The 57671-nt window shown below is 64.3% G+C and carries 57 protein-coding genes (2 of these 57 cut by a window edge); 17 read left to right on the forward strand and 40 right to left on the reverse strand.

Annotated elements, in window-relative coordinates:
• Positions 1-67, reverse strand: the 5' portion of a protein-coding gene (locus AC1TQG_RS04545; RefSeq protein ID WP_482135739.1) for a DUF4229 domain-containing protein. The gene continues 308 nt to the left of window position 1, outside the view; the window shows 67 of its 375 coding nt (coding positions 1-67); it begins with the start codon at positions 65-67; the stop codon falls past the left edge of the window.
• Positions 68-354: 287 nt separating this feature from the next.
• Here AC1TQG_RS04545 and AC1TQG_RS04550 point away from each other — a divergent pair, with 287 nt between their 5' ends.
• From AC1TQG_RS04550 to AC1TQG_RS04560, 3 genes are all read left to right on the forward strand, one after another.
• Complete coding sequence (locus tag AC1TQG_RS04550; protein WP_482137259.1) at positions 355-576, forward strand: BldC family transcriptional regulator; 222 nt, start codon at positions 355-357, stop codon at positions 574-576.
• Positions 577-710: 134 nt separating this feature from the next.
• Positions 711-962: a hypothetical protein gene (locus AC1TQG_RS04555; RefSeq protein ID WP_482135740.1), complete on the forward strand. Its 252-nt coding sequence runs from the start codon at positions 711-713 to the stop codon at positions 960-962.
• 251 nt (positions 963-1213) lie between these two features.
• A complete protein-coding gene (locus tag AC1TQG_RS04560) occupies positions 1214-1636 on the forward strand; it encodes a helix-turn-helix domain-containing protein (protein ID WP_482135741.1) in 423 nt (140 codons plus the stop codon).
• Positions 1637-1758: 122 nt separating this feature from the next.
• Here the strand turns inward: AC1TQG_RS04560 and ccsB are convergent, their stop codons facing one another.
• The 8 genes from ccsB to AC1TQG_RS04600 all read right to left on the reverse strand — a co-directional run bounded on the left by ccsB (position 1759) and on the right by AC1TQG_RS04600 (position 10330).
• On the reverse strand, positions 1759-2739 hold the full coding sequence (ccsB, locus tag AC1TQG_RS04565; protein WP_482135742.1) for a c-type cytochrome biogenesis protein CcsB: 981 nt from the start codon (positions 2737-2739) through the stop codon (positions 1759-1761).
• A 20-nt stretch (positions 2740-2759) separates the two neighbouring features.
• On the reverse strand, positions 2760-4469 hold the full coding sequence (gene resB / locus AC1TQG_RS04570; protein ID WP_482135743.1) for a cytochrome c biogenesis protein ResB: 1710 nt from the start codon (positions 4467-4469) through the stop codon (positions 2760-2762).
• Positions 4466-5284 carry a cytochrome c biogenesis CcdA family protein gene (locus AC1TQG_RS04575; RefSeq protein WP_482135744.1) on the reverse strand — a complete coding sequence of 273 codons (819 nt, stop codon included), beginning with the start codon at positions 5282-5284 and terminating at the stop codon, positions 4466-4468. The genes resB and AC1TQG_RS04575 overlap by 4 nt, the downstream gene beginning before the upstream one ends.
• Positions 5281-5868, reverse strand: a complete 588-nt coding sequence (locus AC1TQG_RS04580) for a TlpA family protein disulfide reductase (RefSeq protein WP_482137260.1) — start codon at positions 5866-5868, stop codon at positions 5281-5283. Before AC1TQG_RS04580 ends, AC1TQG_RS04575 begins: the two co-directional genes overlap by 4 nt.
• 72 nt (positions 5869-5940) lie before the next feature.
• Positions 5941-6567, reverse strand: coding sequence for a histidine phosphatase family protein (locus AC1TQG_RS04585; RefSeq protein ID WP_482135745.1), 627 nt, complete (start codon positions 6565-6567; stop codon positions 5941-5943).
• Positions 6567-7892: a glutamate-1-semialdehyde 2,1-aminomutase gene (hemL, locus tag AC1TQG_RS04590; protein WP_482137261.1), complete on the reverse strand. Its 1326-nt coding sequence runs from the start codon at positions 7890-7892 to the stop codon at positions 6567-6569. The genes AC1TQG_RS04585 and hemL overlap by 1 nt, the downstream gene beginning before the upstream one ends.
• A gap of 92 nt (positions 7893-7984) precedes the next feature.
• Positions 7985-8686 carry a DUF998 domain-containing protein gene (locus tag AC1TQG_RS04595; RefSeq protein WP_482135746.1) on the reverse strand — a complete coding sequence of 234 codons (702 nt, stop codon included), beginning with the start codon at positions 8684-8686 and terminating at the stop codon, positions 7985-7987.
• Positions 8687-8830: 144 nt separating this feature from the next.
• Positions 8831-10330, reverse strand: a complete 1500-nt coding sequence (locus tag AC1TQG_RS04600; RefSeq protein WP_482135747.1) for a PucR family transcriptional regulator — start codon at positions 10328-10330, stop codon at positions 8831-8833.
• Between the two features lie 193 nt (positions 10331-10523).
• Between AC1TQG_RS04600 and AC1TQG_RS04605 the strand changes: the two genes are divergently transcribed.
• The 7 genes from AC1TQG_RS04605 to AC1TQG_RS04635 all read left to right on the forward strand — a co-directional run bounded on the left by AC1TQG_RS04605 (position 10524) and on the right by AC1TQG_RS04635 (position 20843).
• The gene (locus tag AC1TQG_RS04605; RefSeq protein ID WP_482135748.1) at positions 10524-11924 is read left to right on the forward strand and encodes an aminobutyraldehyde dehydrogenase; all 1401 of its coding nucleotides are present in this window, start codon (positions 10524-10526) and stop codon (positions 11922-11924) included.
• Between the two features lie 10 nt (positions 11925-11934).
• Positions 11935-13272, forward strand: a complete 1338-nt coding sequence (gene gabT, locus AC1TQG_RS04610; protein ID WP_482135749.1) for a 4-aminobutyrate--2-oxoglutarate transaminase — start codon at positions 11935-11937, stop codon at positions 13270-13272.
• 10 nt (positions 13273-13282) lie between these two features.
• Positions 13283-15238 (forward strand): primary-amine oxidase, encoded by a 1956-nt coding sequence (locus tag AC1TQG_RS04615; protein WP_482135750.1) that lies wholly within the window; start codon positions 13283-13285, stop codon positions 15236-15238.
• Complete coding sequence (locus tag AC1TQG_RS04620; protein WP_482135751.1) at positions 15231-16709, forward strand: NAD-dependent succinate-semialdehyde dehydrogenase; 1479 nt, start codon at positions 15231-15233, stop codon at positions 16707-16709. Before AC1TQG_RS04615 ends, AC1TQG_RS04620 begins: the two co-directional genes overlap by 8 nt.
• Positions 16710-16729: 20 nt before the next feature.
• Positions 16730-17743, forward strand: coding sequence for an agmatine deiminase family protein (locus tag AC1TQG_RS04625; RefSeq protein ID WP_482135752.1), 1014 nt, complete (start codon positions 16730-16732; stop codon positions 17741-17743).
• 212 nt (positions 17744-17955) lie between these two features.
• Positions 17956-19167, forward strand: a complete 1212-nt coding sequence (locus AC1TQG_RS04630) for an HNH endonuclease signature motif containing protein (protein WP_482135753.1) — start codon at positions 17956-17958, stop codon at positions 19165-19167.
• A 260-nt stretch (positions 19168-19427) separates the two neighbouring features.
• The gene (locus AC1TQG_RS04635) at positions 19428-20843 is read left to right on the forward strand and encodes a purine-cytosine permease family protein (RefSeq protein WP_482135754.1); all 1416 of its coding nucleotides are present in this window, start codon (positions 19428-19430) and stop codon (positions 20841-20843) included.
• A gap of 80 nt (positions 20844-20923) precedes the next feature.
• On the opposite strand, the gene AC1TQG_RS04640 is transcribed toward AC1TQG_RS04635, so the two are convergent.
• Positions 20924-22453, reverse strand: a complete 1530-nt coding sequence (locus tag AC1TQG_RS04640; RefSeq protein ID WP_482135755.1) for a PucR family transcriptional regulator — start codon at positions 22451-22453, stop codon at positions 20924-20926.
• Positions 22454-22570: 117 nt separating this feature from the next.
• Here AC1TQG_RS04640 and AC1TQG_RS04645 point away from each other — a divergent pair, with 117 nt between their 5' ends.
• Genes AC1TQG_RS04645 through AC1TQG_RS04655 form a run of 3 tightly spaced genes read left to right on the forward strand, consistent with a single transcriptional unit; the run spans position 22571 to position 26099 of the window.
• The gene (locus tag AC1TQG_RS04645) at positions 22571-23065 is read left to right on the forward strand and encodes a nucleoside deaminase (RefSeq protein ID WP_482135756.1); all 495 of its coding nucleotides are present in this window, start codon (positions 22571-22573) and stop codon (positions 23063-23065) included.
• Complete coding sequence (locus tag AC1TQG_RS04650) at positions 23062-24039, forward strand: isopenicillin N synthase family dioxygenase (protein WP_482135757.1); 978 nt, start codon at positions 23062-23064, stop codon at positions 24037-24039. Before AC1TQG_RS04645 ends, AC1TQG_RS04650 begins: the two co-directional genes overlap by 4 nt.
• Before the next feature lie 59 nt (positions 24040-24098).
• Positions 24099-26099 (forward strand): acyl-CoA dehydrogenase family protein, encoded by a 2001-nt coding sequence (locus AC1TQG_RS04655; RefSeq protein ID WP_482135758.1) that lies wholly within the window; start codon positions 24099-24101, stop codon positions 26097-26099.
• Between the two features lie 72 nt (positions 26100-26171).
• Here the strand turns inward: AC1TQG_RS04655 and AC1TQG_RS04660 are convergent, their stop codons facing one another.
• The 10 genes from AC1TQG_RS04660 to AC1TQG_RS04705 all read right to left on the reverse strand — a co-directional run bounded on the left by AC1TQG_RS04660 (position 26172) and on the right by AC1TQG_RS04705 (position 34802).
• On the reverse strand, positions 26172-26699 hold the full coding sequence (locus AC1TQG_RS04660; RefSeq protein WP_482135759.1) for a hypothetical protein: 528 nt from the start codon (positions 26697-26699) through the stop codon (positions 26172-26174).
• Positions 26696-27094, reverse strand: a complete 399-nt coding sequence (locus AC1TQG_RS04665; protein ID WP_482135760.1) for a hypothetical protein — start codon at positions 27092-27094, stop codon at positions 26696-26698. Before AC1TQG_RS04665 ends, AC1TQG_RS04660 begins: the two co-directional genes overlap by 4 nt.
• Positions 27091-27936 carry a hypothetical protein gene (locus tag AC1TQG_RS04670; protein WP_482135761.1) on the reverse strand — a complete coding sequence of 282 codons (846 nt, stop codon included), beginning with the start codon at positions 27934-27936 and terminating at the stop codon, positions 27091-27093. Before AC1TQG_RS04670 ends, AC1TQG_RS04665 begins: the two co-directional genes overlap by 4 nt.
• Positions 27937-27960: 24 nt before the next feature.
• Positions 27961-28410 (reverse strand): hypothetical protein, encoded by a 450-nt coding sequence (locus AC1TQG_RS04675; RefSeq protein WP_482135762.1) that lies wholly within the window; start codon positions 28408-28410, stop codon positions 27961-27963.
• Between the two features lie 178 nt (positions 28411-28588).
• On the reverse strand, positions 28589-29605 hold the full coding sequence (gene hemB, locus AC1TQG_RS04680) for a porphobilinogen synthase (RefSeq protein ID WP_482135763.1): 1017 nt from the start codon (positions 29603-29605) through the stop codon (positions 28589-28591).
• 10 nt (positions 29606-29615) lie between these two features.
• On the reverse strand, positions 29616-31307 hold the full coding sequence (locus AC1TQG_RS04685) for a bifunctional uroporphyrinogen-III C-methyltransferase/uroporphyrinogen-III synthase (protein ID WP_482135764.1): 1692 nt from the start codon (positions 31305-31307) through the stop codon (positions 29616-29618).
• 45 nt (positions 31308-31352) lie between these two features.
• Positions 31353-32291 carry a hydroxymethylbilane synthase gene (hemC, locus tag AC1TQG_RS04690; RefSeq protein WP_482135765.1) on the reverse strand — a complete coding sequence of 313 codons (939 nt, stop codon included), beginning with the start codon at positions 32289-32291 and terminating at the stop codon, positions 31353-31355.
• Between the two features lie 4 nt (positions 32292-32295).
• Positions 32296-33642 (reverse strand): glutamyl-tRNA reductase, encoded by a 1347-nt coding sequence (locus AC1TQG_RS04695; RefSeq protein WP_482135766.1) that lies wholly within the window; start codon positions 33640-33642, stop codon positions 32296-32298.
• Entirely contained in the window at positions 33639-34391 is a 753-nt protein-coding gene (locus tag AC1TQG_RS04700) for a redox-sensing transcriptional repressor Rex (RefSeq protein ID WP_482135767.1), read from the reverse strand. The genes AC1TQG_RS04695 and AC1TQG_RS04700 overlap by 4 nt, the downstream gene beginning before the upstream one ends.
• A gap of 153 nt (positions 34392-34544) precedes the next feature.
• On the reverse strand, positions 34545-34802 hold the full coding sequence (locus AC1TQG_RS04705; protein ID WP_482135768.1) for a glutaredoxin family protein: 258 nt from the start codon (positions 34800-34802) through the stop codon (positions 34545-34547).
• Positions 34803-34866: 64 nt separating this feature from the next.
• Between AC1TQG_RS04705 and AC1TQG_RS04710 the strand changes: the two genes are divergently transcribed.
• Positions 34867-36033: an HAD family hydrolase gene (locus AC1TQG_RS04710; RefSeq protein WP_482135769.1), complete on the forward strand. Its 1167-nt coding sequence runs from the start codon at positions 34867-34869 to the stop codon at positions 36031-36033.
• A gap of 87 nt (positions 36034-36120) precedes the next feature.
• On the opposite strand, the gene AC1TQG_RS04715 is transcribed toward AC1TQG_RS04710, so the two are convergent.
• From AC1TQG_RS04715 to AC1TQG_RS04755, 9 genes are all read right to left on the reverse strand, one after another.
• Positions 36121-37272 (reverse strand): lysophospholipid acyltransferase family protein, encoded by a 1152-nt coding sequence (locus tag AC1TQG_RS04715; RefSeq protein ID WP_482135770.1) that lies wholly within the window; start codon positions 37270-37272, stop codon positions 36121-36123.
• 138 nt (positions 37273-37410) lie between these two features.
• The gene (locus AC1TQG_RS04720; protein WP_482135771.1) at positions 37411-38472 is read right to left on the reverse strand and encodes an NAD-dependent epimerase/dehydratase family protein; all 1062 of its coding nucleotides are present in this window, start codon (positions 38470-38472) and stop codon (positions 37411-37413) included.
• Between the two features lie 167 nt (positions 38473-38639).
• On the reverse strand, positions 38640-38741 hold the full coding sequence (locus AC1TQG_RS04725) for a 30S ribosomal protein bS22 (RefSeq protein ID WP_003402602.1): 102 nt from the start codon (positions 38739-38741) through the stop codon (positions 38640-38642).
• A 259-nt stretch (positions 38742-39000) separates the two neighbouring features.
• Positions 39001-39219: a helix-turn-helix domain-containing protein gene (locus AC1TQG_RS04730; protein ID WP_482135772.1), complete on the reverse strand. Its 219-nt coding sequence runs from the start codon at positions 39217-39219 to the stop codon at positions 39001-39003.
• A gap of 247 nt (positions 39220-39466) precedes the next feature.
• Positions 39467-40303: a pyrroline-5-carboxylate reductase gene (proC, locus tag AC1TQG_RS04735; protein ID WP_482135773.1), complete on the reverse strand. Its 837-nt coding sequence runs from the start codon at positions 40301-40303 to the stop codon at positions 39467-39469.
• Positions 40304-40360: 57 nt separating this feature from the next.
• On the reverse strand, positions 40361-41203 hold the full coding sequence (locus AC1TQG_RS04740) for a thioesterase family protein (protein WP_482137262.1): 843 nt from the start codon (positions 41201-41203) through the stop codon (positions 40361-40363).
• A gap of 25 nt (positions 41204-41228) precedes the next feature.
• Positions 41229-42098, reverse strand: coding sequence for a sugar phosphate isomerase/epimerase family protein (locus tag AC1TQG_RS04745; protein WP_482137263.1), 870 nt, complete (start codon positions 42096-42098; stop codon positions 41229-41231).
• Positions 42099-42212: 114 nt separating this feature from the next.
• Entirely contained in the window at positions 42213-43769 is a 1557-nt protein-coding gene (locus AC1TQG_RS04750) for a GtrA domain-containing protein (RefSeq protein ID WP_482135774.1), read from the reverse strand.
• A 17-nt stretch (positions 43770-43786) separates the two neighbouring features.
• Positions 43787-44743, reverse strand: a complete 957-nt coding sequence (locus AC1TQG_RS04755; protein WP_482135775.1) for a Ppx/GppA family phosphatase — start codon at positions 44741-44743, stop codon at positions 43787-43789.
• 13 nt (positions 44744-44756) lie between these two features.
• Here AC1TQG_RS04755 and AC1TQG_RS04760 point away from each other — a divergent pair, with 13 nt between their 5' ends.
• The gene (locus AC1TQG_RS04760) at positions 44757-45632 is read left to right on the forward strand and encodes a DUF3109 family protein (protein ID WP_482135776.1); all 876 of its coding nucleotides are present in this window, start codon (positions 44757-44759) and stop codon (positions 45630-45632) included.
• Between the two features lie 51 nt (positions 45633-45683).
• Here the strand turns inward: AC1TQG_RS04760 and AC1TQG_RS04765 are convergent, their stop codons facing one another.
• The 4 genes from AC1TQG_RS04765 to AC1TQG_RS04780 form a co-directional block, all read right to left on the reverse strand.
• The gene (locus tag AC1TQG_RS04765) at positions 45684-46373 is read right to left on the reverse strand and encodes a winged helix-turn-helix domain-containing protein (RefSeq protein WP_482135777.1); all 690 of its coding nucleotides are present in this window, start codon (positions 46371-46373) and stop codon (positions 45684-45686) included.
• Positions 46370-47686: a sensor histidine kinase gene (locus tag AC1TQG_RS04770; RefSeq protein WP_482135778.1), complete on the reverse strand. Its 1317-nt coding sequence runs from the start codon at positions 47684-47686 to the stop codon at positions 46370-46372. Before AC1TQG_RS04770 ends, AC1TQG_RS04765 begins: the two co-directional genes overlap by 4 nt.
• A gap of 163 nt (positions 47687-47849) precedes the next feature.
• Positions 47850-48185 (reverse strand): GNAT family N-acetyltransferase, encoded by a 336-nt coding sequence (locus AC1TQG_RS04775; RefSeq protein WP_482135779.1) that lies wholly within the window; start codon positions 48183-48185, stop codon positions 47850-47852.
• Between the two features lie 92 nt (positions 48186-48277).
• Positions 48278-49024, reverse strand: coding sequence for a phosphoglyceromutase (locus tag AC1TQG_RS04780; RefSeq protein ID WP_482135780.1), 747 nt, complete (start codon positions 49022-49024; stop codon positions 48278-48280).
• Between the two features lie 53 nt (positions 49025-49077).
• Between AC1TQG_RS04780 and AC1TQG_RS04785 the strand changes: the two genes are divergently transcribed.
• Positions 49078-49848, forward strand: a complete 771-nt coding sequence (locus tag AC1TQG_RS04785; protein ID WP_482135781.1) for a tyrosine-protein phosphatase — start codon at positions 49078-49080, stop codon at positions 49846-49848.
• Between the two features lie 80 nt (positions 49849-49928).
• Positions 49929-51377, forward strand: a complete 1449-nt coding sequence (locus AC1TQG_RS04790) for an MFS transporter (RefSeq protein ID WP_482135782.1) — start codon at positions 49929-49931, stop codon at positions 51375-51377.
• Between the two features lie 88 nt (positions 51378-51465).
• Here the strand turns inward: AC1TQG_RS04790 and AC1TQG_RS04795 are convergent, their stop codons facing one another.
• The 7 genes from AC1TQG_RS04795 to AC1TQG_RS04825 form a co-directional block, all read right to left on the reverse strand.
• Positions 51466-53064 carry an AMP-binding protein gene (locus AC1TQG_RS04795; protein WP_482135783.1) on the reverse strand — a complete coding sequence of 533 codons (1599 nt, stop codon included), beginning with the start codon at positions 53062-53064 and terminating at the stop codon, positions 51466-51468.
• Between the two features lie 78 nt (positions 53065-53142).
• A complete protein-coding gene (locus AC1TQG_RS04800) occupies positions 53143-53748 on the reverse strand; it encodes a type III secretion system chaperone family protein (RefSeq protein ID WP_482135784.1) in 606 nt (201 codons plus the stop codon).
• Positions 53745-55106, reverse strand: coding sequence for a D-inositol-3-phosphate glycosyltransferase (gene mshA / locus AC1TQG_RS04805; RefSeq protein ID WP_482135785.1), 1362 nt, complete (start codon positions 55104-55106; stop codon positions 53745-53747). The genes AC1TQG_RS04800 and mshA overlap by 4 nt, the downstream gene beginning before the upstream one ends.
• The gene (locus AC1TQG_RS04810; RefSeq protein ID WP_482135786.1) at positions 55103-55969 is read right to left on the reverse strand and encodes an alpha/beta fold hydrolase; all 867 of its coding nucleotides are present in this window, start codon (positions 55967-55969) and stop codon (positions 55103-55105) included. The genes mshA and AC1TQG_RS04810 overlap by 4 nt, the downstream gene beginning before the upstream one ends.
• 109 nt (positions 55970-56078) lie before the next feature.
• Positions 56079-56477 carry an arsenate reductase ArsC gene (locus AC1TQG_RS04815; protein ID WP_482135787.1) on the reverse strand — a complete coding sequence of 133 codons (399 nt, stop codon included), beginning with the start codon at positions 56475-56477 and terminating at the stop codon, positions 56079-56081.
• Positions 56478-57575, reverse strand: coding sequence for an ACR3 family arsenite efflux transporter (arsB, locus tag AC1TQG_RS04820; protein WP_482135788.1), 1098 nt, complete (start codon positions 57573-57575; stop codon positions 56478-56480). It lies immediately after the preceding gene.
• Positions 57572-57671, reverse strand: the final stretch of a protein-coding gene (locus tag AC1TQG_RS04825) for an ArsR/SmtB family transcription factor (RefSeq protein WP_482135790.1). It continues 284 nt past the right edge of the window; 100 of the gene's 384 nt are visible here — the last part of the coding sequence; the start codon falls outside the window, past its right edge; it ends in the stop codon at positions 57572-57574. The genes arsB and AC1TQG_RS04825 overlap by 4 nt, the downstream gene beginning before the upstream one ends.

A 57671-nucleotide genomic window follows, 5' to 3' on the forward strand; every position in this document is an offset into this window, starting at 1 on the left:
CGACAGGAGGTGTGCGGTCCTTCTTCGCAGAAGGCCGTTTGTTTGCAGATGGCTCATTCGTGCTCACGTCCTAGACCTTACTGCGCACACAGCAGGCCGGGAACGTCCGCCTTTGCAATCGCTTTACCAACACCTAACTATTCGAATACCTGGGCATTTCGGTGTAACCATGAGTCGTAGGCTCCTCCAGAGACACGCGGGAGAACTGCACACAATCCCTGCCGAAGTTCCACTCGGACCTGCGGCAAGCGGTTGACGGCCCACTCGATAGGAGCAGCCATGACGTTTGCAGGCCACCTCGGACAACCCGCCCCCACGCCCGGCTTGAACTCTCCCGGCTTGAACACCTCAGGCTTGAGCAATCCCAGCCCGATTCTCTCGCCCCAGGCCGCCAGCCAGCACACGCTGACTCCGGGCCAGGTGGCCGCGATGTTCAACGTCAACCCCAAGACTGTCGCCCGTTGGGCCAGCTCGGGACTACTCGGCGCCATCCGCACGCCCGGCGGACACCGCCGATTCCGGGAAGAAGACGTTGTCGAGCTCCTCAATCGCCGCACGCCTACGACCGGTAGCTGACCCATAGTTCACGTCCGACCACCTCAGACCACCTGCGTGCGTCTGTCGGCACCGCGTGTTCGGCGCAGGCAGGCACCACGAGTCGGCACCTCCAGTAGCCTGGCCTCAACGGCTTTGATTCTGGAGGTGCCGAAATGATCTACCTACTTGCCATCATCGGCTTGCTGGCACTGACCTACCTTGCGTGGCGCGCATTTGGACCCGACGCGGAGGGCGGAGAGACCGGTGGACACGGCGGACCCCAGATCCCGCGACGTCAGATGAAGCGCGGGCCCGTCGGCCCGGACGATGATCTCGAATTCTTGAACGATCTGGAGCGCAAAGCCCGCGACAAGAATCCGAAGTTCAATTCCGACGGTGACGACCGGCCCAATTCCACTGATTGACGTTGTCCGGCTCTACTGATTAACGTTACTTCGCCTATACAACTGTCCAACTTTTCTTGGCCTTTTGTCCAAAAATTATAATCGGATTTCACGACCGGTATTTGGCGGATTAAGTCCGAAGTTAACGTACCCAAATTGCCAGAAGGCGCCTGGTCTCGGTACCCCTTTTGCGAACTTTAAAGGTAGAGTCACGCTCTAGTTCGACCGCTCCACACTGCTGCGGTCAAATCACAGGTCTGGGAGTTAGATAAGTGGCTGCTGTACACGATGGAAAAACGTTTGCCGACCACCTGAACGAATTGTTCAGCACCGTGCGCGACGAGAACGGAATCCCCTACACGGGCAAGAAGATTGCCCTGAAGGCGAACCAACTCGGTTACACCCTGAGTGATGCCTATATCTCCCAGCTGCGGACCGGCAAAGCCAAAACTCCGTCTTTTCGAACCGTCGAAGCAATTTCCCGGGCATTCGAAATCAGCGTCACGTATTTCTTGACAGATCCAGATGAGGATCTCAAACGTGTCGAACAGCAACGTGAATATGTGCAGATGGCCGCCGAGACCGGCGCACACCTCGCAGCATTCCGGCACGAGGCCATCTCCACCGACACCCTCGATGTCGTCATCGAACTCCTGAAGGTTGTCAAGAAGCAGCAGAACGATCGCGTGAGCTGACGCGCGTCGAAGACGCCCTCGATGTGCCGGCGAAGACGCCGTCGACATATGCCGTCGAAGACAACCTCGATATGCCAAAAGGCGCCCTGAACCAACTGGTCAGGGCGCCTTTCACGTTGCGGTCAGAGCCCGGCGTAGGAGTGCAGGCCCGATACCACCAAGTTGATGATGAACAGGTTGAACAACATCGCCACGAAGCCGGCGATGTTGATCCACGCCGCCGCCGTGTTCCGCCACCCGGCGGTGGCCCGCGCATGTAGGTATGCCGCGTAGATCACCCAGGCGATGAACGAGACCGTCTCTTTGGGGTCCCATCCCCAGAACCGACCCCAGGCGGCTTCGGCCCAGATGGCACCGCAGATGACACCGAGACCGAACAGTGGGAACGCGAACACAACAGTCTTATAGGCGAGGCGATCGAGCGTCTGCGCCGACGGCACGCGCTGCAGGATCCGACCCCAGAATCGATCGCTCGGTTCGGGGTACTTCAGCTTCAACAGGTACAGGATGCTCGCCACGCCCGAGACCAGGAAGACCCCGGATCCGAGTGCGACGATCGAGACGTGGACGGCCAGCCAATAGGACTTGAGCGCCGGGACCACGGGTGCAGCGTTGGTGTAGAGGTAGGTGCCGGCGATGAACAGCAGGATGACAATCGGCAGCAATACGAATCCGAGCAGCGGACGGTACTCACGCTTGCGCAACACCACCAGGGCCGCGATCATGCCGGCGGCACAGCTGATGGAGACGAACTCGTACATGTTGCCCCAGGGCGCCCGGCCGGTTGCGAAGCCGCGCAACACAATCGACGCGACCTGCAGCGCCGTCGCCAGGAGCACCACACCGTAGGCCATCTTGGCCAACCGGTCCCCCAGCGGCTCTTTCTCTGCGGCCTGGAGCTTGCCTGGCGTCCGCACGTCGTCGGCGTCGACCACCGGCGAACCACCGACCGCACCCGCGGCGACGAGTTCGTTCGACTTCTCGATGGTCTTGTTCTTGGAGGCCAGCGATGCCAGGAACAGGATCATCGCCAGGACGTACACGGTCAGCGCCGTGCCGTACGTCAGGTCGGAGAACCGAGAGAGTGTCTCATCGACGTTCATCAGTCACCTTTTCCCAGCGTTCATTTTTTACGTCCACCTTGTTCTTTGCCACCAGGCTTGTTTTTGTCCGTGTCAGGGGCGATGCCCAACAGATCGGCGACCATGTCGGAAAAGCCTTCGCCCCAACCGGCCTGATCCGTACGTGCCAGACCGGCCATTTCTACTACAGAGCGTCGCACATCCACCGTAGAGGTGCCATCACCCGGCGGCCCGGTCAACGGCGTGATCCGGGCCCACACCCGGCGGCGCTTGATCAGCAGCGACACGAGAAGGCCGACGAGCATGGCGATCGCGGACACCAGCACCCACTTCTGGGCGGGATCGTGCGAGACCTGCAACGACACCCAGCGTTGGTAGCCGTCGAACTGGACGGTCGTGCCGTCCTCGAGTTTGGTCGATTCGCCCATGTTCAGGTTGACGCGTTCCTGCTTGAGCAGACGTCCCTGGTTGATCAGGTTCACGTCGAGTGAGAACACGTTCTGTGGTCGTCCGGTATCGAGGCCGGTATCGCCCTTGTAGATGTCGATCGCAACCGCGGGAGCCTCCGGCAGAGGGAAGCTCGAGGTCATCAATCCACCGTGGAAGGTGGCCGTCGGGGCGAACAGACCTTCGATGGCGATCTGATTCTTCCGCCGCTCGTCCTCGTTGGGATAGAGCCCGGCGGGGGTGTCGAAGCGGGCTGCACCGCTCGACATCATCGTCTGCAGCTCATCCGGCTGGAACGGAACCGTCTGCGTGCGGGTTTCGCCACTCGGGAACGTGACCGTGAAGGTGGGAGCAAAACCATTGCCCAGCAAATAGATTCGATCGCCCGCGATACGCAGAGGATGGTTGACCTTGACTTCGCTGGACTGCCACTCGTCGGTGTCGATGTCGCTGCCGACCTGGTATTTGAGGTCAGCGCTGTACATCTCGGGTTGCCCGGTCGGCAGGAAGTCCGCGTCGAACGACTCCACCTGCAGACAGAACTCGTTGAGATTGGTGCCGTCGACCATATTGCCTGCGCGGAAGGAGTCGTACACCGCGGTCGAGGTGTTGCAGAGGCCTTCCTGGCCGTCGGCGACCAGGATGCGGGTGCCCTCGTAACCGAACATCTTGCCTGCCGCGATCGCGACCAGCAGCGCCAGCAGTGCGAAGTGAAAGAGGAGGTTGCCGCCTTCGCGCAGGTAACCCTTCTCGGCCGAGACCTCCACGACGGTCGCCACCGACCCGTCGGCTTCCTTGCGCTCGACGGTGCGGGTGGTCTTGCGCCATCCCCGCAGACCGGAGTTGATCTTCGACGCGATCTCGTCGGGTGTGCCGTCGACCTCGTGACTCTCGTGCCGGGGCAACCGGCCGAGGTTGCGCGGTGCCGGGACCGGACGGGCCCGCAGCGCCTTCGCGTGTTCGATCATGCGAGGCGTCAGACATCCGACGAGCGAGATGAACAGCAGCACGTAAATGGCTGTGAACCAGATACTCGAGAAGACCTCGTACATCTGGATCTTGTCGAGGAACCGGCCGACGAAACCGTGATCGGCGATGTACTGCTCGGTCTTGAACTCGTTCAGCGACCGTTGCGGCAGGAGTGCCCCGGGTACCGCGGCCAGCGCCAGCAGGAACAGCAGCGCGAGCGCGGTCCGCATCGAGGTCAGTGAGCGCCAGGTGTTCCGGGCGGGCCACAGCAGGTAACGCCGAAGCGGGCCGGCCTTCGGGACGGGCGGCGGGGTTCTGGTTTCGGTTGCGGTCATATCGGAAGCACCGTGTCCGAGACGAACATGTCCCGAACCCAAACGATGAATTGATCCCACAGTCCGGTCACCAGCGCCACACCCACGACAACCAGTAGTACACCTCCGAAGATCTGGATGGCGCGAGCGTTTCTGCGCATCCAGCCAACCGCCCGCAAAGCCCAGGCCGAACCGAAGGCCAGAAGGATGAACGGGAGGCCCAAACCGAGGCAGTAAAAGACGATGAGCGTCACACCGCGGGCAGCGGTCGAACCCTCGGTGCCGCTGGCGGTGGTGATGACCGCGGCCAGTGTCGGCCCGAGGCAGGGCGTCCAGCCGAGCGCGAAGACCGCACCCAGCAATGGGGCTCCCACCAGGTTCGACACCAGTCGCGGATGGAACCTGGCGTCGCGCTGCAGCATGGGGATCAGGCCGATGAACACCAGTCCCATGAGGATGGTGATCACACCGCCGACACGCTGCAGCAGTTCGCGATTGACCACAAAGGCACTCGTGATCCCGAACACAGATGCGGTGGCGAGCACGAAGACGATTGTGAATCCGAGCACAAACAGCAAGGCGGCCCCGGTAACCCGCAGGCGTCCGGCCTTCTTCGACTCCGCATCGCTCATCGCCGGGGCCTCGGCACCCACCAGTCCTGCAAGGTAGGACAGGTAGCCGGGAACCAGGGGCACCACGCAGGGCGAGGCGAACGAGACCAGCCCGGCGAGCATGCAGGCCCCGAGCGCCAACAACAGCGGCCCGCTCGAAACGGTCTCCGCGAAGGTGTCACCGACTCCGGCGAGGTGGCTTGAACTCTGGGCTACGAAAGTCATGCGGTATCAGATGTTTCAGCGGCGATCCGCTCGACAACAGGTTGGAGTTCGTCCGCGGTGATGGCTTTGAGGAACACCGCCGCGGCACGATGCTGACGATCGAGAACGAGGGTGGTCGGGATCACCGAGGTCGGAGTGGTCAGCTTCGACAGGGTTCGTCCGTCGTAATCGAAGATCGACGGGTACGTCACCGCGCGATCAACGACAAAGTCGCGGGCCGAATCCCTGCGGTCACGAAAGTCGATGCCCAAGAACGCAACACCCGAATCCTTGGTGTTCGCATAAACCTCTTCGAGCGCGGTTGCCTCACCGCGGCACGGGCCACACCACGAACCCCACACGTTGATGACCACGACCTGGCCTGCAAAATCGGTGAGGTTGATGGTCTTGTCGTCGGACAGCAGATCGGGGCCGGTGAGGTTCGAAACCTTGCCACGCTCCGACGGCGGATCGTAGAAGATGACGGTTTTGCCACCAGGAGAAACGAATTCGAAGTTCTCACCTTGTGCCACGGCGTCGTCGCCGGTGCCGCAGCCGGCGATCACCAGCAGCGTCGCGATCCCAAGGATGCACAACGTGACCATCCGCCAACCAAGCGGTGCCAGTACGCGGGTCCTCCCACGCTCAGGGCCGAGCTCCATCACTGTCTCGCTACCTCAGGCTCCCGTGGCAAGGGGGTCAGAAGCACCGGCCGGCTCCGAATAGACGATGTCCACCAACGCATCCCCGTCGTACAACAGACTTGTCAGCGACGCCAGCGAGCACTGCCGCTTACGCGGGTCATGCCAAAGGCGTTGCCCTTCAAGGAATCTCCGCAGCGTATACACCGGCAGCTGGTGGCTGACACAGACAGCCTCATGACCCTTGGCCTCTTCGCGGGCCTTGTTGGCGACCGCGAGCATGCGGTGCGCCAACTGGATGTACGGCTCGCCCCAGCTCGGGGTGAACGGGTCACGCAGTTTGATCCAGTGCCGGGGGCGACGCAGCGCACCGTCACCCACCGAGACCCGCAGACCCTCGAAGGTGTTCTCGGCCTCGATCAGACCTTCGTCGGTGATGATCTCGAGTCCGTGCGCCGCCGCGATCGGAGTCGCGGTTTCCTGCGCCCGCTGCAGCGGGGAGGCGAACACGTGGGTGATGTCGTGGTCGGCCAGGGCATCGGCAACCGTCTGCGCCTGTTTCGCGCCGAGCTCCGACAGGTGAAAGCCCGGCAGTCGGCCATAGAGGATGCCGTCGGGGTTGTGAACTTCCCCGTGCCGCATCATGTGCACGATTGTGCGCATCAGTTCTCCTTCAGGGCCCGCGCAGCGGCGGTCGCAGCAGCCGGGAGTGCCCCGGCTATAACACCGAAAGCATCCTCGTCCAAGGCCGCGGACACAAACCAGGCTTCGAAGGCGCTCGGCGGCGGGTAGACGCCGGCATCGAGCAGAGCGTGGAAGAACGGAGCAAAACGCCAGGTCTCGGTCTTCTTCACGGCCGCGTAGTCGGTGATGGGAGTATCACCGTCTGCGGTGAAGAACACGCTCACGAGGTTGCCCGCGTACTGCACACGGTGGCCGACACCCGCTGTGGTCAACGCGTCCCCGATCAGGGTTCCGAGCTGTTTCGAATTGGCATCCAGGGCGGCGTAAACGGCGTCGTCCGCGTGGCGCAGGGTTGCCAATCCGGCAGCGACCGCCACCGGGTTCCCGGACAGGGTGCCTGCTTGGTAGACGGGGCCTGCCGGGGCCAGGTACGCCATGATGTCGGCGCGACCACCAAATGCCGCGGCCGGAAGTCCACCGCTCATAACCTTGCCGAAGGTGTAGAGGTCGCCGGCAACGCCCTCGAGGCCGAACCAGCCGGCCTTGCTCACCCGGAAGCCGGTCATGACCTCGTCGATGATCAGGAGCGCACCATCAGCACTGGTGGCGTCCTTGAGGCCCTGATTGAAGCCTTCGACCGGGGCGACAGCACCCATGTTCCCGGCGGCGGCCTCGGTGATGATCGCGGCGATCTGTCCGGGATACGCCGCGAATGTCTCGCGGACGGCGGCCAGATCGTTGTACGGCAGCACGATGGTGTCCTGGGCCTGCGCGCCGGTGACACCGGGTGAGGTCGGCAGGCCCAGCGTCGCCACACCCGAACCCGCGTCGGCGAGTAATGCATCGACATGGCCGTGGTAGCAGCCCGAGAACTTGATGATCTTGCTACGCCCGGTGAATCCACGGGCCAAACGCACCGCCGACATCGTCGCCTCGGTACCCGAGTTGACCAGTCGTACCTGCTCGACCGGGGCGACCCGCTTGATGATCTCTTCGGCCAACTCGATCTCGGCCTCGGTCGGCGCACCGAACGACAGACCCGTGGTCGCCGCCTTCTGCACGGCCTCGACAACCGCCGGGTGGGCGTGGCCCAGAATCATGGGGCCCCAGCTGGAGACCAGGTCGACGTAACTGTTGCCGTCGGCATCGGTCATCCGATAACCGGATGCGCTGGAGATGAACCGCGGGGTTCCTCCCACAGAGTTGAAGGCTCGAACAGGCGAGTTCACTCCGCCTGGAATGGCACGGGATGCGCGCTCGAAGAGCTGCGCTGACTGATCGGTGGCATGCGACACGACCTCCAGTGTGGCAAACGCCGACCCATGAACCGAACATGGCGGGTTCTCGTGACGCTGACCTGGCCTTTAACTCACCCCAACCCGGCATCGCCGAAAACTCAGCGGTATCGGGCACCGGTACCCGAGGATGCGACCTCGGTCGTTGCGGTCCGGATCGAGCGTGTTTCATCTGGGGTGGATCGACCCAGGGCAAGCGGGTCGGGTGGACGCCGGAATCGTGCAGAGGCGACCACAACTGCCGGCCACACCAATTCGGCGACCACGGTCACGCGTTCGGCGAGCCCGAGCAGTGCCCCGCCCTGGGTTTCATAGGCGGTCCAAGCAAGCAGTAGAAACAGTGTGCTCGACGCCGCGATCGCTACGGGGACCCGGAGAGCGGCAGGCGCCGCCCTCGACCGGGATATCGCAAGTGCAGGCCACAGCGCCAGCAGAAATGCCGAGACGCATGTTGCCGCGAGGTGGAGTGGTGCTGTCAGGGTGATCGGAACCGCTGCGACCGCCACACCACTGGCGCCACCGGCGACCAGAACCACACGGGCGATCGGCCGCACCATGAACAGACCCAGACCCACCACGATCAGGCAACCCGCACTGACAGCGATACCGGCCGACATGACCCATTCGGCGCGGTGCGATGTCGCGAGGACGCTGAGTGTCTGGCGGATCGGGTTGTAACCGGCTGTGGCCAGCGAATCCGCCGCGACTGCGGTCACGAGTAACACGATCGGGGCCGTTGTCGCCGAGACCCGCGCCCAGCGCGGCACGATCAGTCCGCTTGCCTTCACAAAGGTTTCAACCACGGTGGGTGGCGAAATACTCCATGTTCTGATGTCAGGGCGTCGACCAGACCGACATTCGCGACAATCAGTACCGAACCGATCCGGCCTCGAGTCCAACATGCCCGAATCGGCCTTGATGTCTGAGAGGTTTGCCAATCCGTTGCGTCAGCGTGGATCGGACAGCAGGATCAGCAGGAGCTCGGCTCGCGTCCGGGCATCGGTGAGGTCGATGCGTAGTAGACGTTCGATGCGATCGATTCGGTTGCGGAGTGTGTGTCGATGTACCCCGATCGCCACCGCCGCCGGTTCCCACTGACCGTTGGCCTGCAGGTAAGCCCGCAGGGTTTCGACAAGGTCGCTCCCCTGCTCGCGATCGTGGTCGACCAGCGGACCCAGACGAGAGACCCTGGCCCCACTGAGCGCTTTCCGGACCGGATCAAGTGCCAGCAGCGATCGCTGAGCCAGCAGGTCCACCACTTCACCTTCGGCCGCGACATCCGCGGCCAATCTGGCGTGCCGGGCTGATTCGGCGATTTCGTCCACTGCCACAATCGAACCAAGGCCGCCCCGACAACCGCTGACCCCGACGACACCGAGGACGGACTCGGCAAACCGGCGCTGGTCTTCACCGCGCAGCAGGACCATGATCTCCTGCCCCACATGGTGTACGAATACCGGACGCCACCGGGACTGCAGTTCGACGGCAACAGCCAACGCTGCCTGCTTTGCCGCTGCAACACTGTCGAACGTCACGATCGCAACGCGCACCCGCCCGTCCCGATCGGCTGCTCGCAGCACAATATTGCGGGCGGCGGCCGGCGGCGGACCGGCCATTGCCATCATCAGCGCATCGGCATGCAGGGACTGTTGATCACGCTGCACCTGAAGGGGTTTGGCATGCTCCAGACTCAGCAGTGAGGTCGCGTGCCCGAGCAGGACGCGCTCGAGGTCGCCCAGTGGCGACGCACTCAGCACGGAGAGATAGCCGAATACACTGCCGCCGACACTGATTCGCTGGATTGTGACCGTTTGCTCATCGGTCATCGTGACTCCGCTGGCCGCATTCGGATCACGCATGATCTCTCTGCGCACCGTCGCCAACTGTTCGGGGCTCAGTACAGTCGGCCGGGAACTGACCAATTCTCGGTCATGGTCGAGCAACACGACAACGGCGTCGATCGCCTCCCCCAATTCCCGGACCACTGCAGGCATCCCACCGGAGATGACCGCCCTTGTGATCCGCGGTTGCGTATGGGACGCGCGGACGAATTGGTCGAATCGCTGTTCGGCGATCCGATCGAGCACTGCCCGGGCGATCGCCGAGAACGGCACCGGCAGCGGCACCTCCAACAGTGGGATACCGCATTCGTCGGCCGCATCGACGAGGTCCTGCGGGACGTCGTCGAAACCGAAGCCCACACCGAACCCGACGCCTGCGACGCCGACCTCACTCAGACCGCGTAGATAGTCGAATCGGCCCTCCCGTGACTCCGGCAGCCGAAGTCCGGTGGTGAGGAGGAGTTCGCCACCGGACAGCCACTCCTGTGGCGCCGGGAGTTCCGACGTCGACGCACAGTCGATATCCCTGTCGATCCCGGCGCGGCCGCCGAGCAATGTCAGATCGAGTTCGCGCTGCGCGAGCAACCACCGAACCGCTGTGCCCACCGCCGCAACCCCCTTAGTTCGTCCCCGCACAAATGGCCCCACGACCTGGCATGACCCGAATCCGACTATACAGAATGGCGTAGTACTAACACCGAGTTGGACAAACTGTCAGGATCACGCTTCCGACCCGGCAGCGAACACTGGGTGACGGTAGGAGGATTCATCCACCCGCAACCGAAAGTGACCCGGTGTCATGGCACACGAGCCCCTGAAGAACTACATCAACGGCGTATTCGTCGCCTCGGATTCGACCGAGACCATCGACCTCATCAACCCCACCGATGAGTCGGTGGTCGGAGTCTCGCCGATTTCGGCCCAATCCGACATCGATGCCGCGATGGCTGCCGCCGCATCGGCCTTCAAGACGTGGGGCAAAACCACCCCTAAAGTCCGGCAGAAGGCGCTCCTGGACCTCGCAGACGCCATCGAGGCGAACTCGGATGCGCTCGTGGCGGCGCAGGCCCGCAACACCGGACAACCCGATGATCAGATCGCGGACGAAGAGGTCACCGTCGGCGCCGACCAGATCCGCTTCTTCGCCGGTGCCGCACGCCTACTCGAAGGCAAGTCCGCGGGCGAATACATGGATGGCTTCACCTCGTACGTCCGTCGCGAACCGGTCGGGGTGATCGCTCAGGTCACGCCGTGGAACTACCCACTGATGATGGCGCTGTGGAAGATCGGCCCCGCGATCGCGGCCGGTAATACCGTGGTCCTCAAACCGTCTGACACGACACCCGAGTCGACCTTGGTCCTCGCCGAGATCTCGAAGGGCATCCTGCCCGACGGTGTGCTGAACGTGATTCTCGGCAACGGTGCCACCGGAGCCGCGATCGTCGGACACAAGACCCCGAGCATGGTCTCGATCACCGGCTCGGTCCGCGCCGGAATCGCCGTCGCGGTCTCGGCGGCGCAGAACCTCAAACGCGCACACCTCGAACTCGGTGGAAAGGCCCCGGCCGTTGTCTTCGCCGACGCGGACCTGGACAAGGCCGTCGACGGTATCGGCGACGCGTCGTTCTTCAACGCAGGCCAGGACTGCACTGCGGTCACCCGCATCCTCGTCCACTCATCGATCCACGACAAGTTCGTCGACGCCCTCGTCGACAAGGCAAAGGGCACAACGGTTCCGCCACTCAACAACGTCAACCACTTCACGAAGGTGACCTCGATCCTCGACTCGGTACCGCCGCACGCCACCGTGGTCACCGGTGGGAAACGAAAGGGCGACAAGGGCTTCTACGTCGAACCCACCGTGATCACCGGCGTGGATCAGAAGGACTCCCTCGTCCAGGAGGAAACCTTCGGACCGGTGGTGACTGTGCAGGCCTTCGACTCCGAAGAACAGGCATTGGAACTGTCCAACGACGTCAGCTTCGGTCTGGCCTCCAGCGTCTGGACAACCGACAACGCCACTGCGGGACGAATGAGTGCCGGACTCGACTTCGGCTGCGTCTGGGTCAACTGCCACATCCCGCTCGTCGCGGAAATGCCACACGGTGGATTCAAGAACTCCGGCTACGGCAAGGACCTCTCCAGCTACGGGGTCGAGGACTACACCCGCATCAAGCACGTCATGAGTTCGGTGGAATGAGGATGACACTATGAGCGCCAACTACCGATTGCCCCAGAAACGTAACCTTGTCACTTCGATCCCCGGACCGAAATCGGCTGCCCTGCAAGGTCGCCGGGCGATGGCGGTGGCCGCCGGGGTGGGTTCTGCCGTTCCGGTGTACGCCGCCGACGCGGACGGCGGGGTGATCGTCGACATCGACGGCAACTCGTTCATCGACTTCGGTTCCGGCATCGCCGTGACCACGGTCGGCGCCAGCAACTCGGCGGTCGCCGATGCCGTCGCCGAACAGGCAGGCCACTTCACTCACACCTGCTTCATGATCACCCCGTACGAGGGGTACGTCGCGGTGGCCGAACGCCTCAACCATCTGACACCCGGCGACCACCAAAAGCGCACGGTGCTCTTCAATTCCGGGGCCGAAGCCGTCGAGAACGCGATCAAGGTTGCCCGCTTGGCTACCGGGCGCGATGCGGTGGTGGCATTCGATCACGCCTACCACGGCCGCACGAACCTGACGATGGGTCTGACGGCCAAGACGATGCCGTACAAACACGGATTCGGTCCATTCCCGCCGGAGATCTACCGGGTGCCAACGTCGTATCCGTACCGCGACGAACTCGACGGACCCACCGCGGCTGCCCGGGCGATCTCGCAGATGGACAGCCAGATCGGCGCTGATCAGATCGCCGCGATCATCATCGAACCCGTGATGGGCGAGGGTGGATTCATCGTCCCGGCACCGGGTTTCCTGCCGGCGATCGCGGACTGGGCAAGGGCGAACGGAATCGTGTTCATCGCCGACGAAGTGCAAAGCGGATTCGCCAGGACCGGAGCCTGGTTCGCCAGCGAACACGAAGGTCTTGTCCCCGATCTGGTCACCATGGCCAAAGGCATCGCAGGCGGTATGCCGTTGTCCGCGTTGACCGGTCGTGCCGATCTGCTCGACGCCGTGCATATCGGTGGACTCGGCGGCACCTACGGCGGCAATCCGGTGGCCTGTGCGGCGGCACTCGCCGCGCTCGATGTCATGGCCGAACTGGATCTACCCGGTCGGGCACGCGACATCGAGGCCATTGCCGGAAGCCGTTTGCAGGCAATGGCGTCGGTGACCGAAGAAATCGGCGAAGTGCGCGGACGCGGCGCGATGCTGGCCATCGAACTCGTTCACCGCGATGGCAAGAAGCCGAACCCGGAACTCGCCAAAGAGTTGGTCGCCGCCTGCCTCGCCAAGGGCGTGGTGCTGCTCTCGTGCGGCACCTACGGCAACGTGATCCGGCTACTGCCGCCCCTGGTGATCAGCGACGAACTCCTGCACGACGGCCTCGATGTCCTCGAAGACGCCCTGAACGAACTCACCAGCCGCTAGGAGCTACCGCGTGTCAACGAAATCCACGTTCCACCCGCTCGATCCGCTGGGGGAAGACGAGTTCCGGACCACTGCAGCGCTGTTGCAACGTGACCAGGGTGTCGGTGAGGGTTGGCGATTCGCCTCCATCGAACTCCTCGAACCGAGCAAGGCCGACCTTGCCGCCTATGCCGCGGGCGGCCCCGTCCCAGCCCGCAAGGGCATCGTCACCTGCCTGGACAGCAGCCGCAACACCACCTACAAGGCAGTGGTCTCCCTGACCGACGACACCGTCGAATCGTTCACTCACATCCCGGGTGTACAACCGAACTTCACCGTCGACGAGTTCGAGGAGTGCGATGAGGTTCTGCGCAAGCATCCCGATGTGATTGCGGCACTGGCCAGTCGCGGCATCACCGATCTCGACCTCGTGTTCATGGACACCTGGACCTACGGCGATGCCGTGGCGCCCGAGAAGTATCGGGAGCGGCGAATCGGATGGTCCGACACCTGGGTCAAAAGCGAAGCCGGCGCCAATCCGTACGCGCACCCGGTCAGTGGTCTGCACTGCGTGATCGACCTGAACACGATGGAACTGCTCGAAATCGAGGACACCGGCGGTGTGGAACCCCCCGAGGTGATGGGCGAATACGTTCCGGCCCGCATCCCGGAGCGCCTGCGCGCCAAGTCGACACGGGAGCCACTCAAACCGCTGGAGATCACCCAGCCCGAAGGCCCATCATTCACCCTCGAAGGAAACCTGCTGAAGTGGCAGAACTGGTCTCTCCGAGTTGGTTTCAACCACCGCGAGGGCATGACGCTGCACACGATCAGCTACAACGATTGTGGTCGCGTGCGGTCGGTGGCGCATCGACTGTCATTCGCCGAGATGATGGTCCCCTACCGGGACCCATCCGAAGATCACTACCGCAGAACGGCATTCGACATCGGCGAGTGGGGTCTGGGCTTCATGACCACCTCGCTGGAACTCGGCTGCGATTGCCTCGGCGAGATCCGGTACCTCGATGCCGTCCTGCACAACAGCAAGGGCGAGCCGTACACCATCAAAAATGCCATCTGCATCCATGAAGAAGACAACGCCGTGCTGTGGAAACACGTTGATCACGACGCCGGCGCCGAGGTGCGACGAATGCGCCGGCTCACGGTTTCCTTCCATGTCACGGTGGCGAACTACGAATACCTTGTCTACTGGCGCTTCTACCAGGACGGCAACATCGAATGCGAGGTCCGCGCCACCGGGATCATGGTGACCACACCGATCGCACCCGGCGCGGCCCACCCCAACGGCACTCTCGTTGACGAACGGACCTACGCGCCGTACCACCAGCACTTCCTGACCGCCCGACTGGATCTCGACGTGGACGGGACCGAGAACACCGTCTATGCCAGCGAAACCGAGATCGAGCCGATGGGTCCCGGAAATCCTTACGGGCTGGCGTTGGTCCAGCGCAATACTCCACTGCGCACCGAGGACGAGGGCAAGCAGGACATGAACTGGGCGACGCAGCGCGCCTGGAAGGTGGTGAACACCAACACCACCAACGGCCTGGGAACCCACCCGTCGTACAAACTTGTCCCCGGCGACGCCATCCCGGCGATGTTCGATCCCGCCTCCCCGATCTTCCAGCGCGCACAGGTCATCGGGCACACCGTCTGGGTGACCCCGAACCATCCCGATGAGCGCTGGCCTGCAGGCGAATTCGTGAACCAATCGGCCACCGACACCGGACTCGGCGAATGGACAAAGGCCAACCGAAGCATCGACAACACCGACGTGGTCCTCTGGTACACCTTCGGTGTCCACCACATCACCCGGCCGGAGGACTGGCCCATCATGCCAGCCGACACGGTGTCGTTCTGGCTCAAACCTTTTGGCTTCTTCGACCGCAACCCGTCACTGGACGTCGAGCCAAGCCCCAGCTCACACTGCTCAACCGAAACCCCAGGAGGCCATTGCCATGACTGAGAAGACCACCGACCCCATCGCCGACTTCCGCGACCTGCTGGGCACAGTTCCCGCCGGGCTGTGGATCAACGGTAAGTCCGTCGACTCATCCAACAATGAAACCTTCCCCGTCGCCGACCCTGCCACCGGCACCACCCTGCTACAAATCGCCGACGCGACCCCACAGGACGCCAAAACCGCGTTGGAGAGTGCACTCTCGGTCGCTGACGAGTGGGCAGGCACAGCACCCCGGGTCCGCTCCGAGATCCTGCGATCGACCTTCGAGTTGATCCGCGAGAACGCCGACGACATGGCGATGATCATGACGCTGGAAATGGGTAAGGCCCTGCCCGACTCGAAGGCGGAGATCAACTACGGCGGCGAGTTCTTGCGCTGGTTCGCCGAAGAAGCGGTACGGATCGCCGGTCGCTTCACACAGTCGCCCGCAGGCACCGGCAACATCCTGGTGAAGCACGCGCCCGTCGGCGTTGCCCTGGCGATCACACCGTGGAACTTCCCACTGGCCATGGGAACTCGCAAGATCGGTCCCGCGCTCGCTGCCGGCTGCACCATGCTGGTCAAACCCGCGAAAGAAACCCCGCTCACGATGTTGTACCTCGCGAAGCTGCTGAGCGAGGCCGGACTGCCCGACGGCGTACTCGCAGTGCTACCGACCAGCAAGGCAACCGACGTCACCGAACCACTGATCGCCGACCCCCGGGTCCGCAAGATCAGCTTCACCGGTTCGACCGAGGTGGGTCGCACCCTGCTCGGCGATGCTGCTGCAAACGTGCAACGAACCTCCATGGAACTCGGCGGTAACGCACCGTTCCTGGTCTTTGCCGATGCCGACCTCGAACTTGCGGTCGAAGGTGCCTTTGCCGCCAAGACCCGCAACGGCGGCGAGGCCTGCACCGCAGCCAATCGCTTTCTGGTACAAGAAGATATCGCCGAAGAGTTCACGACAGCCCTGGCCGCGAAGATGAAGGCGATGGTGCGCGGCCCGGGCTACGACCCGAAGACGACCCTGGGCCCGATGGTCAACAGCAAACAGCAGCAGTCCATCGCCGCCGCCGTTTCCGACGCGGTGGCAACCGGAGCGCGGGTTCGCCTCGGCGCCGACCCTTCCGATGACGCCGGGTGCTTCTACCCGGCCACCGTGCTCGACCAGGTTCCAGCCGATGCCAAGATCGCCAAGAACGAGATCTTCGGCCCCGTCGCCGTGATCAGCACATTCGCCACCGAAGCCGAGGCCATCGACGCAGCCAATTCCACCGAATTCGGTTTGGCTGCTTACCTTTACACCAAGGACCTCGACCGGGCACTGCGCGTGGCCGACGAGATCGAATCGGGCATGGTGGGTATCAACCGGGGTGTGATCTCCGATGTCGCCGCGCCGTTCGGTGGCGTCAAACAGTCCGGTATCGGGCGTGAGGGCGGCTCCGAGGGTATCTACGAGTACCTGACCACGAAGTACATTGCACTGACCTGACCCCCGACGAGGAGCACCCGATGAGCAACTGGCACATGCCCGCGGAAAGCGCTCCACAGGACAGGGTCTGGATGGCCTTCCCGGTCGAGGGCTACTCGCTGGGTGACACCACGGTGGCTCGTGACGAGGCCCGTAGCACCTGGGCCGCCGTTGCGCATGCCATCGTGGAGTTCGAACCGGTCACGATGATCGTCGACCCCGGCGAGATCGGGCCGGCCCGCGACTACCTGTCGTCCGAGATCGAGATCGTCGAGGCACCCCTGAATGATGCGTGGGCACGCGACATCGGGCCGACGTTCGTCCTCGGCGACAACGGCCGTCTCGGCGCGGTCGACTGGGTTTTCAATGGCTGGGGCGCGGCCCGGTGGGCACAGTGGGACAAGGATCAGCACATCGGAAAGTTCATCGCCGAGCTCTCCGGTGCCGAACTCATCGATTCGCCGATGGTCAATGAGGGCGGCGGCATCCAGGTCGACGGGGCAGGTACCGTCCTGCTCACGGAGTCGGTACAGCTCGGTGACGGCCGCAACAGCACGTGGACCAAAACGCAGGTCGAGGCCGAGCTCGCCCGGACCATCGGTGCCGACCGCGCGATCTGGTTGCCACACGGCCTCACTCGCGACAACGAGAAGTTCGGCACCCGTGGCCATGTGGACATCGTGGCCGCAATGCCGTCACCGGGGGTGGTCCTGCTGCACGATCAGCGCAACCCGAACCATCCCGACGTCGCGGTCAGCAAGCAGATCAAGGCCATCATCGCCGCCGCAGAACCCGGCTGGGAAATCATCGATATACCGGCGCCCACCGTCCTGACCGACGACGAAGGACCGGTCGACTACAGCTACATCAACCACCTCGTCATCAACGGTGCCGTCATCGCCTGCAGCTTCGGCGACCCCAACGATCACGAGGCCGGGGAGATACTCGGTGACGTCTACCCTGGCCGGACAGTAATCACCATCGATGCCCGGCCCCTCTTCGAACGCGGTGGCGGCATCCACTGCATCACCCAGCAGCAGCCGGCCGTTCACTAGGTTGCACATTCCCCTCGCGTGCAATCTATTTTGTCAGTCTATCGAAAGATGCTGCAGCTGAATTGGATTGGCCCAGCGAGACCCTTGCGAACATACGTTCGAGTGGGTACAGTGGAGTCAATCGACCACAAGCACGACGTATCTGACGCCTTCCCCGCAGAGACACTTCGGTCGACGCCCCGGTTTGTTCTCTCCTTGGAAGGTGCTGCGCTATGCGACTTCTCGAGATGGTCGACGATTTGGTCGACCTGGTCTTACCCGATGATCCAACTGTGACGCTGGGTATGGCGAAGGATTTGATAACCCTACGTAACGCGACCGAGCATCAACTAACGGTGTGCGCTGCGGTGATCGACGAGTCGGGTACGGCGCGTAAGGCTGGGTCGACAACAGCAAAGTTGTTGCAGGCCAACGGTGCTGCACCAGTATCTGCCTACCGCTGGTTACGCATCAGCGCAGGTTTGATGGGTCTGGATCGGACTGCCGGCTATTCACGGGACGGGTTCCTGTCCTCCGAACACGTCGACGCGGTGGTCAAAGGTGTCGCCCATGTCGTCGGCCGGTCCGAGGATCCGATCACCGCCGAACAGCAGGTCGAGTTCGAGCGAAAACTGTTGAGTCACGCCGCCTCCGGTGCACCACCGGCTGAGATCGGTGCGGCTGCCCGTTTGCTGGGTAACGAGGTCTCCAGGGACACCGGTGGTCCGCCGCCGGCCGAGGACCGGTCGCTGAACAGTCTGGAATACAAAGTCCGTGAGGGCCGCTGTGTCGGCACATTCGATGTGGATGCGGTGATCGGAGAAAAGTTGTTCTCCGCGTTGGACTTCTGGTCCAAAGCCCGTCCCGAACCCGGCGGCTCGGATGACAGTCGAAGTCCTACCCAACGTCGCGCCGATGCCTTGCACCAGCTGTTGGACTGTGGCGGTGGCGGACCAACACTGGTGTCGGCGCCGCGAACCGAAGTGATCGTGACGGTGCCCGCCGACCACCCCGAAGCTGCGTCCCTGCCCTGGATGGGTCCGATCACCGAAGCGACCGCCGCAACGTTGGCCTGCGATTCATCAATCAGCTCGATCACCCTGGACGGGCAGCAGGTCCCGGTCGATATGAGTCCACCGAAACGGCTGTTCAAAGGGCTGGTCCGCAAAGCGATCATCATCCGCGACACCTGCTGTGTGAAATGTGGGGCAAAGGCAGGCTGGTCGGACTGTCACCACATCGTGCACTTTGTGGACGGCGGCCTGACCACCCTCGACAACGGGTGCTTGCTGTGCCGCACCTGTCACATGGCTGTTCACAACACCGGGTGGGACGTGATCATGGGCTCCGACGGACATCCGTGGATGATCCCGCCCGCGGATATCGATCCGCAGCGAAGACCTCTACCGGCCTACAACAGACGAACCCTGACCCTCGCCGCCTGACTGAACCAGCTCTCCACCACCGTCGCACCCGATTTCACCGTCGGGACCGCGCACGAAAACTTGACAACTCCATAGCGTGAAAGCGCGTGGTGCCGCCGCCCGAGAAGTCCACTCCACATAGATTGACAGGGTTTCAGCGGCGGCACCACGGCAATCGGCTGCTCTATCGCGGCGTTCCCGACAATCCGACTACCGAATTGGCAATCCCAACCGACGAAATGTCAGTTGCAGCTTGCCTCTGCGCGGGAGACTGTTGCGCAATGACATCCACGACGCCCCGCACCACTCCGGAACCGGAGACTGCATCGGGCACCTACGGCGACAAAGTTCTCGCAGTGGAGCCGGGCGGTAGCGAGTTCATCCCGCTCGAGGCGCGCCATGGGAAGCCCCGCGGCCTGTTCTGGACCTGGACCGCCCCCAACCTGGAATTCGCCACGATCTTCCTGGGTATTCTCGCGGTCCTCTACTTCGGCTTGACCTTCTGGCAGGCTATTGCCGCGATGGCACTGGGCAACCTGCTCGGCGCCGCTGCCCACTTCCTGTTGTCCGCGCGCGGCCCGCTCCACGGTGTGCCGCAGATGGTGCTCGGCCGCTTGGGTTTCGGATACCGAGGCAACATCGTCCCGGCATCCTTCATGGCGGTGATGTGTGGCATCGGCTGGTTTGCCACCAATAGCGTCAGCGGCGCACTGGCCCTCAACAGTCTCATCGGCGTGCCGTCGGCGATCGCGCTGCTCATCATCGTGCTCCTGCAGACGGGCTTTGCGTTCTTCGGACACAACCTGGTTCAGAGTTTCGAACGGGCCGCCGCACCGGTCCTTGCGGTCATCTTCGTGACCGCAGGCATCTTCATCTTCAGCGAAGCCGACCTTTCGATGCCGTCCTTGGACGAGAGCGGCGGTACCCTCGGCGGATTCCTGCTGACCGTCGGCGCAGCCTTCGGATACACCGCAGGCTGGACGCCCTACGCTGCCGACTTCACCCGCTACCTTCCGGCGAACGTCTCCAAGCTCCAGACCGGATTCTTCGCATCCAGCGGCCTGTTCATCTCGACCACCGTTTTGATGGCGATCGGCGCGGCATCGGTCACGATCGGCTTCGACGCCGACCTCAACTACACCGACGCGTTCACCTCGTCGATGCCTTCGGTCGTTGCCAACCTCACCTTGCTGGCGATCGCGGTCGGCGCCGTGGCGGCCAACGCGATCAACCTCTACTCCGGCGCGATGGCCTTTGTGACAATGGGATTCAAGTTCTCGGTCGGTATCCAACGCGCACTGGTCACAGCGGTCTTCGGTGTGGTCGGATTCCTGGTCGCCTGGTGGGCCCTTGCCGATGCCGCAGCGAACTATGAGACGTTCCTGCTGATCGTCGCCTACTGGATCGGACCGTGGTTGGGCATCGTTTTCGCCGACCAACTGCTGCGCCGAAACCGTCCCATCGCCGGATTCCTCTACGACTCCAAATACTCCAACTGGGGTGGACTCATCGCATTCCTGGTCGCCCTGGTGGTCTCGGTGCTGCTGTTCGGCAATCAGGAACGATGGGTTGGCTACGTGGCCGAAGCTGTGCCCGAACTCGGTGACATCGCCTTCTTCGTCGGATTCCTCATTGCTTTCTTCGGCTACATCCTGTTGTGCAGCAAGAAGATCAACAAGGACTACCAGGCAGTCTGATCAACCCCGCCCGTTGATCTGACAGTCAATGACCCGAGCCGCGCTGATCACCCCTCGAACTGCTCCACAAGTGGTTCTGATCAGTCGGCTCTGCGACGGCCCTGTGCGCGATGAGCGCACAGGGCCATCAGCAATCCCGGATAGGTTTGCGGCGCAGTGAAATCGAATCCGATCAGTCCGCGGATTCGTTCGAGCCGCTGATACAGACTCTGCCGCCCCAGATTCAGCGCCGCCGCCGACCGGGTGGCGCTGCACCCGTTCCGCAGATGGACTTCGAGGGTGTGGATCAACTCCGAGCCGTGGTCGTTGTCCCAGGCGATCACCGGGCCGAGCGCTGCGGCAGCCAACTCCGAGCGCACGCTATCCGGCAAGGTCTCCACCGCCAGGTCCGCGGCCAGCGCCCGGACCGACGTCACCGCATCCGCATGCAAACCCGACCGTCGATCGGCAACCGCGAGCGACAACGCATGGCGCACCCGCACCAGCGCCGACGAGAGTTCGTGCGCATCAAGGCGGCAGGGATCGCCCACCACCACTGTCGCCGCGCCGGAACCTCCCGCATACGCACCGACGATCTCGGTGACGGCGTCGCGGTCGAGTTGCGACGGGGCGATCAGGGCGTACGCGGTTGCATGTACCTGTGCGTGCATCGATTGCGCCGAGATCCGTTTGGCGGCAGAGGCACTGAGTTGCGAGGCCATCCTCGGTGTCGGTACATCAACCGCAACGGGAACGATCCGGGCGGAGGCGGACGGCCGAAAACCCGCGGCCCCCAACCGCATCATCAGGTCGGACCGGCGATCGATGCGGGTTTCGAGCAGATCCGAGACCAACGACGACGCGGCCCTATGCGGAAGCCCACCGAGCTCCCGCGACAACGAGAGCGTCACCCCGAGGGGCCCCGCCCCGACCTCGAGCATGCTGACCAACCCGGCCCGATCCAGTGGAGATCCCGGGCCCGCGACCAGCGTTGCGAGAACCTCCCCTCGCATCCCCACCGGGACCGCGGCCACCTGCGCATCCACCACCTGCCATGCCGAATGATCGTCGTCGACACCCTCGGCGGCCATCAGCGCGTTGCCACTGCCGAGTAGCACAAGGGGGCAACCAGATGCGGCCGCAATACGTTTCAGCATCGCCGGCGCACCGTTGCCCGCCGCCATCTCGGTGTGTAACGCGGTACCCAGCTCACTTCGCCGCCGCAACAGGGCAACCTCGCCCGACACCAGATCGGTGTTGGCCGACCGGCACAGGTCGATGAACGGGATCACCGTGCGCAGGGCGATCAACGGAAAGTGCACGGTCGAGGCCTCGCGCACCATCTCGTCGGGCACCTGATCAAAGGTCCGGCCCATCTCGATCGCCACGCCGGCAACCTTGCGTTGCGCGAGTTCCCGGATGTAGTGCCGCCGCGTGCCTGCATCGACCCCGGCCAGTCCGAGTCCCGTTGTCAGCAGCAGTTCTCCGCCCGACAGCAGCGGCCCGATCTCGAAGATCTCACTCGAGTGCACCCACCGAACCTCGTTGTCGAGCCCGTCATACCCGCTCAGGACCTGCGGATCGGCAGCCGCGAGATGCCGGTCGAGCACGTCACGCAATGTCAGGACCATGGTGTCCCTTTCTCACCGATCGACTTCAAGGACCGGACGAAATGCACGTCGTCCAGCATTGCTACCGGGACACTATGTCAGTTGCCGAGGCGACGCATCACGGGCACCGTTGCTGGCATGACGACATCCCTCGATGTTTCCCCGACCACCTTGCTCGAGATTGCATACGCCGAAGCCCAACAGGGTCTCGCCGAAGGCGGGATCCCCATCGGGGCGGCACTGTTCGCCGCCGACGGGACGCTCCTCGGCCGCGGCCACAACCGGCGGGTACAAAACGACGATCCCTGCGTCCACGGCGAAACCGACGCGTTCCGCAATGCCGGCAGGCAGACCGATTATCGGTCCACGATCATGGTCACCACGCTGTCCCCGTGCTGGTACTGCTGCGGCCTGATCCGTCAGTTCAACATCGGGACCGTGATCATCGGCGAGAACACCACATTCCGCGGCGGAGAGGACTGGCTCATCGAGAACGGTGTCTCGGTGACCGTGCTCGACGATCCCCACTGCGTGTCGATGATGTCCGAGTTCATCGACCTCAACCCGCTCCTGTGGAATGAGGACATCGGCGTTGCCGGTGATACGGAGCCGTCGAAGGAGAGCACGTCGTGAGTAGTCCCATTCTGACTGTTGACATCTCGCAGTGGCGCACCGGAGGCGAAGCGGCCGACGCGCTGTGCGCGGCCGTGGACAAGAGCCTGCAGCAGGCCGGGTTCCTCCTGGTCACCGGGCACGGCATCGACCCGGAACTCCCCGCCGCCCTGCGGTCGGCGGCACGCGAGTTCTTCGCGCTGCCAACCGAAGTGAAGGAAAGGTACGCCGTCGCGGTCGGTGGCCGCGGCTGGATCGGCCCGGGCATGGAGGCCAACGGATACGCCGAAGGCACCGAGACCCCACCTGATCTGAAGGAAACCTACAACTGTGGCGCGCAGACGCCGGTGGGCGATCCGGAGGTCGACGCCCTGTGGTTCCCGCCGGACCTCTGGCCGCAGGAGGTCCCCCATCTGCACGAGTTGTTCGTCGACTACTGCAAGCAGATGAAGTCCCTCTCTGACGACTTGCTGGATCTGATGGCCGCATCGCTTGGCCTGACCGGTGAGGCCAATCCCTTTCTCGGCCTGACGAATCTCGCCACCTGGACCTCGAACATCAACCACTACCCCGCGATCACCGAGACCGGGCCGGTCGAAGACGGTCAGTACCGGATCGGACCACACACCGACTTCGGCACGGTGACCGTGCTCGACCGTGAGCCGGGCGCCGGCGGACTGCAGGTCTACAGCACCGAAGGCGGATGGGCCGACGCTCCATACGATCCATCCGCGCTGACGATCAACATCGGCGATCTCCTCGAATACTGGACCGGGGGTCGGTGGCCGGCCGGCCGTCACCGCGTCCTGCCACCGCAGGCAGATGCCCCGGAGGAGGACCTCGTCTCGCTGATCTATTTCTACGAGGCCAATCACGACGCCGTGGTGACACCCTTGGAACCACCGATCGGCACGGAGTCCGGGCGACCACCGGTTACCGCGGGCGATTTCATCCTCGAACGCCTCGACGCCATCACGGTTGTCCCCGCCACGTGATGGGTGATTGAGCGGTGATGCGGGGTTGAGCGTCGCGTCCGCTGGGTAGGCTCGAATTCATGACTGCCATCGAAGCCAGCTCTGACGACGTCCCGGCCGATCTTCCGGGTACCGAAACCCCCGACGCAGACGACGCGTTGCTCGTCGACAATCTCCGGATCGCACTCGATGGCCGGTGGCGAAGTACGCGGGAACACGTTCGAGAACAACTGAACCGTGCCGACCTGCTCCCCGATCCTTCTCGGTCGCTGGAGCAGGCCCGCGCGCGGATGCTCGATGTCATGGGCGAACTGACCCAATTCGGCTTCGCCCGTGCCGGATTCCAGGAAGAGCACGGCGGTAGCGGCGACATCGGTGCATCGATCACCGCCATCGAGCTGCTCGGCTACGCCGACCTGTCACTCATGGTGAAGGCAGGCGTCCAGTGGGGTTTGTTCGGCGGTGCTATCGAGAACCTCGGCACCGAGCGCCATCACCAGAAGTACGTCGAGGGCCTGATCAACCTCGACGTGCTCGGCTGCTTTGCCATGACCGAAACCGGCCACGGCTCCAACGTGCAGGCGCTGCAGACCACGGCTACTTACGATCCGGCCACCGACGAGTTCATCGTCCATTCGCCGACCCATCTCGCGCGCAAGGACTACATCGGCGGCGCCGCGCAGCACGCCAGGGTCGCGGCGGTGTTCGCGCAGCTGATCACCGGCGGCCCCGGCGAAGAACCGACCGGACGCGGTGTGCACTGTCTGGTCGTCCCGATCCGTGACGCCGACGGCAACGATCTGCCCGGCGTCACCACGAGCGACTGCGGCTACAAAGGTGGACTCGCCGGAGTGGACAACGGGCGCATCACCTTCGACCAAGTCCGCGTCCCACGCGACAACCTCCTCAACCGCTACGCCGATGTCACGGCGGACGGCACCTACACGTCCCCGATCGAGAATCAGAACCGCCGCTTCTTCACGATGCTCGGCACTCTCATCCGCGGACGGGTCAGTGTCGCCGCCACCGCGGGCGCGGCCAGCCGCAAAGCACTGACCATCGCCACCCGATACGGCTTGGCGCGCAAGCAGTTCGAGTCCCCCGACTCCACCGACGAGATCACCGTCATGGACTATTTGGGTCATCAGCGCAAGCTGCTACCGCTGATCGCGAAGTCGTACGCGCTCGCCTTCGCCCAGAACGAGATCATCGAAGAACTCCACGAAGTCCAGTCAGCGGAGAGCGCCGACGAGGACCGGCAACGCGAATTGGAAACCGCCGCAGCCGGTTTGAAGGCGATGACCACGTGGCATGCCTCCAACACCATCAACGTCTGCCGAGAGGCCTGTGGCGGCGCGGGATACCTCGACGAGAACCAGCTGTCGATCCTGCGTGGTGACATCGACGTGTTCACCACGTTCGAGGGTGACAACACGGTCCTGACCCAGCTGGTGGCCAAGGAATTGCTCTCGGCCTACGCCGACGACGTGCGCGGCCTGAACGCGGTGGGCTGGGCCCGGTTCATCGCCGGGATGGCCCGCGACGTCTTCCTCGAGAAGTCCGCAGCCCGCCAGGTGGTGCAGACCCTCATGGACGGCAGCGACGAAGATCCCGAGCAGTCCGACCTGACCAACCGGGGGACGCAGATCCGGCTGCTGCGCAACCGTGAGGATCATCTGCTGCGGACCTGCGCCAACCGGTTGCGCCGAGCCACCGACGACGACAACGACCCCTTCGAGGTGTTCAACAGCGCCCAGGACCACCTGCTCAAGGTCGGCACCGCACACACCGAACGGGTGGTGCTCGAAGCATTCATCGAGGCGATCGACCGGTGCGACAGCAAAGCCGGCACCGAACTGCTCGGCAAGGTCTGCGACCTGTTCGTCTATTCGACGCTGGAAGCCGACCTCGACTGGTTCCTGATGCACCGGCACGTGTCCGTCGAACGCGCCAAGGCCATCCGGCGGGGCGTCAACGAACTGTGCCTGAGCCTGCGGCCCCACGCCCGCACCCTGGTGGACGGGTTCGCAATACCCGAGGAACTCCTACGGACCGTCATGATCGACGATCAGACCGCCTGACCGGCGGCGATATCGGCACGCCGGGCGGTCGGTTCGGCACGCTCGACGGCGGGGCGCGGTGGTCGCGCCCCGTCAGTCGGGTGTGTCGCCGCCGCGGTTTTTCGGGCCCAGACCCATCTGCACGGCCTGATGTGCCTGCACCAGCTCGGATCGGAAACGGTCTACGTCCCGGGCCCAGGCCTGAGCCAGGCGGCCGCTGTTGAGTTTCACGCCCACACCACCTCGGCGCCGAGGCACCGCTGACAGCTCACCGAGCGCGGGTGCGCTCTCCCACTTCGCGTGCTCGTGACCGTGATTCTCGGGGAAGACCTCTTCGATCTCGTCGAGGCGGATGGTCTGCGCACCCTGACGCAACGATGCCTCGGTGAGCCGGACACTGACATGGGCGCGGGCGGCATAGACCTGCAGCAGAGAGAACCCGCCGATGAGCACCGCGAAGGCCAGCAATGCCGGCCAATGCAGCTGACCGCCGCCGAAGATTTCCATGATGAACACGGTCAGACAAAGCACTGGACCGATGGCCACGACCCACCAGGCACCGCCGGGCTCATAGAAGAGCGTTTCGCCCTCTACTGGATCCAACTCGCGATTGCCGCTCATTTTTCGTCTTCGAACCAGGGATCCGACGAGGGGCGAAACGCCATCATCGACCCGATGAGCGCGATAACGCTGAACAGCAGGGGCAGCGCGGCAGCACCCTTGATCAAGAACGAGGCCATGATCCCGAGGGCAACCAGCATCAGGGTGAACACGGCCAGTGCCGAACGCCACTGCTGATCGCCGGGGAATGCCTTACGCGCCGCGATGATCAACGCGGCACCGATGGCCGCGAAGAAGACCCCGAGTGCCACGAACCCGCCGATACCCTCGATCAGACTCGCCACGATGATCCCGATTCCATACAGACCCATCAGCACGCCACTGATCGTCCACAGCCAGTAGGCGCGGGTGACCAGGGTCGGCGGTGCGGCCGGTTCGACAGGCTTGCTGCTCACGTTCGGTCTCCTGGGTCAGGTCTGTTGTCTTCTGGACTGTAGTGATCGGGACCGGCGGGCGGTTGATATCCCGCGGGTGGATATCCGGATTCGCCACCGTATCGGGGTTGCTCGCCATTCGGCGGCTGCTGTCCGTATTGCTGGGGTGGTCCGTATTGCTGGGGTTGCCCGTACTGCTGGGGTTGCCCGTACTGCTGGGGTGGTCCGTACTGCTGGGGCTGCCCGCCGTACGGCTGTCCGTAGTAGGGCTGCTGCGGATACGGGGTGTTGTACGAGGTGTTGTAGTACGACGGTGGCTGCTGCTTCTTCTCTTTGCGCCACCGCGTCATGTCCTTGCAGTAGGTGTCCGAATCGCGATGCATCAGCAGCACACCCGCACCGAGGGCGGCCACACCGCCGATCACATTCGGGATCATCACCCAGGTGTCGGATCCGTCGGCGAAGAACGCCGACACCGTTTGTACGACGAGGAAGAAACTGAAGAACCCCAGACCCAGGCGCGCCCAGTTGTGGCCGATCCGGGCAAGCCAGGTCAACCCGGCAAAAGCCGCCGCCAAAACCAGACCGGTGACAGCGATGACCGCCCAGATCATCCCGTCGGGCAGTTGTGCGTCCGGATTGTCCTTGGCGATGTCGTCGGCGGTATCGAAGAACTGCCGATATTGCGACCCGAAGATGACGCACTGGGCCACGATCACGAGGATCCACAGCTCGGTGGCGATCGCCGTGGCATTCGGGATGGCCGGCTTGGTGGATGTGGGCTCCGACCCGGCGCCAGGACTCTGGCCGGCCGGGGGCCCATTGTGTGGGTTCTGGCCATGGGGCGTGGGGGGCACGGACATGCGTCCCAGCCTAGTTGGCGCCGCTCAGGCAGGCCTTCCCGAGTCACCGACGATGCTGGTGATCTGGCGTCGCCCGTCGGCCATCCAGAACCGATAGGCATCGAGGTCCACACCGAGGATCGCGGTACTGACGTCCACCGGCACCCCCTCGCCTGCCAGCAACCGCACCAGCGGAAACCAACCCGCTTCGTCGAGAGGCGGTTCGGGAAAGAGTTCGGCTGCCCGTTTTCGGACCGGACCGTCAAAAGCCCGCCGCAGTTGATCGCTCGGCGCAGCTTCCTGACGATTCCGTTTCGGCGCCGGACGCGAGCCGCCGACCAGTGGGAGCACCTGCCCCGAGGCGTTGAGGGTGTGGCCCGAGGGGTACTGAACCACGGTGTCCTTGTCCAGCCACTGCCGAAAATCCATGGGATCGAAGTCGAGGACGGCGGCAGATGCCTCGACCGGGATGCCCTCACCCCGAAGCTGACTCACGAAGTGGTACAGGTCATCTCGGCTGCACAAAGGGCCGGCGGTCTCTCGCCTGCGTTCGATGGATCTGGCAAAAGCCACTTCAAGACGACTCGGTTGGTCCGACACAGCTGATCCCCCAGAACCCCGGTCACGCCATCAGGCCCCACCCCGATGAACAATCACTTGTTGCTTGCGATTGTCAATGTAGCGCAGATGCAACCTCATGTGCCCAATAAGTGAGGACGATGTCAGCTCCGGCTCTCCGGATGGCGAGAAGGGACTCGGCGATGGCCGCATCCCGATCAATCCATCCCCGCTCGGCGGCAGCCGTGATCATCGAGTATTCACCGGAGATCTGGTAGGCGGCCACCGGAACATCGGATTCGTCGGCGATCCGGCGGAGCACGTCGAGGTACAGCATCGCCGGCTTCACCATCACGATGTCGGCACCTTCCGACAGATCCAGGTGCAGTTCGCGGGTGGCTTCTCGCAGGTTGGCCGGATTCTGCTGGTACGACTTGCGGTCACCCTCCAGCGACGAGCCGACCGCCTCGCGGAACGGGCCGTAGAACGCCGACGAGTACTTCGCGGTGTACGCCAGGATCCCGGTGTCGATGAAACCGGCGTCATCGAGTGCGGTGCGGATCGCGGCCACCTGGCCGTCCATCATTCCGCTGGGACCGACCATGTGTGCTCCGGACCGCGCCTGCACGACGGCCATCTCCGTGTAGCGCGCGAGCGTGGCGTCGTTGTCGACCGCGCCGTCCGGACGCACGACGCCGCAATGGCCGTGATCGGTGAACTCGTCGAGACAGGTGTCGGCCATGATCACGGTCGAATCACCGAGATCGCTCCGCAGCTGCCGTAGCGCGACGTTGAGGATGCCGTTGGGGTCGGTGCCTGCGGTACCGACAGCGTCCTTGTCCTCCGGCGTCGGGACACCGAACAACATCAGACCGCCAACACCCGCCGTGACAGCCGCCTCGGCGGCCCGCCGCAGCGACTCGACGGTGTGCTGGGCAACCCCGGGCATCGAACTGATCGGACGGGGTTCATCGAGCCCGTCGGCCACGAACATCGGCAACACCAGATGGCGTGCCTCGAGCGATGTCTCGGCAACAAGCCGGCGCATGGCCGGAGTATTGCGTAGCCGACGGGGTCGATCGGTAGGGGCAGGTCGATCGGTAGGGACAGGTCGATCGAAATGTGCGGTCATGAAATCAAGCCTACGAGCGCGAGCGACGAGCCTTCTTACGCGGAGGGGGCAGTGCACCCTCGGCCCGCAGGCGGGCAGCATGCTCGGCGAGCGCGTCGACGAGCTCCGGCACCGATGCGTTCTCCGGCCGCACGTCCACGCGCAGCCCGAACTCGGTCGCGGTTTCGGCGGTCTTCGGACCGATGCAGGCGACGATCGTGCGCGCATGCGGCTTCCCGGCGATACCGACGAGGTTGCGGACCGTAGAAGACGAGGTGAAGCAGACCGCGTCGAAACCACCGGTCTTGATCATCTCGCGGGTCTCGGCCGGCGGCGGCGCTGCCCGAACGGTGCGGTACGCGGTCACATCGTCGATCTCCCACCCGCGGCCACGCAGGCCCTCGGACAGGGTTTCGGTGGCGATGTCGGCGCGCGGCAACAGGATCCGGTTCACCGGATCGAAGACGTCGTCGTACGGCGGGAAGTCCTCGAGCAACCCCAGCGACGACTGCTCGCCGGTGGGCAGCAGTTCCGGGTTGATACCGAAGCTACGCACCTTCTCGGCGGTGGCCTCGCCCACGCAGGCGATCTTCACGCCACTGAAAGCTCTTGCATCCAAACCGAATTCGGCGAACTTGTCCCAGACCGCGCGAACCGCGTTGGTCGAAGTGAAGACCACCCACTGGTAGCGGCCGTCGACCAGACCCTTGACCGCACGCTCCATCTGAGCCGGGCTCCGGGGTGGTTCGACCGCGATCGTCGGGACCTCCATCGGGATGGCGCCGTGTGTCACGAGCCGATCCGACATGTCGCCTGCCTGATCCTTGGTGCGCGGCACGAGCACGGTCCAGCCGTACAGCGACCGCGACTCCCACCAGTTCAGCTTGGCGCGCGCGGCGACGACCTTGCCGATGGTGACGATCAGCGGCCCGGTCAGGGCGCTGCCGCTCTCGTTCAGGGTCGCCAGCGTGGCCTCGATGGTGCGCTGCTGGCAGGTGGTGCCGTTGACGGTGATCGCGGCAGGCGTCTGGGGGGCCAGACCGTTCTCGGTCAGCGCACTGGCGGTCTCGGCGAGATGACCCGACGTCGCGTGCAACACGAGCGGTCCGGGAGCGGCGGCCAGAGCCGCCCAGTCGACCTCTCCGCGGACATCGGCCACAGCATGAGCCGAACCCAGCGGCATACCCGCGTAGCTCGGTACAGCGGCCGTGGCGGGCAATCCCGGGATGACCTCGAACTGCACCTGCGTGCGGGCCACGGCATTGACCTCGGCCAGGACCGAATCGGTGGTCAGCGGGTCACCGGCGACCAGGCGGACCACATCGTGGCCCTCCCGCGCGGTGGCGACCAACGTCTTGGCGACCTCATTGGGGTCACCAAGGGCCGGCCGCACGTTGCTGACCTGGTTGTTGTCGTCGTCAGCCGGGTCGACATCAGGCTGTTGCACACCCTGCTGATCTACACCCTCGGCCGCGGCGCTAATGTCTTGCTTGCTCGGTTTCGTGGCACCCGAACGCGACGATCCCGTCTTCGACGAAGTCGGCTCACCGGATCCGGCACCGATCTGCGCGACGACCGCGGACGGCACGTCGGGGTCGATGAACACCGTGACGGCGTTCTCGATCGCAGTGCGGGCACGGACGGTCAGCAACCCGGGATCGCCGGGTCCTGCCCCGACGAAGAGGATTCGTCCAGGCGTGATGACCTTTTTGGTTCGGCTCATGTTGCTCTCCTGCCCCGTTCGGGGCTGTAGCTCGGCCCGCCGGTCCTAGAGGAGCGTTTTCGCTCCCAGTTCCAGCAGTTCTGCGGCAAGTTCTCGGCCTAGTTCGGTCGCTCTCGAGACCGGGCCCACCACCGAGGCCCGGACGGAATCGGATCCGTCCTCGGCCACCACCGTCGCGCGGAGCGACAGTTCGGTGAAGATGCGCCCGCTTTCGTCGATCGACTCGACCACTTCGGCCATCGCACCGACCGGCGCGGTGCACCCGGCCTCGAGGGCCGCGAGTACCGCACGCTCGGCGTCAATCGCCGCACGGGTGGACGGATCATCCAACTCGGCGAGAATGCTCACCAGTTGGGCATCGTCTTCACGGCACTCCACGGCCAAAGCTCCCTGTGCAGGCGCCGGTAGCACCTGGACCGGATCCAACGCTTCGGTGACCTCATCAGCCCGTCCGATACGTACCAGTCCGGCCCTGGCCACCACCACCGCGTCGAGTTCACCGCTGGCGACTTTGCCCAACCGAGAATCTAGATTGCCTCGAAGGGGGCGGATTTCCAAACCGAGACCCAATGCCCTAAGCTGCGCGGCCCGTCGCGGGGCCGAGGTGCCGACGGTGGCACCGGGCAGCAACTCTCCGAGCACCTTGCCACCCGCTGCGACCAGCGCATCTCGGGGATCTTCACGTGTCGGGGTCGCCGCGATGACCAGGCCCGGCTCGTGCGCGGTCGGGAGATCTTTGTAGGAGTGGATCGCGACGTCGACTTCACCCGCGGTCAACGATTGGCGGATCGCGGTGGTGAACACCCCGACCCCGATTTCCTGTACCGGCGCGGCCGACAGGTCGCCTGCGGTTTTGATGATGACCAACTCGGCCGGATGCCCGGCAGCGATCAGGGCATCACGAACCGTGCCCGCCTGAGTGGTGGCCAGCAAGGAACCCCGGGTGCCGATCCGGATCGGATTGCGGCGTGACGAAGAACTCAATTTCTCAGTGACCCTTTCGGGGTGCATCGGTCTCCGTGAGACCGACTTCGGGAGTTGAAACCGATTCTGCTGCACCAGGTTTGAGCTCGAACAGCTCACGCAGCGCCTCGGCGTATTGATCACCCTGCGGAGTACTCGCAAGTTGTTTGACACGCACTGTCGGTGCGTGCAGGAGTTTGTCGACAACCCGGCGGACAGTCTTTGCGACCTCGTCACGCTGGGGGTCGTCGAGGCCCGGCAACCGGCTTTCCAGCCGCAGGATCTCACCTTCGACAACGTCGGCCGCACGCTGCCGCAGCGCGGTCACGGTGGGCGTCACGTCGGCCTGACGCTGGTGGGTCATGTAGTCGGCGAGTTCCGCCAGGACGATCTCGCGGGCCGCTGATTCGTCGGCGTCGGCAGCCTTGGTGGCCTCGTCGCCGCGCAGGCCCTCGATGTCGATGATCTGCACGTTCGGTAGCCGCGCGGCCGCCGGATCGACATTGCGAGGGAGACCAAGATCACAGATCACCAGCGGGCCCTTGGCGGTCCGCCGGGCCAGCGCGGAGTGCACCTGGCCGACTCCCACCACGGCGCCGATCGTGCCCGTACAGGTCACCAGGACGTCGGCATCGGCCAGCGCGTCGGTCAGTTCGTCCATCGGGACCGCCCGCGCATTGATGCCGTGATTCTTGGCCACATTGCCTGCCAGATGCTGAGCCTTCTCGTGAGTCCGGTTGACCAGCGCGAGATCGGAAACCCCACCGCGGGCCAGGTGCGCGGCGGCCAGTCCGCCCATCGCACCGGCGCCCAGCACCACGGCCGAGGTGATGTCACGGCCCAGAACCGCACGGGCCCGATCCAGGGACACCGACACCACGGAGGCGCCTGCCCGGTCGAGTCCGGTCTCGCTGTGGACCCGCTTGCCCACCCGCAGCGCCTGCTGGGCGAACTCGTGGAGCACCCGGCCCGCGGATCGGTTCGCGTCGGCACTGGCGTAGGACGATCGGATCTGACCGAGGATCTGCTGTTCGCCGACCACCATCGAGTCGAGGCCTGCCGCCACCGAGAACAGATGCTCGACAACCGCCTCGGAGTAGCGGACGTAGGCGTACCGGGTCATCTCGTTCACCGACATGCCCGAATGCCGGCCCAACACCTCACCCACGGCCTCGAGAGCCGGGTGGAAGGCATCGACAACGGCGTAGATCTCGACCCGGTTGCAGGTCGAGACGATCATGGCCTCGCTGATCTGCGAGCTCTCGAGGAGTTCGTCGATGAGCTTCGGCCGGTCGTATTCGGTGACCGCCAGTTGTTCCAGGATCGACACCGGAGCACTGCGATGCGATACGCCGAACAGAAAGATACTCACACGCCCACCGACCTCTTGTTCGATCGCGCCCGGGGAGTCTCCGACCGGTCGCGCGGCAACGAATTAGGTTGCTCCGCTTCGTTTTCCGCACTATGTCTGCGTGCCGCATTGAAGGCCATCACCTGTAGCTCGAGCGCAAGGTCGACCGGTCGCACGAATACGTGCTCGGGAACCTGCAGGGTGACGGCGGTGAAGTTCAGGATCTGTTGCACCCCGGCCGCCACGAAGGCGTCACAGGTGACCTGCGCGTCGTCGTCCGCGGTGGCGAGCACCGCGATCTCCACGCCGTGTTCGACACAGATCGCAGCGACCTCGCCCAGGTCGCCGACCAGCATCTCGCTGTCATTGCCCGCGACGATGGTTCCGACGAGGTCGGGATCGGCATCGACCAGAGCGACGATCTTGATGCCCCTGCGGTCGAATCCGGCCCGGCTGACCAGGGCCCTGCCGAGGTGTCCGGCGCCGGCGAGTACGACGTTGTGGTTGTGTTCGACACCGAGGGTCAGCGCGATACGCGCGATCAGGCGGCTGACGTCGTAACCCACACCGCGCACGCCGCCGGAGCCCACATGCGACAGGTCCTTACGGAGGATCGCGGGGTTCACGCCTGCCGCGGTGGCGAGCTGGTTCGACGAGACGACCAGGGCGCCGGTCTCGCTGATCGAACGCAATACGTGCAGGTACGTGGCAAGCCGGGCCACCGAGGCACCCGGGATGTCCGGCTGCCCCAACGTGGGACTTTTCGCCATTCCGACCGTCTTCCTCATCTGAGCTGCATCGTCCGGGGTATCACGAACCCCCGAACACTTCGGTTACACGGACGTAACCACTCGACGGTCCACGGTACCGCTTGTGAATCGATTCACAAACTCGACCGCTGTAATGCTGGCCACAAGTCTGGACTAGTGTCCAGCACTCAGTCGTAAATCTGCTTCCAACCTGGGGATATCAACATCCCAGTAGCTATGCTCACGACCGTCGAGCAGGACGACCGGCAGTCGATCGCCGTATTCGGCGCGCAGAGAGGGATCGGTTTCGGCGGCCGCATCGACATCGATTTCTTCGAACTCGACCCCGAACTCGTCGAGGATCGGTTGCAAATCGGCAACCGCACGGGCGCAGGCGGCACAACCCGCCCGGGAGAGCAGCGTGATCGTCACACGGCCAGTCTTGCACTGTGCACCGACTACGCTTGAAGCGGACCGATCAGGGGAGGCGGTAGGAGTGACACAAACTCCAGGCGACGGGCACACCGGCGGCGATGATTCTGAGACCGACCCCCGCATCGAAGACAACGTCGACGAGACGGCCACGGCAGGATCAGAGCCCGGACACACCCACGGCAGGACCCACGACGACGCCCGCGACGACGATGATGCGGTCGACGATGATGACGACGACGTCCCCGGGAAACCGGCAACCCCGTCGCGTCCACTGTCACCGCTGACGAGCCGGGTCGGACGCTTTCGTCAGTCCGCTGCCGAGCTGCGCCAGTCACTGGCCGGTGAGGCCAGCGCGCAAGCCGCGTATTCGAAGCTCCGGGAACGTTCACTGCACGTCCCGGACGAGGGCACCGTCGCCACCATCGAGGTCGACGAACCGGGTGTACCGACCGATGTGCCGCCGGACCTGACCGCCGCCGCGTTCTTCGACGTCGACAACACCCTGGTGCAGGGCGCCTCGATGATCCACTTCGCACGTGGGCTCGCCGCCCGCGACTACTTCAGCTACCGCGACATCATGGAGTTCGTCTGGGCCCAGGCGAAGTTCCGCATCACCGGTCGCGAGAACTCCGAGGACGTCGCCCAGGGCCGGGAAAAGGCCCTCTCGTTCATCGCCGGGCGTCAGACCGCAGAGCTGGTACGCCTCGGCGAGGAGATCTTCGACGAGTTCATCGCCGACAAGATCTGGCCGGGGACCGCGTCCCTTGCACAGATGCACATCGACGCAGGCCAGCAGGTCTGGCTGGTCACGGCGACCCCGGTCGAGCTGGCGCAGACGATCGCCGACCGGCTCGGGCTCACCGGAGCACTGGGCACCGTCGCCGAAAGCGTTGACGGTGTGTTCACCGGCCGGCTGGTCGGCGACATCCTGCACGGGCTCGGCAAGGCCCACGCCGTGCGAACCCTGGCGATCCGCGAAGGACTCAACCTCAAGCGCTGCACCGCGTATTCGGATTCACACAACGACGTGCCGATGCTCTCGCTCGTCGGCACCGCGGTGGCCATCAACCCCGACGCCGACCTTCGGGACGTCGCCCGGGTCCGCGGCTGGGAGATCAGGGACTATCGCACGGCCCGGAAGGCCGCGAAGATCGGCCTTCCGACCGCGGTATTCCTCGGTGCCGCAGGTGGTGGCGCCGCAGCCGCCGTCAAACACCTCCGCCGCTGACCCGGCACCTCCCGATGATGTGGCCTTTTGGCGAACAAAACCCCAGGTGGGATACGCCAAAAGGGCACATTATCGGGCTTGGCGAGCTCAGCCGAAGTAGACGCTGCCGCGACGGCTGAGCATTTTGAAGAGGGTCTGCTGGATCTCTTCCCGAACATGGTCGGTAAGATCGAACACGACCATCGGATCGTCGGCGGCCTGCTCGTCGTAGTGACCGGTCTCGATCGGCGTCCCGAAATGGATCTTCCACTTCGACGGCAACGGCACCAGCCCCAACGGACCGAGCAGTGGGAACGTCGGGGTGACCGGGAGGTACGGCAGACCCAGCAGCCGGGCGATCGGCTTGAGGTCGCCCAGCATCGGATAGATCTCTTCGGAGCCGACAATCGACACCGGGATGATCGGGACACCGGCCCGCAGCGCGGTGGTGACGAACCCGCCGCGACCGAAGCGCTGCAGCTTGTAGCGATCTTTGTAGAGCTTGCCGATGCCCTTGAATCCCTCGGGCCAGACCGCGGTCAGTTCACCGCCACGCAGCAACCGCTGCGCATCCGCGGTGCAGGCCAGGGTCGATCCGGTGCGCCGGGCGATCTCGCTGATGAACGGGGTGTCGAACACGAGGTCGGCCGCGAGCACCCGCAGGTGCCTCTTGGCCGGATGATGATCGTGCACCGCGACCGAGGTCATCAGCGCGTCGATGGGAATGGTTCCGGCATGGTTGGCGACCAGCAGTCCCCCACCGTCGAGCGGGAGGTTCTCGATGCCGCTGACCTCGACGCGGAACCACTTGTCGAACAGCACCCGCAGCGCAGGCAGCCACACCGATTCGGTGAAGTGCGGATCGAACCCGAAGTCGTCGACCTCGTAGTCACCGGTGACCCGCTGCCGGACGTAGCCGGCGGCGCCGGTGATCGAGTCGGCAACCGCCCCGCGCACACCGTCGAGACTGAGCAGCGACGACGGCTCGGGTTCGGCGAACTCCCCTGCCGCCAACTTCGCCCCGATGTCGGCGCTGATCGGCGTGACCGGTGCCTGATGAAAGTCGTCGGTGTTGGGATGACCGTTTGTGGGGCGCGTCTTGCCGGCCGAATTCTGTTGCGGCGGTTCGGCTTTACCCCCACTGGTGGTCGCCTGTGAAGGATGTCGCCGACGCGCGCGGCCGTTCGGCCCCGGTGAGCTCGAATAGAGCTGGATCACCTTTGCCGTCCGCGCATCAGTCGTTCGGTCCCGACCCGGCACCAGCACGCACCTTCCTCAAGCGAAACGCTTGCCACCCCTGGATGTCGCATTCACGCCACAACATCTTCATTGTCCCTGCCCCGGCGGGTGCAACGCCACCCGACAACGTAGTTCTCCGATAACAAACCACCCGCTAGCTCATGTCAATTGCAGCGCGGCCTTACGCGCCCATCCCTCCACCCGATACCAGGCGTCCGGCGAGATCACCGGCTCCAACGGTTTACGCGACAGAAAATCGTCAAACGTCTCGATGCTCGTATACGTCGGCGCGAATCCGAGCTCGGTCCGCATCCGCGTGGTGTCGAGCACCCGGCCGAAAGTCACGTAATCGACCTGGTCGAGCTGCATCGACGTCACCCGCATCCCCCGGTATACACCGGCCACCGTTCCGAGCATCGTCGACGGGACCGGCAACCCGATCCGGCCTGCACGGCGCACCGCCTGGGTCAGGGTCATCACCCCATCGGCAGCGATGTTGAAGATCCCGGGACGCCCGGCCAGCGTGGCGTGCTCAAGAGCTGACAGCGCGTCCTCCTCGTGCAGGAACTGCAGACGCGGCTCATGACCGATCACGACCGGGATCACCGCCGACGAGAAGTACTTGCTCATCCGGGTCGAGATCTTCGGACCGAGCATCGCGGACAGCCTCAGGATGGTGACGGTCATGTCCGGACGGCGGCGCCCGAGCCCGCGGGCGTATCCCTCGACGTCGATGAGGTCGCGGGCGTACCCCTTGGTGGGCTCGACGCGGGCCGCGGTCTCTTCAGAGAAGTGCGCCGGGTCCGCGGAACTCGACCCGTAGATGATGCCGGCAGACCGGACGATGAATCGCTTGACGGTCGGACTGCGCTGAGCGGCCGCGCACAACTGCATCGTGCCGATGACGTTGAACTCTTTGATCGCCGCCGAATGGCCGACGGTGTCCATCACGGATGTCGAGGCGTGCACGATCGTGTCGACACCGGCCTGGTCGATGATCTTGGCGATGCTGGTCCGACGAATATCGGTTCGGATGAACTCGGCCCGGCCGAATCGCCGCAGCATGTCCTTCGACGGGACCAGCGAATCGACCGCGATCACCCGGTCGATCGCCGGATTCTGGGCCAGGCGGGTGGTGAGATAGCCGCCGAGAAAGGTCGACGCACCCGTCACCAGCACCACTGAAGGTGCTGACTCCACCTCATCCTCGCCCTCGGCCATGCGCCCAGCGTACGGAAGTTGTTTCGGGTTTTGCCAGTGTGTAGCGGGTTAACATCTCGATAATCAAAACGACCGAGTTCAGAGCGTCACGGTCACGACCCGGCGGACCCCGGAAACGACAAAACCCGCCGACAATGCGGCGGGTTCTGTCTATAGAACGAGAAAACTCACTTACCAAGTTTCCTACGCTGCACTCGCGTGCGACGCAGCAACTTGCGGTGCTTCTTCTTCGACATGCGCTTGCGGCGCTTCTTGATCACTGAACCCATCTGGGAACTTCCTCACGATCTGACCTGATGGTCCTACAGGTTTTGGCCGTCCACACAGGCTGGCTCACTTACTACGCGCGCCAGAACACCGGCGAACGGGTCGCCTGCAAACCTTACCGCCAGAGCGACCAGTGGCGAAATCCACTACGGATCGAAGATCCGCCGACCAGGGGTCGATGCCGACATGTTGGCAGGTCAGCACTTTACGGACCGTAGATGTTGCTCCACGGCCCGTAAGGGGCGATTACTGCAACCGGGGCTAACCGGCGTCGAAGTACGACGTCTCGAGATAGTCGTGAACAGCCTTTGCGTGCACGCGGAACGAGCGACCTACACGAACTGCAGGCAACTCGCCGTTGTGCACCAGGCGGTACACCGTCATCTTGGAGACCCGCATCAATGTTGCGACCTCGGCGACGGTGAGGAACTGGGTTCCACCACCGGCGGCGTTGTCACCTGACTTGTTTGCAGATGCCATGAAAATTTCATACCTCCGGTGCACGCGTCGCGGCCGCAGGCTTCCCCTCCTGCGGACTCCAGACACGCACGTGCTTCACGAAGCTTAGCGTGGCGGGTGGGGTCAATGCGACGTGAGTGGGCAATTGTTTCTAATTGACGGCCCAATTGTGGACATTTTCCGGCAAAACGCCGATGGCGGCCGCACCCGGAAGCGATTGCTTCGGGTATGGCCGCCATCGGCGTTCGGGCTTTACCCGAGCGCTGCCTCAGTCGGCTTCGATCGCCGAGAGCACCGCTTTGCCGATTGCCTCGCTCTTGGCCGCACTGGCGAGCACAGCCTCGGAGACCGCATGCCGGAGCCCGTACCGCTCGAACTCGCGCACCGCAGCCGCCGTCGTCCCGGCCGGGGAGGTCACCGCGGCCCGCAGATCCACCGGTGAGACACCGGAGTCCGTGAGCAGCACACCGGCGCCACGGATGGTCTGGGCGGCGAGCTCGGTCGCCATCGCCCGGGTCAACCCCAGACTGACACCGGCATCGGCCATCGCCTCGGCCATGAGGAACATGTACGCGGGCCCCGATCCGGACAGCGCTGTGATGGCGTCCATCTGCTTTTCCGGGACGACGACAACCTTGCCGACGGTCTCGAGCAGTGTCACCACGGTCGCGACGTGCTCCTCGGTGGCGTACCGGCCACCGGACACCCCGCACATCGCCTCGCCGACGAGCATCGGCGTGTTGGGCATGACCCGGACAACCGGCGCGCCCGCGGGCAGCGCGTTCTCGTACTTCGCGGTGGGCAGCCCGCTGACCAGGGTCACGGTCAGCCGTTCCTGCTCACCCATGTCCTCGATCTCGGCCATCACCGACAGCACCGGGTCGATATCTCCCGGCTTGATGGCCAGGACCACGATCGCGGCACCTTCCACCGCGTCGGCGATGTCGGTGACGCGGACTCCGTAGTCAGCGGTCAGTTCTTTGGCCCTGGCGGCGAACTTCTCTGCCACGACGAGGTCTTTGACGGGCTTGCCGGTCCGGATCAGACCGGCCAACAGGGCCTCCCCGATGTTGCCGCCGCCGACAATTGCGATTCGCTGGGTCATGAAGTCACTTTCTCACGCTGAGATTGATGTAGGTGTGCGCCAGTTGTGGGGCGAGGATCAGTTGGCATCAGGGATCATGGCGAGCTGGCGGGACTGCACAACGACGTTTCCGGTCGAATCGATGACCACATGGTCCTCTTCGAACCAGCCGTGCCCGACCTCGGTGCTCGACGATTCGATCCGCAGCCAGCCCGGTGCCGGGTTGCGCCGAAGGTACGTGGTCAGCTGCATCGTCGGCGCCCAGCCGAACATGCCGAGGTTCATCACCACCGGAGCACTGAGATCTCCGGCCAGCACCGCGAAGAGCCCGTCGGGCGCGGTGGTCTTCGGTCGGGCCCACATCCGGAAGACGGGGTCACCCTTCTGCCCGCGGGCAAAGGCAACGGACTTCTCGTCGATGGCGATGTCGAGGACCGCACCGAGGTGCATGATGTCGCCCATCGGGCTGTCCTCGATGTAGATCACGTCGTCGCCGGGTTCGACCGGCATGTCCCGCAACGTCGACGGGGCCGAATAGTGGCCATCGGTGTCGGGTGTGCCGATCGTGACCGTCGAATGAACCAGGTTGCGGCCCTTTTGATGGACCTCGACGTCGACCAGCGACACCCGCCGGCCGCGTTTGCGCACCCAGACCGCAAGAGTGATCTCCGCGGGATCCGGTGCGCCGAGGAAATTCGTGGCGATCGCCACCGGCGCCAGTCCCGGCGCTGCGGGCTTGTCGGGGGTAGCCGTCGCGATGAATCCGGCCAACGCCGCGTTGGCGGTGAGCATCTGCAGGGTGCCGCCGTGGACCTTGGGGCCGATGGTGAAGACGGGGTCGATCTGCGCGGTGTACTCGATCCGGTCCGATCCCGGGTCTACGACCTGCTGCAAAGTGTTGACGATGTCAAGGTTGGGCACAGACAACTTACAAATACTCCTGTGGTTACGCCCGCTCGAGATTCCTTCTTGCGAAATCCAGTGAGCGGGAAAGGATCTCGCGACGCTCAGCTTTGGTGTTCACCGCACTGCTGCTGACTTCCAATATGACCGAACCGGAGAAGTCACCCTCGGCCAGTCGACTACACACTTCCACACAGGGTTGCGAACCTTCACCGGGGACCAGATGTTCGTCAACCGCGGCGCCCGAGCCATCGGCCAGATGGAGGTGGCGCAGGCCCGTGCCCATCCGTTCGAGCATTTCGATCGCGTCGACGCCCGCCGTCGACGAATGGGACAGATCCAGCGTGTAGTGCGCAAAACCATCGTCGGTCGGATCGATCGAGGTCGCAAAAGCCGACACCGAGCGGCCCGGTCCCCCACCACGACGCAACATCCGGTCGGCCGCCTCGTCGTACTTGCCGAAGAACCGGTCGGTGCGGATCGGGAACATGTTCTCCACCGCGATGGCGATGTCGGAGTCGTCCTCGAGGATCTGCACCAGGTCACGAAATCCGTTTGCATACTTCCGCTGCCACCGGAACGGCGGATGCACCACCACTGTCTTGGCCCCGAGATCCTCGGCGGCGGCCACCGAACGGGCCAGTTTCGCAGCCGGGTCCCGACCCCAGACCCGCTGCGAGATCAGCAAACACGGCGCATGTACGGACAGGACCGGCAGTTGGTAATGCTCGGACAGCCGCGCGACCCGGGTGATGTCCTGGCTCGCCGCATCCGCCCAGACCATCAGTTCGATGCCGTCGTATCCAAGATCGGCGGCGTACTGGAATGCCGCTTCGGTGTTCTGCGGATACACCGAGGCGGTCGACAGGCCCACCGAGATGTCGCCGCGTGGGAGTTCAGGACGCGGACTCACCTTGGGCAGACCCACCGAGATGTCGTCTGGTGAGGATTCATGACTCTGACTCACGTTCGGCAGGCCGGCGGAGATGTCCTCGGGTGGGAGTTCCGGACTCACCGGCACCTGGATTCAGTCCCCGGCAATCAGCAACAGGACAAGTGGACCGATCGTCACCAGCAATCCCACACCCATCGCCAGCAGCGTGCTGATCAGATCGTTGCTACGACGCACGACGTGAACCAGCGTCACCAACCCGAAGATCACCGCGACGGAGAGGATCAGCGCGAACAGGACGTTCCAGCGCCACAACTCGGTGAAACCCCAGAACAGGGCCACACCGACGGCCAGCCCGGCCAGCACCTGACCGATGAGCAGCATCCATTGGACAGTCGGGGACTGTTCCTCCGCGCCGCCCGATGTCGGCGTTGCCGACTCAGGTTCTGAATCCGACGACTCGGCGCCATGTTTGATGAGCGAGGTCTTGCCGGGCTTGACCCCGGCCTTGTCCTGACCGGAACCGGCACCCGCCGCGACCGCGGCACCGGTGCCGCGAACCCGTCCGAACTCCGACGTCGGCGATTCATCTGCGGTCTCAACCGACTTCGCCGTGTCGACGTCATCGTCGGCAGTGACCTCGGCGGCAGCGGTGTCGGCATCTTCGTCGAACCGGAGGTAGCGATCATCGGCGACCTGCGCTGCCTGCGCCCGCTGCGTCGGCACCTCTTCGGGCGCCGGTGCGGGTTCACGTTCCGTTGCGGGCGTCGCGGCCTCGGACTCCCCCGACTTGTCGGGCAACTTCGGAATGAACTGTGTCACAGTCCGATCCGAGTGGTCGTCGACATCATCATCGGTAACCGGCGTGATCGCGGGTTCGGCCTTGCGACCGAATCCGAACAGGCCCCGCTTCTTCTTCTTGCCACCCGCCGTCGCAGCGCCGGGCCCTTCACCGGTCTCGACGTCTTCGAAATTCCGGTACCGCTCGAACTCTCGTTCGCGCTCGGCGGCGCTCAGGACGCGATGATCGTCGTCACTGTCGTCCACCTGCGAGTACGCCTGCATCGACGGGATGACGCCGGTCGTCTCCTCATCGGCGTCGCCTGACGTCGATCGGTTGGCCGCTGAACCCTGTTCGGCCGCAACCTGCACCGATGTGACGGCGGAAGCATCAGCGGATGCGGACTCCAGTGGGCCACCGGTCCCCGAATCGACAGTCGCCGGCTTTGCGCCAAGCGGCGCAGGCCGATCAGGCGCACCGGGTGTCGGCTTGATGCCAGACCCCGCCGCGGCCGCGGCCCGCTTCGAGACCTCCGAGGTGCTGAAGTCCCGGGTCGGCGGCAGCGTCGAAGACTGTGTGCCGGTCGCCGGTTGCCGTGCCTGCTCCACCTTCGGCGGCGCCGACGGCGGATCAGCCTTCGGCCGGGACACCTCATCAGGCTTCGGCTGCGACGCTTCAGCAGCCTTCGGCTGTGACGCTTGCGCAGCCTTCGGCTGGGCAGTCACCCGGGGGATTTCGCCGGTCAACTCCGCAACCGACACCGAATCCTTGCCGCCACGACGACGACGCCCGGTCGCGGCAGGCGAACTCCCGACAGCCGAGACCACATCGTCGGCACCCTGCTCTTTGGCACGTGCCAAGAGCTCGGCAACCGAGATCGGACGCGATTCGGGATCCATTCCTCTGGCCATGAGCTACTTCACCATCCTTAGCGTTGACCCGCCGGCAATTCGGCATCACTGGACTCCAGGTCCAGCCTGCGCAAGATCACACCTTCACGGAGGGCCCATGGGCATATCTCCAGGGTATCGACCGACAGAGCCCGCATGGTGGACTCGGCCACGAGTGCGCCGGCCACCAGCTGTCCAGCACGGTCCACACTCACTCCCTCCAGCTCGGCCCGGTCCGATGCGGTCATCCGGGAGATGAACGCGATCAACTGTCGTAGACCATCACTTGTAAGTGTCCTCTTGACGCGAGGTCCAGCGCTGGAAGGCGCCGCTCCGGTGAGTCGCGCCAGCGAACGGAAGGTCTTGGAGGTGCCGACGGCCATGTCCGGCCGTCCGGCCGCGATGAGTTGTTTGGACGCCACCGCCAGTTCGGAATCGAGCCAATCCCGCAGCACAGCAACCCGGCGACGACCCGGCGGATCCTCCGACAACCACTCGCGGGTGAGCCGTCCGGCGCCCAGCGGCAACGACAGCGCGACGTCCGGCTCCTCGTCCACGCCGTTGGAGAGCTCCAGAGAGCCACCACCGATGTCGACGGCCAGGATCCGTCCGGCACCCCAACCGTGCCAACGACGGACCGCCAGCGACGTCAAACGGGCCTCGTCGACGCCGGAGAGCACCGTCAGGCGGACACCGGTCTGCGCCTGGACCCGATCGAGTACCTCGTCGGAGTTCGTCGCGTCCCGGACCGCGGAGGTGGCAAAGGCCATCACCTGCTCGCAGCCCGAGGTGTAGGCGATCTTGGTGAACTCGTCGACCGCATCGACGAGGGTGTCGGCGCCACGCCGGGTCAGCCTGCCATCACCGTCGATCTGCTCCGCGAGTCGCAATGTCGACTTGGTCGAACTCATCGGGGTCGGGTGACCGCCCCGATGCGCATCGACCACCAAGAGGTGGACTGTGTTGCTCCCGACATCTAGCACTCCTAAACGCACGCTCTACAACCTAATGCGTCTACCGTTGGCGATTGTGCACGCAGCCTCCAAAATCGCGCCGAAACCCGAAGTTCCTCTCGACTTCCCACGCGAGTGGTACGAGTTTGTCGACCCCTCGAATCCAGAACACCTCATCAATGCAGACCTGACGTGGCTGTTGTCGCACTGGACCTGCGTCTTCGGCACCCCGGCATGCCAGGGCATCATCGAGGGCCGCGAGGACGACGGGTGCTGCAGTCATGGCGCCTATCTCTCCGACGACGACGACCGCGAGATCCTGGCCAAGGGCATGGCGATGCTGACCCCCGACGACTGGCAGTTCTACGAAAAGGGTTCGGGCAACAACCCTTTGGGCAAGCGCGGCTACCTCGAGGAGGACGATCTCGATGGTGAGCCTGCCCTCAAGACCCGTAAGTACAAGGGTGCCTGCATCTTCCTCAACCGTCCCGGTTTTGCCGGCGGCCAGGGTTGCGCACTGCACTCGATGGCACTGCGCAAGGGCATCGAACCGCTCGAGGTGAAGCCGGAGGTGTGCTGGCAGCTACCGGTCCGGCGCGAACAACAGTGGGTCGAGCGTCCCGACGGCGAAGAAGTACTCAAGACCACGATCACCGAATTCGACCGGCGTGGCTGGGGATCAGGCGGCGCCGATCTCCAGTGGTACTGCTCGGGGTCACCCGATGCGCACATCGGCGAAAAGCAGGTCTGGCAGTCGTACCGGCCGGAGCTGATCGCGTTGATCGGTGAGCCTGCCTACGAGGAACTGGCCAAGATCTGTTCCCGGCGCAGCGCGCTGGGGCTCATCGCCATACATCCGGCCACCGCGGCCGCCACCAAGCGTCAAGAAGGCGACATCAAGTACGCCCAGCATCCCGAAGAACACTCCTGAGCGATCGGGATGTGTGCGGCTCTGGCGACAGAGCCGCACACCGCGGGGCGATCAGGGCTCGAACTTGTAGCCCAGTCCGCGGACGGTCACGAGGTGTTTCGGGTTACCCGGGTCCGATTCGATCTTGGACCGCAACCGCTTGACGTGGACATCGAGGGTCTTGGTGTCACCGACATAGTCGGCGCCCCAGACCCGATCGATCAGCTGGCCCCTGGTCAAGACCCGTCCGGAGTTGCGGAGCAGGTATTCGAGTAGGTCGAACTCCTTGAGCGGCAAAGTGATCGGATTCCCGCTTGCCGACACCGTGTGCCGTTCGACGTCCATCGAGACAGGTCCGGCCTCGATCAGCCCGCCGTCGAGGTCGGCGGTGTCGCCCTCGACGCCGCCGCGACGCAGCACGGCCCGGATCCGGGCGATCAGTTCCCGCGCCGAATACGGCTTGGTCACGTAGTCATCGGCGCCGAGTTCGAGCCCGACCACCTTGTCGATCTCGCTGTCGCGGGCGGTCACCATGATCACCGGCACCGACGACCGCGCGCGAATCGCTTTGCACACCTCGGTGCCCGAAGCGCCGGGAAGCATCACGTCGAGCAGGACGATGTCCGGTCCCACCCGTTCGAACTCGGGTAGCGCACTGGCCCCGTCGGTGACGATCGTGGCTTCGAACCCCTCCTTTCGGAGCAGAAATGCAAGCGGGTCCGCCAAGGACATCTCGTCCTCGACGATCAGCACATGTGTCAAAGGCTCAATTCTTTCTCTTCGAAGACCACGGGGGCGGCCGGTTCGGGCTTGGTGACCGCGGATGTCTGCCATCCCGCCGACAGGGACGAGTCGGCGACATACGGAATGGTGAGGGTGAACGTGGAGCCGGTACCGGGCTTGCTCCACAGGTTGATGGCGCCGCCGTGATTGGAGGCGACGTGTTTGACGATCGCGAGCCCGAGACCGGTGCCACCGGTCTTGCGGGACCGGGCCTTGTCCACCCGGAAGAAGCGTTCGAAGACCCGCTTCTGATACTCGGGTTCGATACCGATGCCGCGGTCCGTCACCGCGATCGCCACCATCTGCTGTTCCCCGATGGTCACCACCCGGCGACTGACCGACACCGCGGTCCCGCTGGGTGAGTAGGCGATGGCGTTGGCGACGAGGTTGTTCAGGGCGGTCCGCAGCAACGTGTGGTCGCCGTGAACGTGCAGCCCGGAATCGTCGTCGGCGGTCAGTCTGATCCCGGCGGCCTCGGCGTTGATCTGCGCCCGGTCGAGGACGTCGTCGATCAGCGGATCAACCTCGAGATCGTCGAGGTCGGGCAGGCGTTCGGCACCCTGCAGACGCGACAGCGCGATCAGTTCGGAGACCATGTTGCCCAGACGCTGCGACTCGATGTGGACGCGCTCTGCGAAATGCTCGACGGAGTACGGGTCGTCGGACGATTCCATCAGGGCCTCTGCCAGCAAACCGATCGCGGCGACGGGCGTCTTGAGCTCATGGGACACATTGGCCACGAAGTCGCGGCGGGTCTCCTCGACGCGGGCGTTCTCGGTGTCGTCCTGTCCGTAGATCACCGCGTAGCGTTCGTGGCCGTCGGTGACCAGCCCGCTACGGCAGGACACCGCATGGACCTTGCGGCCGGGGCTGCGCCCGGTCGAGACGAAGCCGCCTGCACTCTGCGGTGGGACGAAGCTGAACTGCTCGACTGCGCCGGTCTCCAGGGTGACCTGGGCGTGTTCCCAGACGTCGTCGTCGAGCAGATGGTCCCGGACCATCCCGAGGTAGACCGCGCGCTCGTTGAAGAAGACGACGTCGCGCACCACGTCGACCACTGCCAGCCCCGTCTCACCGCCCTCGACGATGAGGTCGAGCAGGGTCGCGCGGGTCATGGGGTGACGTTCGGGCTTCGACGGTGGAGTCATCGACTCCGGTGACGACCGGGTCTGCGCAGCTTCTGCCGGAGGCAGGTCACGCACCCTTGGTCGACGACGGCCGAAGAACCATCCGGCCGTCCCACTGATGAGAAGTGCCAGGATGGCCACTCCTGCGACAACAATTACGGTCACAGGCAAATCTTACGGGCAGCGCGACACAACACCCTTGAAGAATGCTCGCCATCTACTGTGGATAACAAGTCCGCACGCGACTGTTGGGGCGTTGTTCACGCGAACTTCGCCGTCGCGACTTTTGCACATCCCAAAACCCCCGGCCATGACAGGTCGGGACCGCTCAGCGCGTGACCTCAGTGGCCATTGCCGCGTATTCGGGGTGCAGTTCGATGAAATATCCGACGTAGGAACACAGCGGAACCACGTCTTTCCCGGTCTTCGCAATATCGTCGAGAACATACTTGACCAGGTGCGCAGCGTAACCCTGGCCGCTGTATTGGTTGTGGACGACGGTATGGGTCAACACCACCTGTTCGGTTTCGTTGACATAGTCCAGGTAGCCGACGTACATGTCGTCGACGTAGATCTCATAACGTTCCTGAGGGACCGAATGCAACACGCTGATGTTGGACGTGCGCGTATCTTCCCCGACCTCTGATGTGTTTTTGCCCACCATGGACCCAGAGTAGACCTCACTTGGAACTCTGAGTCACGGTTGCGATAACCGCAGGGGAATTATCCCCTGCGGTCATCGGCAAAAGGAGTTCGTTATTTGTTGCCCTGTGCGGCGACGGCGGCGGCACCGGCCTTGGCCGCCTCGGGGTCGAGGTAGTCGCCACCGGGATTGAGTGGTTTGAGATTCTCGTCGAGGTCGTACCGCAGCGGATTGCCGGTCGGGATGTTGAGCCCGGCGATGTCCGCGTCGGAGATGCCGTCGAGGTACTTGACCAGGGCGCGCAGCGAGTTGCCGTGCGCGGCCACGAGCACCGTCTTACCGGCCTTCAGGTCGGCGGCGATGGTCTCCTCGAAGTACGGGATGAGCCGCACCACAACGTCTTTGAGGCATTCGGTCAACGGGACCTCCGGAAGGTCCGCGTACCGCACATCGCCATCCTGGCTGTACTCGCTGCCCTTTTCGATGGGCGGTGGCGGCACGTCATAGCTCCGACGCCAGAGCATGAACTGGTCGTCGCCGAACTTCTCTTTGGTCTCTGCCTTGTTGAGGCCCTGCAGCGCGCCGTAGTGCCGCTCGTTGAGCCGCCAGTCCCGGACGACCGGGATCCAGTGCCGGTCGGCGGTGTCGAGGGCGATCTGCGCGGTGGAGATCGCACGCCGCAGCAGCGAGGTGTACAGCACGTCCGGAAGCAGGTCGTGCTCGACCAGCAGCTCACCGGCGCGGCCGGCCTCGGCCTCGCCTTCCTCGGTGAGCGGGACGTCGACCCAGCCGGTGAACTGGTTGGAGGCGTTCCACGTGCTCTGGCCGTGCCGCATCAGGATCAGGGTTCCGTTGCTCATGAGTCACTAGTTTTCCACAGCCTCGACACTTCGACAGTCAGCACTGTGGGGCAGTGACCATTTACACTGACGCCATGCTCCCCGGCGCCTGGAACTTCCGCAATGTGTCCGATCTCAAAACCTACGAAGGGCGTTGCGTCGCTGCGGGTTTCCTGTTCCGTAGTTCCGAGCTCAGCGGCTTGGAGGACAGCGGTGTCCAAAAGCTCTCCGAGCTGGGGGTGACGGATGTGTTCGATCTTCGCGACCTGCCCGAAGCCGAGCGCAGCGGATTCGACCGGGTACCCGGCGGTGTCCAGGTGCACGCGCTGCCCTTCGGGCTGAGCCGGGGCGACGGCAAGGCGCCGCACGAGATGACGTCGGCCGAATACGCGGCCGCCCGCGGCCAGTACATGCTCGATGTCTACCGGATGATGCCGGCACTGCCGGGTGCGATGAGCGCCGTCGGGTCGGCCATCAAGGTGCTCGGCGATCCCGATCGGCGACTACTGACCCATTGCGCGGCCGGTAAAGATCGCACCGGCTGGGTCACCGCCGTCGTCCTCGACGCCTTGGGCGTGCGCCGCGACGAGATCTTCACCGACTACCTGGCCAGCAACAACGATGTCGAGGCCCTCCGTGCGCACCTGATGCGGGTGTACGGCGCCGACGCCAAGGACGGCGAGCCTTTCGAGATCTCCGCCGATCTGCTCGGTGTTCGCGAAGAGTTCCTGGACACCGCATATGGGGCGATGACCGACGACTTCGGATCGCTCACCGACTATCTGGCGGCATGTCAGGTGACCGACGCCGAGGTCGAGGCGCTTCAGAACCGCCTGCTGGTCTGAGGTCATCGCACGTCAAACCGGGTGTCAAGACCGGATGTCGGACTTGTTTGTAGCCCCCATATGCATGCATGATGCAAGTAATGAACAGTAGAGAGAGCAAGCCGGTTGAACCGCGGGTCCTCATCGCGGTGTTGTGCTTCGGCGGCTTGCTCGCGTCGTTCATGCAGACCCTGGTCGTGCCGATTGTCGGCCGACTCCCCGGATACCTCGACACGAGTCCCGATAACGCCTCCTGGGTCATCACGTCCACTCTGCTGACCGCCGCGGTTGCGATGCCGATCGCCGGTCGCCTGGCCGACATGTTCGGCAAGCGGCGCGTGATCCTCTTCTGCATCGGCGCGATGGTTGCCGGTTCGGCAGTTTGTGCGGCGACCAGCATGGTGCTCCCGATGATCATCGGCCGCGGATTGCAGGGACTGGCCATGGGAATCATCCCCTGTGGCATCAGCTTGCTCCGCGAAAAACTGGCGCCCGCGCGGATTCCCGGTGCCATCGCAACGATGTCGGCCACCCTCGGCGTCGGTGGCGCTATCGGGATGCCGGTGGCTGCCTGGATCACCCAGACCTATGACTGGCACGTCCTGTTCTGGACCTCCGGAGCGCTTGCGATCATCACGTTCCTCCTCGTCTTCGTGTTCGTCGGCGAGTCCGAGACCCGCTCCCCCGGAACGTTCGACGTCATCGGCGCCCTGGGACTCACCATCGCCATGGTCAGCCTGTTGCTCGCCGTATCGAAGGGCTCGACGTGGGGCTGGACCAGCGGACTGACGCTGGGTCTGACCGCCGCGGGCGTGGTGGTGCTGGCGGTGTGGGGCTGGTTCGAACTGCGGACGAAATCACCACTGGTCGACCTCCGCGTCTCCGCTCAGCCCGTCATCGCGGTCACCAACGCCGCGTCGGTGCTCTTCGGTTTCTCCCTGATGGCGATCGGCCTGGCAGCGCCGCAGTTGCTGCAGATCCCGCACATTCCGGGACTGACCGACTACGGCATGGGCCAGTCCCTGATCGCCACCGGTCTGATCCTCGCGCCGGGTGGTCTGATGATGATGTTCCTGTCGCCGGTGTCAGCCCGGTTGAACATCAACATCGGCCCCAAGTTCACCCTGCTCATCGGCGCCCTGTTCATCACGCTCGGCTATGTGATGTCGGTCTTCCTGATGTTCGAACCCTGGCAGATCCTGTTGTGCAACCTGGTGGTCAGCACCGGCGTCGGAATCGGATACTCGGCGATGCCCGCGTTGATCATGTCGGCCGCACCCCTGCACCAGATGGCGGCGGCCAACAGCCTGAACTCTTTGATGCGCTCGATCGGAACCGCGATCGCGTCGGCGTTGCTGGCGACCATGCTCACGACGTCGACTGTCGACATCGGAATCGGATTCCCGGTGCCTGCCGAGTCCGCATTCCGACTGGTCTTCATCGTCGGCAGTGCCGCGGCATTGCTCGCGGCCCTGCTCGCGCTCTGCATCCCGTACACGTTCACGCGTCACAACGCGGTCGAATCGGTTGTGGCAAAGGAAAGGGTCTAGCCACCCCCATCGCAAACGCTCCGGATACACGAAGACGCTCCGCAAATATGCGGAGCGTCTTCGTATTGGTGGAGCGTTTCGTGAAGGTCTACTTGCGTAGATCCTTGCGCAGGATCTTGCCTGCCGCGCTCTTCGGGATCGACTCGATGAACTCGACGGCACGCACCTTCTTGTGCGGAGCCACCTGGGATCCCACGAACTCGATGACCCGGTCGCCGGTGAGATCGCTGCCCTCGCGCTTGACGACAAACGCCTTGGGGATCTCCTCGCCGCTGTCGGGCTCGATCACACCGATGACCGCGACATCGACGACGTCGGGGTGGGTCAGCAGCAGAGCTTCGAGTTCGGCGGGCGGCACCTGGTAGCCCTTGTACTTGATCAGTTCTTTGAGCCGGTCGACGATGTAGACGAATCCGTTGGAGTCGACGACGGCCATGTCGCCGGTGTGCAGGAACCCGTCGGCGTCGATGGTCTCGGCGGTCGCGGCGTCGTTGTTCAGATAACCGACCATCACGTTGGGACCGGCAACCCACAGTTCACCGGGTTCGCTGACGCCCTCGGCGGGAATACCGATGTCCTCGCCGGTCACCGGGTCGACGATCTTGTTGACCGTGTTGGGGACGGGCCAGCCACACGAGTTGAGCGGCGCCTGCGGACCCTCGATTTCGCCGGCCGGGATGACGTGGCTGACCGGACTGAGCTCACTCATGCCGTAACCCTGGATCACCTGTGTGCCAAGACGTTTGGCGACTGCCTTGCCGAGATGCTCGTCCAGCGGCGCGGCACCGGACATGATGGTGTTGATCGACGAGAGGTCGTATTCGTCGACCATCGGATGCTTGGCCAGCGCAACGGCCACCGGCGGTGCGATGAACACGTAGCTGCACTTGTAGTTCTGGATCGACGCCAGGAACTGTTCGAGATCGAAGCGCGCCATCACAACGAGTTTCGCGCGATTGAGCAGAGCGGCGTTGAGCAACACCGTCATTCCGTAGATGTGGAAGAACGGCAGCACCGCCAAGACCGCGTCGCTGGCCTTCATCTTGAGCAACGGCTGGATCTGCTGGACGTTGGCGACAAGGTTGCGATGCGTGAGCATCACGCCCTTGGGGTTGCCGGTCGTGCCGGAACTGTACGGCAGCACCGCAAGGTGCGTGGCCGGATCAAAATCGACATCAGGTGCAGGCAGTCCCGCCCCCAGTAGGTCGATCGCGTTGGGGTTCTGGCTGTCTTTCTCACCGGGACCGTTGAGAACGATCACAGCGCTCTCGGGCAGGCCGACCTCTGCAGCGGCGGCCTTGGCCTGCTCTTCGAGCTGCGTGATGGTGATCAGCATCTTCGCGCCCGAGTCCTTGAGCTGCTTGACGATGTCTGAGGCGGTGAACAGGGCGTTGACGGTGGTCGCGGTGGCACCGGAACGCAGGATCCCGTGGAAGACAAAGGCAAACGCCGAGGTGTTGGCCGAGTGCAGGGCCACCACGTCACCGACACCGATGCCGCGGGCCGCCAGCGCTCCGGCGAATCCGTCGATTCGGGCGATCAATTCGCGGTAGGTGATGCCCTCGGTGGCACCGGCATCGATCGCAGCAACCCGATCGAGGTCCTCTTCGCTGATCGACCCGAACAGCGTGTCGTAGACCGACGTATCCGAGATCTCGACAGGGGGATAAGGGCTTTTGAAACTCATGATCTGTGAGACCTCCGCAGTGTGTTACCCGGCGCAGTGTGTGTTACCTGGCGGTGAACAACCTACCAATGATTCTTGTCAGCCTTCGACGGATCCGAATAGTTCTGGATCTCTGGGTTCTGCGACAATCGCCGGATTCTGGCCTCCGCCGGTGGCGCCATCGGCCAGGTCTTCGTCCCGGATGAGGTGTTCGAAGGCCTTCAGGTTCTTGAGCGACTCGCCCCGCGACACCCGCCATGCCCACTCACGCCGGATCGAGGTGATGAACCCGATTTCCAGCAGCACGTTGAAATCGCCGTCGGCGGCCTCGAGTGCCTGTCCGAGCAGCCGGTCCAGTTCGTCCGCCGTGATCGATTCTGCCGAGTGCCTACCCACCAGATAGATGTCGCCTGCGTTGTCCAGGGTGTATGCCATGCCGTACAGGCGACGGTTGCGCTTGAGCATCCACCGGTAGACACCCTCGTGGTTCTCGTCGGGCTTCCGGCAGACGAACGCCTCCAACCGCAGGCCGTGCGACCCCGTCGTCAGGAGCACCGTCGTCTTGAGTTTCTTCTCTCCCGGTAGTTCGACCACAAAATGGCCGGCACCGCTGCCACCGGAATTCTTACGGCCATATGCCAATTCACGGCTCTTGAGAAAGTCTTCGACGATCAGACTCAGATCAGCGGTGACGTCTGCGGTCATGCGCGCACTCCATTTCGTCGTCCGGCAAAGCGGCGGGCAATCCGGGAAAGCGGCCGGGCATCGGCGCTTCCTTGTGGTGCCAAGGGATACTGCCCACGGAAGGTACCGATGGCCCGGCTGTAGCTGTCGAGTAGCTGATCCGCAGTGTGATCCCAGGAAAAGTTCTGTGCGTGCACGCGGGCGGCAGCGCCCATCTTGGTCAGCAATTCCGGATCATCGAGCAGTCGACCGAGTTCGGCACTCCAGTGGTCGACGTCATGCCCGGACACCAGCACTCCGGTGACACCGTCATCCACTGCGACTCCCAGACCACCGACGTCGGCGGCGATCACCGGCACACCCACCGCCTGCGCCTCGATGGCAACAAGACCGAAGCTCTCCGAATAGCTCGGCACCGCAATCAGATCCGATGCCCGGTACACCCCGGCAAGGCGCTCCGGCGACTGCGGCGGGATGAAGGTCACAGACGATTCCACACCCAGCTCGCGGGCCAATTCGATGAGCGAGGTCGGCCGCTGTAGCCCCGAACCCGACGGACCGCCTGCGATCAGGACCCGGAGTTTGCGACCTCCGGCCAGACCTCGGCGAATCAGCGGTGCAGCCGCCCGCACCAAAATGTCCGGCGCCTTGAGAGGTTGGATCCGGCCGACGAACGTCACGACGACCTCGTCGGGATCGATGCCGAGGAACAACCTGGCCTCGGTCCGCGACCCCGGTGTGTAGCAGTCGAGATCCGCTCCGGGTGTCACCACATCAATACGCGAAGGATCTGCGTTGTGGATCGAAACCAGCTGCTGCGCTTCAGTTTCGGTGTTGACGATGAGACGATCCGCCTCGTCGATCACCTGCTGCTCGCCGATCTGGCGCATCGGCGGCTCCGGGACGTCACCCTCGGCGAGGGAAGCGTTCTTCACCGCGGCGAGGGTATGCGCGGTGTGCACCAGCGGTACCGCCCACCGGTCGCGGGCCAGCCAGCCCACCTGCCCGGACAGCCAGTAGTGCGAATGCACCAGGTCGTAGTATCCGGCCGGACGTCCGGCCTCGGCACGCAGTACCCCGGCGGTGAAGGCGCACAACTGCGTGGGCAGATCCCGCTTGTCGAGACCTTCGAACGGCCCGGCCACCACGTTGCGAACGACCACCCCGGGCGCCGCCAACACCATCGGCGCATCCGTCGAAGATGTTGCACGCGTGAATATCTCGACCTCGACACCACGTTCCGCGAGACGCTTTGCGGTTTGCCAGACGTAGACGTTCATCCCGCCTGCATCACCGACACCGGGCTGGGCCAGCGGCGAGGTGTGCACGGAGATCAGCGCCACCCGGTGCGGGACCGGAAAGTCGGTGCCGGCGTTCATCGGAGTGCTCCTGCTGTGGCGGTGACGAACTCGCGCACCTGCGCGGCGAACCGGGTCGGGTCTTCGACAAAGGGTGCGTGCCTCGCGCCGTCCCAATACCGGGTTATCGCACCGGGTACCAGGGTTGCGACGTGCTGTGCGCAGGAGATGTCGACCACCGGGTCGGCGGTGCCGTGGATGACCAATACCTCACCGTCGAAACCGGCGAGCACGTCGTCGTAGGAGGCGCCGCGTCCGAACAGTCCGGCCCGGACTGCGGGTGGAACGGTCAGCGACGTACCGAGGAATTGTTGCGCAAGGGCGCCCTGCTCCGACGGGACCAATGCTTCGACGAAGGTCAGCAGCGCCGCGGTCGCGACGGCGGGATCCTCCGAGTAACCGGCGGGCAGGGCAGCACGCATCACGGGCCCGACCCGACCACCGGCTTCGCCGCGCCCCATCGAGGTGATCGCACCGACCAGGATCAGTCCGGCCGGATTCGGCGCAGCAGAATCCGTATCGGCGCGGTGCTTGAGGTAGTCACCGACCACCAGCCCGCCGTATGACCAGCCGAGTAGGAAGATCTGTTGATCGCCGGTCACCTCGGCATCGAGAACCGCGGCGATGTCGCCGCCGAAGTCCTCGGCGCCCAGGTGGTCGTCGGCGGGCACCGAGGAATCTCCATGGCCACGCAGGTCGATCGCGATGACCCGGAAGTCCTGCGACAGGTCGTCGACCAGCGCATCGCCCCATGATCGCGACGACTGCGCCCAGCCGTGGATCAGCACCACCACCGGGGCATCGTCGTTGCCCGAGGAACCGGCCGTGCGGTAGCTGATCTGCGTGCCGTCGCCTGCCAGGACCCGGCCCATGGAAGTACCCATGGGTCCACACTAATCGTGTGGGCCGGACAGGGTTCCGCCCGCCGACGCGCCCGCGGTGTGTCCGGCTGTCCACGCAGCAGGGTTCGACCTCTACGAGTTGAGTTCAACCCTATGAGTTGAGTTCAAGCAGGAGGGCTTCAACCTTTGCCCTGATCTCGTCGCGGATCGAGCGGACGGCCTCGACGCCTTGCCCGGCCGGATCGTCGAGGACCCAGTCGCGGTAGCTCGTGCCGGGGAAAATCGGACAGGTGTCACCGCAGCCCATCGTGATCACCACGTCGGAGGCCTCCGCGGCATCGGCGGTGAGGATCTTCGGCTTCTGCGCGGAGATGTCGATGCCGACCTCGGCCATCGCTTCGACCGCGACCTGGTTCACCTGGTCGGCGGGTGCACTGCCTGCAGAACGCACCTCGATCCGGTCACCGCCGAGCGCGGTGAGGAATCCGGCGGCCATCTGGGATCGGCCGGCGTTGTGCACACAGACAAACAAGACGCTTACAGTCGACATTCAGCGGCCTTTCGATTGTGGTCGGGCGGAGATCGTGGGCGCGAAGCGCTTTCGCAGGGCCAGCGAGACGTAGACCAGGCCGACGAGCACCGGGACCTCGATCAGCGGCCCGACAACACCGGCGAGCGCCTGCCCGGAGCTCGCGCCGTACGTGGCGATCGCGACGGCGATGGCGAGCTCGAAATTGTTGCCCGCCGCGGTGAACGCCAGTGTCGTGGTCCGCTCGTAGCCCATGCCTGCGACCGCCCCGAGCAGAAATCCGCCGCCCCACATGATCGCGAAGTAGACGAGGAGCGGGATCGCGATGCGGACGACGTCGACCGGTTTCGAGGTGATCTGCTCACCCTGCAGCGCGAAGAGGATCACGATCGTGAACAGCAGCCCGTACAGCGCCCACGGCCCGATGCGCGGCAGGAACTTCGATTCGTACCAGTCGCGGCCCTTGGCCTTCTCGCCGTAGCGGCGCGTGAGGAATCCCGCCAGCAGTGGGACGCCGAGGAAGATCAGCACCGACTTCGCGATCTGCCACGGCGAGGTGTCGATGGTGGTCTGCTCCAGATCCAGCCAACCCGGCAGCACAGACAGATAAAACCAGCCGAGCACCGCGAACATGATCACCTGGAACACCGAATTGATCGCGACCAGGACCGCGGCCGCCTCCCGGTCGCCGCAGGCGAGGTCGTTCCAGATTATGACCATCGCGATGCAGCGGGCCAGGCCGACGATGATCAGCCCGGTCCGATACTCGGGCAGGTCCGACAGGAAGATCCAGGCCAGCGCGAACATCAGGGCCGGGCCGAGCACCCAGTTCAGCGCCAGGGAACCGAGGAGGAGCTTGCGGTCGCCGGTGACCGAATCGAGGCGGTCGTAGCGGACCTTCGCCAGGACCGGATACATCATGATCAGCAGACCAAGGGCGATCGGCAGAGAGATGCCGTCGATTTCCACCGCGCCGAGCACGTCACCGAGACCAGGGATCCCCCGGCCGAGCAGCAGTCCGGCAACCATCGCGACGCCGATCCACACCGGCAGGTAGCGGTCGAGGGTCGAGAGTTTGCCGACGACGGCGGCCGACTGCGCGGTTCGGGTCTCGCTCACGCCGTTACCTCCGCGCACACCGATGACGGCAGCGCGGGTTCGACGTCGGTGAGCAGGACCGAGGACAGCTGCGACAGCGCCGAGGAGATAACCCGG

Source organism: Williamsia sp. Y844 (assembly GCF_056786475.1).

Bases quoted from the DNA above. Each gene is read 5' to 3' on its own strand.
- proC (WP_482135773.1), bottom strand. From the start codon at position 40,303: ATGACCCAGCGAATCGCAATTGTCGGCGGCGGCAACATCGGGGAGGCC.
- AC1TQG_RS04630 (WP_482135753.1), top strand. From the start codon at position 17,956: ATGCGACTTCTCGAGATGGTCGACGATTTGGTCGACCTGGTCTTACCC.
- AC1TQG_RS04810 (WP_482135786.1), bottom strand. From the start codon at position 55,969: ATGGGTACTTCCATGGGCCGGGTCCTGGCAGGCGACGGCACGCAGATC.
- AC1TQG_RS04730 (WP_482135772.1), bottom strand. From the start codon at position 39,219: ATGGCATCTGCAAACAAGTCAGGTGACAACGCCGCCGGTGGTGGAACC.
- AC1TQG_RS04750 (WP_482135774.1), bottom strand. From the start codon at position 43,769: ATGGCCAGAGGAATGGATCCCGAATCGCGTCCGATCTCGGTTGCCGAG.
- AC1TQG_RS04575 (WP_482135744.1), bottom strand. From the start codon at position 5,284: ATGACTTTCGTAGCCCAGAGTTCAAGCCACCTCGCCGGAGTCGGTGAC.
- AC1TQG_RS04625 (WP_482135752.1), top strand. From the start codon at position 16,730: ATGAGCAACTGGCACATGCCCGCGGAAAGCGCTCCACAGGACAGGGTC.
- hemB (WP_482135763.1), bottom strand. From the start codon at position 29,605: ATGACCGCACATTTCGATCGACCTGTCCCTACCGATCGACCTGCCCCT.
- AC1TQG_RS04605 (WP_482135748.1), top strand. From the start codon at position 10,524: ATGGCACACGAGCCCCTGAAGAACTACATCAACGGCGTATTCGTCGCC.
- AC1TQG_RS04585 (WP_482135745.1), bottom strand. From the start codon at position 6,567: ATGCGCACAATCGTGCACATGATGCGGCACGGGGAAGTTCACAACCCC.
- AC1TQG_RS04655 (WP_482135758.1), top strand. From the start codon at position 24,099: ATGACTGCCATCGAAGCCAGCTCTGACGACGTCCCGGCCGATCTTCCG.
- gabT (WP_482135749.1), top strand. From the start codon at position 11,935: ATGAGCGCCAACTACCGATTGCCCCAGAAACGTAACCTTGTCACTTCG.
- AC1TQG_RS04795 (WP_482135783.1), bottom strand. From the start codon at position 53,064: ATGAGTTTCAAAAGCCCTTATCCCCCTGTCGAGATCTCGGATACGTCG.
- AC1TQG_RS04700 (WP_482135767.1), bottom strand. From the start codon at position 34,391: ATGGCGAAAAGTCCCACGTTGGGGCAGCCGGACATCCCGGGTGCCTCG.
- AC1TQG_RS04670 (WP_482135761.1), bottom strand. From the start codon at position 27,936: ATGTCCGTGCCCCCCACGCCCCATGGCCAGAACCCACACAATGGGCCC.
- AC1TQG_RS04620 (WP_482135751.1), top strand. From the start codon at position 15,231: ATGACTGAGAAGACCACCGACCCCATCGCCGACTTCCGCGACCTGCTG.
- AC1TQG_RS04815 (WP_482135787.1), bottom strand. From the start codon at position 56,477: ATGTCGACTGTAAGCGTCTTGTTTGTCTGTGTGCACAACGCCGGCCGA.
- AC1TQG_RS04725 (WP_003402602.1), bottom strand. From the start codon at position 38,741: ATGGGTTCAGTGATCAAGAAGCGCCGCAAGCGCATGTCGAAGAAGAAG.
- AC1TQG_RS04640 (WP_482135755.1), bottom strand. From the start codon at position 22,453: ATGGTCCTGACATTGCGTGACGTGCTCGACCGGCATCTCGCGGCTGCC.
- AC1TQG_RS04660 (WP_482135759.1), bottom strand. From the start codon at position 26,699: ATGAGCGGCAATCGCGAGTTGGATCCAGTAGAGGGCGAAACGCTCTTC.
- ccsB (WP_482135742.1), bottom strand. From the start codon at position 2,739: ATGAACGTCGATGAGACACTCTCTCGGTTCTCCGACCTGACGTACGGC.
- AC1TQG_RS04760 (WP_482135776.1), top strand. From the start codon at position 44,757: ATGCGTCTACCGTTGGCGATTGTGCACGCAGCCTCCAAAATCGCGCCG.
- AC1TQG_RS04580 (WP_482137260.1), bottom strand. From the start codon at position 5,868: ATGGTCACGTTGTGCATCCTTGGGATCGCGACGCTGCTGGTGATCGCC.
- AC1TQG_RS04635 (WP_482135754.1), top strand. From the start codon at position 19,428: ATGACATCCACGACGCCCCGCACCACTCCGGAACCGGAGACTGCATCG.
- mshA (WP_482135785.1), bottom strand. From the start codon at position 55,106: ATGAACGCCGGCACCGACTTTCCGGTCCCGCACCGGGTGGCGCTGATC.
- AC1TQG_RS04790 (WP_482135782.1), top strand. From the start codon at position 49,929: ATGAACAGTAGAGAGAGCAAGCCGGTTGAACCGCGGGTCCTCATCGCG.
- AC1TQG_RS04555 (WP_482135740.1), top strand. From the start codon at position 711: ATGATCTACCTACTTGCCATCATCGGCTTGCTGGCACTGACCTACCTT.
- AC1TQG_RS04800 (WP_482135784.1), bottom strand. From the start codon at position 53,748: ATGACCGCAGACGTCACCGCTGATCTGAGTCTGATCGTCGAAGACTTT.
- AC1TQG_RS04720 (WP_482135771.1), bottom strand. From the start codon at position 38,472: ATGGCCGAGGGCGAGGATGAGGTGGAGTCAGCACCTTCAGTGGTGCTG.
- AC1TQG_RS04645 (WP_482135756.1), top strand. From the start codon at position 22,571: ATGACGACATCCCTCGATGTTTCCCCGACCACCTTGCTCGAGATTGCA.
- AC1TQG_RS04775 (WP_482135779.1), bottom strand. From the start codon at position 48,185: ATGGTGGGCAAAAACACATCAGAGGTCGGGGAAGATACGCGCACGTCC.
- AC1TQG_RS04780 (WP_482135780.1), bottom strand. From the start codon at position 49,024: ATGAGCAACGGAACCCTGATCCTGATGCGGCACGGCCAGAGCACGTGG.
- AC1TQG_RS04685 (WP_482135764.1), bottom strand. From the start codon at position 31,307: ATGAGCCGAACCAAAAAGGTCATCACGCCTGGACGAATCCTCTTCGTC.
- resB (WP_482135743.1), bottom strand. From the start codon at position 4,469: ATGACCGCAACCGAAACCAGAACCCCGCCGCCCGTCCCGAAGGCCGGC.